Origin of the sequence: Colwellia sp. KU-HH00111 (assembly GCF_040362745.1) — a bacterium.
GTDB lineage: Bacteria > Pseudomonadota > Gammaproteobacteria > Enterobacterales > Alteromonadaceae > Colwellia.
Genome location: NZ_BAABWO010000001.1, coordinates 346,030 through 403,700, shown reverse-complemented (window position 1 = coordinate 403,700; position 57,671 = coordinate 346,030). Strand labels below are relative to the sequence as shown.

At 38.1% G+C, this 57,671-nt stretch carries 48 protein-coding genes and 2 tRNA genes (2 of these 50 only partly in view); 17 read left to right on the top strand and 33 right to left on the bottom strand.

Annotated elements, in window-relative coordinates; translation table 11 throughout:
- The 3 genes from ABXG98_RS01635 to ABXG98_RS01625 form a co-directional block, all read right to left on the bottom strand.
- Nucleotides 1–24, bottom strand: the start of a protein-coding gene (locus tag ABXG98_RS01635) for a DUF1289 domain-containing protein (RefSeq protein ID WP_353536936.1). Its footprint begins 300 nt before the window's first position; the window shows 24 of its 324 coding nt (coding positions 1–24); the start codon lies at nt 22–24; its stop codon lies off the left edge, out of view.
- Nucleotides 25–198: 174 nt separating this feature from the next.
- A complete protein-coding gene (locus tag ABXG98_RS01630) occupies nt 199–1,755 on the bottom strand; it encodes a SulP family inorganic anion transporter (RefSeq protein ID WP_353536935.1) in 1,557 nt (518 codons plus the stop codon).
- Nucleotides 1,756–1,953: 198 nt separating this feature from the next.
- Complete coding sequence (locus tag ABXG98_RS01625) at nt 1,954–3,534, bottom strand: sensor histidine kinase (RefSeq protein ID WP_353536934.1); 1,581 nt, start codon at nt 3,532–3,534, stop codon at nt 1,954–1,956.
- 181 nt (nt 3,535–3,715) lie between these two features.
- On the opposite strand from ABXG98_RS01625, the gene ABXG98_RS01620 reads away from it, so the two are divergent.
- Nucleotides 3,716–4,066, top strand: a complete 351-nt coding sequence (locus ABXG98_RS01620) for a hypothetical protein (RefSeq protein ID WP_353536933.1) — start codon at nt 3,716–3,718, stop codon at nt 4,064–4,066.
- Nucleotides 4,067–4,087: 21 nt separating this feature from the next.
- Here ABXG98_RS01620 and trmB read toward each other — a convergent pair whose 3' ends face one another.
- Together trmB and ABXG98_RS01610 are read right to left on the bottom strand one after the other, a co-directional pair.
- Nucleotides 4,088–4,810, bottom strand: a complete 723-nt coding sequence (trmB, locus tag ABXG98_RS01615) for a tRNA (guanosine(46)-N7)-methyltransferase TrmB (RefSeq protein WP_353536932.1) — start codon at nt 4,808–4,810, stop codon at nt 4,088–4,090.
- Complete coding sequence (locus ABXG98_RS01610; protein ID WP_353536931.1) at nt 4,803–5,144, bottom strand: YggL family protein; 342 nt, start codon at nt 5,142–5,144, stop codon at nt 4,803–4,805. Before ABXG98_RS01610 ends, trmB begins: the two co-directional genes overlap by 8 nt.
- 153 nt (nt 5,145–5,297) lie before the next feature.
- On the opposite strand from ABXG98_RS01610, the gene mutY reads away from it, so the two are divergent.
- From mutY to ABXG98_RS01595, 3 genes are read left to right on the top strand one after another with little or no spacing between them, the layout of a single operon-like run.
- Entirely contained in the window at nt 5,298–6,410 is a 1,113-nt protein-coding gene (mutY, locus tag ABXG98_RS01605; RefSeq protein WP_502901522.1) for an A/G-specific adenine glycosylase, read from the top strand.
- 24 nt (nt 6,411–6,434) lie between these two features.
- Nucleotides 6,435–6,842 (top strand): VOC family protein, encoded by a 408-nt coding sequence (locus ABXG98_RS01600; protein WP_353536930.1) that lies wholly within the window; start codon nt 6,435–6,437, stop codon nt 6,840–6,842.
- 17 nt (nt 6,843–6,859) lie between these two features.
- The gene (locus tag ABXG98_RS01595; RefSeq protein ID WP_353536929.1) at nt 6,860–7,210 is read left to right on the top strand and encodes a Fis family transcriptional regulator; all 351 of its coding nucleotides are present in this window, start codon (nt 6,860–6,862) and stop codon (nt 7,208–7,210) included.
- An 89-nt stretch (nt 7,211–7,299) separates the two neighbouring features.
- On the opposite strand, the gene ABXG98_RS01590 is transcribed toward ABXG98_RS01595, so the two are convergent.
- The 6 genes from ABXG98_RS01590 to ABXG98_RS01565 all read right to left on the bottom strand — a co-directional run bounded on the left by ABXG98_RS01590 (nt 7,300) and on the right by ABXG98_RS01565 (nt 14,621).
- Nucleotides 7,300–8,613, bottom strand: a complete 1,314-nt coding sequence (locus ABXG98_RS01590; RefSeq protein WP_353536928.1) for a sensor histidine kinase — start codon at nt 8,611–8,613, stop codon at nt 7,300–7,302.
- Complete coding sequence (locus tag ABXG98_RS01585) at nt 8,613–9,944, bottom strand: sigma-54-dependent transcriptional regulator (protein ID WP_353536927.1); 1,332 nt, start codon at nt 9,942–9,944, stop codon at nt 8,613–8,615. The genes ABXG98_RS01590 and ABXG98_RS01585 overlap by 1 nt, the downstream gene beginning before the upstream one ends.
- 125 nt (nt 9,945–10,069) lie before the next feature.
- Complete coding sequence (locus ABXG98_RS01580) at nt 10,070–11,275, bottom strand: ABC transporter permease (protein WP_353536926.1); 1,206 nt, start codon at nt 11,273–11,275, stop codon at nt 10,070–10,072.
- A gap of 10 nt (nt 11,276–11,285) precedes the next feature.
- Complete coding sequence (locus tag ABXG98_RS01575; protein ID WP_353536925.1) at nt 11,286–12,599, bottom strand: ABC transporter permease; 1,314 nt, start codon at nt 12,597–12,599, stop codon at nt 11,286–11,288.
- A gap of 18 nt (nt 12,600–12,617) precedes the next feature.
- Nucleotides 12,618–13,337: an ABC transporter ATP-binding protein gene (locus ABXG98_RS01570; RefSeq protein ID WP_353536924.1), complete on the bottom strand. Its 720-nt coding sequence runs from the start codon at nt 13,335–13,337 to the stop codon at nt 12,618–12,620.
- A 21-nt stretch (nt 13,338–13,358) separates the two neighbouring features.
- Nucleotides 13,359–14,621, bottom strand: coding sequence for an efflux RND transporter periplasmic adaptor subunit (locus tag ABXG98_RS01565; protein WP_353536923.1), 1,263 nt, complete (start codon nt 14,619–14,621; stop codon nt 13,359–13,361).
- Between the two features lie 262 nt (nt 14,622–14,883).
- Between ABXG98_RS01565 and ABXG98_RS01560 the strand changes: the two genes are divergently transcribed.
- The 3 genes from ABXG98_RS01560 to ABXG98_RS01550 all read left to right on the top strand — a co-directional run bounded on the left by ABXG98_RS01560 (nt 14,884) and on the right by ABXG98_RS01550 (nt 15,614).
- Nucleotides 14,884–15,156, top strand: a complete 273-nt coding sequence (locus ABXG98_RS01560) for an oxidative damage protection protein (protein WP_353536922.1) — start codon at nt 14,884–14,886, stop codon at nt 15,154–15,156.
- A 210-nt stretch (nt 15,157–15,366) separates the two neighbouring features.
- Nucleotides 15,367–15,442 (top strand) — tRNA-Phe (locus ABXG98_RS01555).
- Between the two features lie 96 nt (nt 15,443–15,538).
- Nucleotides 15,539–15,614, top strand: a tRNA-Thr gene (locus ABXG98_RS01550).
- Between the two features lie 698 nt (nt 15,615–16,312).
- Here the strand turns inward: ABXG98_RS01550 and ABXG98_RS01545 are convergent.
- Both ABXG98_RS01545 and ABXG98_RS01540 read right to left on the bottom strand, forming a co-directional pair.
- Nucleotides 16,313–18,454 carry a hypothetical protein gene (locus ABXG98_RS01545; protein WP_353536921.1) on the bottom strand — a complete coding sequence of 714 codons (2,142 nt, stop codon included), beginning with the start codon at nt 18,452–18,454 and terminating at the stop codon, nt 16,313–16,315.
- 389 nt (nt 18,455–18,843) lie between these two features.
- Nucleotides 18,844–22,095: a VPS10 domain-containing protein gene (locus ABXG98_RS01540; protein ID WP_353536920.1), complete on the bottom strand. Its 3,252-nt coding sequence runs from the start codon at nt 22,093–22,095 to the stop codon at nt 18,844–18,846.
- A gap of 504 nt (nt 22,096–22,599) precedes the next feature.
- Here ABXG98_RS01540 and ABXG98_RS01535 point away from each other — a divergent pair.
- Both ABXG98_RS01535 and ABXG98_RS01530 read left to right on the top strand, forming a co-directional pair.
- A complete protein-coding gene (locus ABXG98_RS01535) occupies nt 22,600–23,106 on the top strand; it encodes a PepSY domain-containing protein (protein ID WP_353536919.1) in 507 nt (168 codons plus the stop codon).
- A 162-nt stretch (nt 23,107–23,268) separates the two neighbouring features.
- Nucleotides 23,269–24,465 carry a serine hydrolase domain-containing protein gene (locus ABXG98_RS01530; protein WP_353536918.1) on the top strand — a complete coding sequence of 399 codons (1,197 nt, stop codon included), beginning with the start codon at nt 23,269–23,271 and terminating at the stop codon, nt 24,463–24,465.
- Nucleotides 24,466–24,611: 146 nt separating this feature from the next.
- Here ABXG98_RS01530 and ABXG98_RS01525 read toward each other — a convergent pair whose 3' ends face one another.
- The 4 genes from ABXG98_RS01525 to ABXG98_RS01510 all read right to left on the bottom strand — a co-directional run bounded on the left by ABXG98_RS01525 (nt 24,612) and on the right by ABXG98_RS01510 (nt 31,570).
- Nucleotides 24,612–25,301 (bottom strand): PEP-CTERM sorting domain-containing protein, encoded by a 690-nt coding sequence (locus tag ABXG98_RS01525; RefSeq protein WP_353536917.1) that lies wholly within the window; start codon nt 25,299–25,301, stop codon nt 24,612–24,614.
- A 541-nt stretch (nt 25,302–25,842) separates the two neighbouring features.
- On the bottom strand, nt 25,843–27,912 hold the full coding sequence (locus ABXG98_RS01520) for a S9 family peptidase (RefSeq protein WP_353536916.1): 2,070 nt from the start codon (nt 27,910–27,912) through the stop codon (nt 25,843–25,845).
- A 362-nt stretch (nt 27,913–28,274) separates the two neighbouring features.
- On the bottom strand, nt 28,275–28,895 hold the full coding sequence (locus ABXG98_RS01515; protein WP_353536915.1) for a PEP-CTERM sorting domain-containing protein: 621 nt from the start codon (nt 28,893–28,895) through the stop codon (nt 28,275–28,277).
- 422 nt (nt 28,896–29,317) lie between these two features.
- Nucleotides 29,318–31,570: a sensor domain-containing phosphodiesterase gene (locus ABXG98_RS01510; protein ID WP_353536914.1), complete on the bottom strand. Its 2,253-nt coding sequence runs from the start codon at nt 31,568–31,570 to the stop codon at nt 29,318–29,320.
- A gap of 153 nt (nt 31,571–31,723) precedes the next feature.
- Here ABXG98_RS01510 and ABXG98_RS01505 point away from each other — a divergent pair, with 153 nt between their 5' ends.
- The 4 genes from ABXG98_RS01505 (at nt 31,724) to ABXG98_RS01490 (ending at nt 36,460) form a co-directional block, all read left to right on the top strand.
- A complete protein-coding gene (locus ABXG98_RS01505) occupies nt 31,724–33,664 on the top strand; it encodes an AsmA family protein (protein ID WP_353536913.1) in 1,941 nt (646 codons plus the stop codon).
- Between the two features lie 65 nt (nt 33,665–33,729).
- Nucleotides 33,730–34,479, top strand: a complete 750-nt coding sequence (locus tag ABXG98_RS01500; RefSeq protein ID WP_353536912.1) for a DUF4197 domain-containing protein — start codon at nt 33,730–33,732, stop codon at nt 34,477–34,479.
- A gap of 136 nt (nt 34,480–34,615) precedes the next feature.
- Nucleotides 34,616–35,854: a TMEM143 family protein gene (locus ABXG98_RS01495; protein WP_353536911.1), complete on the top strand. Its 1,239-nt coding sequence runs from the start codon at nt 34,616–34,618 to the stop codon at nt 35,852–35,854.
- 135 nt (nt 35,855–35,989) lie between these two features.
- On the top strand, nt 35,990–36,460 hold the full coding sequence (locus tag ABXG98_RS01490; RefSeq protein ID WP_353536910.1) for a DUF4124 domain-containing protein: 471 nt from the start codon (nt 35,990–35,992) through the stop codon (nt 36,458–36,460).
- 62 nt (nt 36,461–36,522) lie between these two features.
- Here ABXG98_RS01490 and clpB read toward each other — a convergent pair whose 3' ends face one another.
- The 3 genes from clpB to rluD all read right to left on the bottom strand — a co-directional run bounded on the left by clpB (nt 36,523) and on the right by rluD (nt 40,982).
- Nucleotides 36,523–39,093: an ATP-dependent chaperone ClpB gene (gene clpB / locus ABXG98_RS01485; RefSeq protein ID WP_353536909.1), complete on the bottom strand. Its 2,571-nt coding sequence runs from the start codon at nt 39,091–39,093 to the stop codon at nt 36,523–36,525.
- 115 nt (nt 39,094–39,208) lie between these two features.
- Nucleotides 39,209–40,027 carry a peptidoglycan editing factor PgeF gene (pgeF, locus tag ABXG98_RS01480; protein WP_353536908.1) on the bottom strand — a complete coding sequence of 273 codons (819 nt, stop codon included), beginning with the start codon at nt 40,025–40,027 and terminating at the stop codon, nt 39,209–39,211.
- Nucleotides 40,008–40,982 carry a 23S rRNA pseudouridine(1911/1915/1917) synthase RluD gene (rluD, locus tag ABXG98_RS01475; RefSeq protein ID WP_353536907.1) on the bottom strand — a complete coding sequence of 325 codons (975 nt, stop codon included), beginning with the start codon at nt 40,980–40,982 and terminating at the stop codon, nt 40,008–40,010. Before rluD ends, pgeF begins: the two co-directional genes overlap by 20 nt.
- 158 nt (nt 40,983–41,140) lie before the next feature.
- Between rluD and ABXG98_RS01470 the strand changes: the two genes are divergently transcribed.
- Entirely contained in the window at nt 41,141–41,908 is a 768-nt protein-coding gene (locus ABXG98_RS01470; RefSeq protein ID WP_353536906.1) for an outer membrane protein assembly factor BamD, read from the top strand.
- A gap of 127 nt (nt 41,909–42,035) precedes the next feature.
- Here the strand turns inward: ABXG98_RS01470 and glnB are convergent, their stop codons facing one another.
- Complete coding sequence (gene glnB, locus ABXG98_RS01465; RefSeq protein ID WP_353536905.1) at nt 42,036–42,374, bottom strand: nitrogen regulatory protein P-II; 339 nt, start codon at nt 42,372–42,374, stop codon at nt 42,036–42,038.
- A 119-nt stretch (nt 42,375–42,493) separates the two neighbouring features.
- Here glnB and nadE point away from each other — a divergent pair, with 119 nt between their 5' ends.
- From nadE to ABXG98_RS01450, 3 genes are all read left to right on the top strand, one after another.
- Nucleotides 42,494–43,336, top strand: a complete 843-nt coding sequence (gene nadE, locus ABXG98_RS01460) for an NAD(+) synthase (protein WP_353536904.1) — start codon at nt 42,494–42,496, stop codon at nt 43,334–43,336.
- Nucleotides 43,337–43,429: 93 nt separating this feature from the next.
- Complete coding sequence (locus ABXG98_RS01455; protein ID WP_353536903.1) at nt 43,430–44,002, top strand: GspH/FimT family pseudopilin; 573 nt, start codon at nt 43,430–43,432, stop codon at nt 44,000–44,002.
- Between the two features lie 102 nt (nt 44,003–44,104).
- Complete coding sequence (locus ABXG98_RS01450) at nt 44,105–44,710, top strand: GspH/FimT family pseudopilin (protein ID WP_353536902.1); 606 nt, start codon at nt 44,105–44,107, stop codon at nt 44,708–44,710.
- Nucleotides 44,711–44,842: 132 nt separating this feature from the next.
- Here ABXG98_RS01450 and ABXG98_RS01445 read toward each other — a convergent pair whose 3' ends face one another.
- The 12 genes from ABXG98_RS01445 to murJ form a co-directional block, all read right to left on the bottom strand.
- Nucleotides 44,843–45,286, bottom strand: coding sequence for a type IV pilin protein (locus ABXG98_RS01445; protein WP_353536901.1), 444 nt, complete (start codon nt 45,284–45,286; stop codon nt 44,843–44,845).
- A 54-nt stretch (nt 45,287–45,340) separates the two neighbouring features.
- Nucleotides 45,341–48,340 (bottom strand): pilus assembly protein, encoded by a 3,000-nt coding sequence (locus ABXG98_RS01440; protein ID WP_353536900.1) that lies wholly within the window; start codon nt 48,338–48,340, stop codon nt 45,341–45,343.
- Between the two features lie 46 nt (nt 48,341–48,386).
- Nucleotides 48,387–48,908: a PilX N-terminal domain-containing pilus assembly protein gene (locus ABXG98_RS01435; protein ID WP_353536899.1), complete on the bottom strand. Its 522-nt coding sequence runs from the start codon at nt 48,906–48,908 to the stop codon at nt 48,387–48,389.
- 3 nt (nt 48,909–48,911) lie between these two features.
- Nucleotides 48,912–49,952 carry a PilW family protein gene (locus ABXG98_RS01430; RefSeq protein WP_353536898.1) on the bottom strand — a complete coding sequence of 347 codons (1,041 nt, stop codon included), beginning with the start codon at nt 49,950–49,952 and terminating at the stop codon, nt 48,912–48,914.
- A gap of 37 nt (nt 49,953–49,989) precedes the next feature.
- On the bottom strand, nt 49,990–50,547 hold the full coding sequence (gene pilV, locus ABXG98_RS01425) for a type IV pilus modification protein PilV (protein ID WP_353536897.1): 558 nt from the start codon (nt 50,545–50,547) through the stop codon (nt 49,990–49,992).
- Nucleotides 50,525–50,881, bottom strand: coding sequence for a hypothetical protein (locus ABXG98_RS01420; RefSeq protein WP_353536896.1), 357 nt, complete (start codon nt 50,879–50,881; stop codon nt 50,525–50,527). The genes pilV and ABXG98_RS01420 overlap by 23 nt, the downstream gene beginning before the upstream one ends.
- A gap of 180 nt (nt 50,882–51,061) precedes the next feature.
- Complete coding sequence (ispH, locus tag ABXG98_RS01415) at nt 51,062–51,991, bottom strand: 4-hydroxy-3-methylbut-2-enyl diphosphate reductase (RefSeq protein ID WP_353536895.1); 930 nt, start codon at nt 51,989–51,991, stop codon at nt 51,062–51,064.
- 98 nt (nt 51,992–52,089) lie between these two features.
- A complete protein-coding gene (gene fkpB / locus ABXG98_RS01410) occupies nt 52,090–52,527 on the bottom strand; it encodes an FKBP-type peptidyl-prolyl cis-trans isomerase (protein ID WP_353537447.1) in 438 nt (145 codons plus the stop codon).
- A 55-nt stretch (nt 52,528–52,582) separates the two neighbouring features.
- Entirely contained in the window at nt 52,583–53,089 is a 507-nt protein-coding gene (gene lspA / locus ABXG98_RS01405) for a signal peptidase II (RefSeq protein WP_353536894.1), read from the bottom strand.
- Nucleotides 53,090–53,153: 64 nt separating this feature from the next.
- On the bottom strand, nt 53,154–56,012 hold the full coding sequence (gene ileS, locus ABXG98_RS01400) for an isoleucine--tRNA ligase (RefSeq protein WP_353536893.1): 2,859 nt from the start codon (nt 56,010–56,012) through the stop codon (nt 53,154–53,156).
- Between the two features lie 100 nt (nt 56,013–56,112).
- The gene (gene ribF / locus ABXG98_RS01395; protein ID WP_353536892.1) at nt 56,113–57,042 is read right to left on the bottom strand and encodes a bifunctional riboflavin kinase/FAD synthetase; all 930 of its coding nucleotides are present in this window, start codon (nt 57,040–57,042) and stop codon (nt 56,113–56,115) included.
- 98 nt (nt 57,043–57,140) lie between these two features.
- Nucleotides 57,141–57,671, bottom strand: the final stretch of a protein-coding gene (gene murJ, locus ABXG98_RS01390) for a murein biosynthesis integral membrane protein MurJ (protein WP_353536891.1). 1,092 nt of this gene lie beyond the right edge of the window; 531 of the gene's 1,623 nt are visible here — the last part of the coding sequence; its start codon lies beyond the right edge, outside the window; the stop codon is at nt 57,141–57,143.

Here is a 57,671-nt window from a genome sequence, read left to right as displayed (position 1 = left end):
AATTTCAAAAAATTCTAACTGCATTTTACTACTGTACCTTTGTACCTATAAACGCGATAAAGCGCAATAACGCCCATGACGGCTACTCATCGCAACATACCATTCACCGTAGAGATAAATTTCAGCACATAAAAAATGCGCTGTAAGTTTAGTATAACTTATCAGCGCATACTTTAATATTTTCCTTGCTAGCGTAACTTACGCTAGCTTATCAGAAGCAATATGGTAATCAGGGTCTTCTATTACATTCACTTCAACTAAATCACCTGCTTTTTCCAATAACAATTGGCATTCTTGGCTAAGGTGTTTTAAATGTAACGTCTTACCTTTTGTTAAATAACGTTCAGCCAAAGTATCAATCGCTTCAATGGCCGAATGATCAGCAACTCGCGAGCGTTTAAATTCAACAACCACATCATCACTGTCTTTTTCAACATCAAACTGTTCTAAAAATGTAGCTACTGAGCCAAAAAATATTGGTCCAGTGACTTCATAAACAGTTGAACCATTAGCATCAATACTACGATCAACTTTAATGTGCTTAGCATGCTCCCAAGCAAACACTAACGCAGAAACAATGACACCAACCACTACCGCTATGGCTAAATCAGTTGCTACCGTAACACCAGAAACTAAAATAATAACCAACGCATCAGCTTTAGGCACCTTGCTTAAAATTCTAAAACTTGACCACTCAAAAGTGCCAATAACCACAATAAACATTACGCCAACTAACGCAGCTATTGGGATCATTTCAATTAAGCCAGAGGCAAATAAAATAAAACCTAATAAAGCGAGTGCCGCGGTAATACCTGAAGCTCTACCACGACCACCTGAGTTTACATTAATCATAGATTGACCAATCATGGCACAACCGCCCATACCACCAAAAAATCCGGTCACTGTATTTGCCGCACCTTGAGCAATACATTCTTTATTGCCTCGACCACGTGTGCCTGTTAGCTCATCAATCAAGGTTAATGTTAATAATGATTCAATTAAACCAATAGCAGCTAGCACTAAGGCGAATGGTAAAATCACTTTTAATGTTTCTAAATTAAAAGGAACATTCGGTATTGAAAACTGCGGTAAACCACCGGCAATAGAAGCGCTAGGATCATTGGTCATATCACGAAGAAAATCGACTACGGTGCGGGTATCTAACCCTAGACTTTGCACTAATAAGGTCACCACAACAATCGCTACCAGTGATGAAGGAACAGCACTTGTCAATTTAGGTAAAAAATGAATAATTGCCATGGTTACTATAATTAACCCAGCCATAATCATCATAGGTGTGCCTTGTAACCACTCAAGTTCGCCTGCGCTATTGGTTACTTTAAATTGCCCAAGTTGCGCTAAGAAGATAACAATAGCTAAACCGTTAACAAATCCAAGCATTACCGGATGTGGCACTAAACGAATAAACTTACCCAGCTTAAATATACCGGCTAATATTTGCAGCACCCCGGTTAGCACGACCGTCGCAAAGAGGTATTCAACACCATGAATGGCAACTAAGCTCACCATAACAACAGCCATAGCCCCAGTTGCCCCAGAAATCATTCCCGGTCGACCACCAAATATTGCGGTGATCAAACCAACCATAAATGCAGCATAAAGCCCTACTAAAGGCTCAACACCGGCAACAAAAGCAAAGGCTACTGCTTCTGGTACTAACGCTAGAGCGACCGTTAAGCCTGACAATACATCATTTTTCAAATTCGACGTTTTACTGGCGTGTAATTCAAACATTTTTATCTCGTTGGTTAAATTAGATACTTTGCAAAAAACTCAAGTATAAATAACATCGTCCAAGTACCATACTCTCAAACAATAATGAATTTTCGCTTAGATTTTAGAGGGCGGGAATACTATAGATTTAGGTGGCAAAAGTCAATATTTGCTTGTTTTTAAAGCAAAAACAAAGTGATGATTTACATCTAAAAACCCTTAACTATTTGCAATAGCTAGGTTTTGTTTTGCTGAGTTAATTGGTACCACTACTTGAAAACAAACCCCTTGCTCAGACTCTAACAGCTTTATTGTACCGCCTAATTTCGCATTAACTAAATTAAAGACAATATTCAACCCTAAGCCAGAGCCTCCTTGGCCGCGTTTAGTGGTAACAAAAGGGTCAAAGATACGGGGCTTGAATTCTTCTCCTATGCCTTTACCGTTATCACAATACACAAGTGTTAGCATTTCATCGTTTTGGCTAAAGGCTATTGATATTTCACCTGCTTGGCGATCCTCAAAACCATGGATATGAGAATTCATCAAAAAATTAGTCAGAATTTGATTCCAAGCACTGGGGTAAGTAATCAAGTTAAGATCTTCATCGACTTCAATACTAATATGGTATTTTTTATGCTTAAACAATGTTTTAACTGTATTGACAACATCATAAACATGTTGGTGTAAGTTAATACACTCCTGTGGATCAGTATGTTGTTCAACCGCAACCGATTTAAAGCTGCGAATCAATTCAACCGACTTATTTAAACTTCGTTCAATAATCTGCTCATATTCAAGCAGTAATTTCAAAGAATCGACAAGATAGGATTTGGTTAGTACTTGCGAATCAAGTGCTTGTTGAATATTATCAACTCGTTCTTTAAGTGCAGTAATAGATGTAATACAAATACCCAAGGGGGTATTAACTTCATGAGCTACCCCAGCAACTAACTGCCCTAGAGATGCCATTTTTTCAGATTGTACTAATTGCTCTTGTGCAATAGTCAAAGTATTAAGCGAATGATGTAGTTGCTTATTGGTATTTTCTAATTTTGCGGTTCTATCATGAACTTTAACTTCTAATTCACCATTTAACTGCAACAAAGCATTTTCAGCATCTTCTAGTTTAGTTATTTCTGTTTGTAAATTAACACGCATGGTATTAATTGCACTAACTAAATAGTCTAGCTCATCTTCAACAGCAGGACGATTTGATAAAACCAATTCATTATTTAAATTATGGCTTGCTAAATCTTGCGCATAATGAGTTATTTTAAATAAATGTCTGGTAATTAATTTATCAATAATAAGTACAATAAAGAAAGCAACAATAAAGATTTTGATAAACTCAGTGACAAGAATAAAACCTGCCTGTTGCCATAGTCTTTGATATAGATCTTGATAGTCAGCATACACATGAAGCTTACCTACATGGTTACCATTAAAAACAATAGGGAATTGATGATATTTTTTAGTAACAATGTCAGCGTTTCCAGATTGATATCGGTAATCAAAGTCATTTTCAACCCGAACAAAGCCAATATCTGGTAGCTCTACAATACCTTGAATTTGCTGTGCAACTAACGATTTATTGAAATCCCATAAACTATTGGCAATCGCTGGGATATAGCTTTTTTCGATATCTTCAAAACGTTGTTCTAACAAGGTCAAATCATCTTTAAAGAATGAGTACAGCTGAACTAGCGTTGAACACACAGAAAGAAATACACTACATAATAATATATAGAGCAACAATCGTTTCGTCAGTTTGTTATGGATTTCAATGGCTTTATTCATTAATGCTGCTTATACAAACGGCTTATCCTTCAGTGACCATTTAATGCCTGTTACTGGGAAAAGTCAACTTTAACCGCCACAATGACAACGGCTAACAAATTTAACAGGGTATGATAAATAATTTGATATTTTTTTTATAATGTTGCTATTATTCTGCCATTATTGATATTCGAGAAAAAACATGCAAATTATCGCTATACTTGCTCTTGCTTCGTTAGTTTGGTTGATCTGGCAATTGATTAAGGCGAAACGCTTTACTCGTTTTAAGCACAAGATAGAAGATGATTTAAAAGAGAAAGTGGTTGCTAGTATTATTGCAGAGCTAGACAACAATCGCAGTGACGTGTTTCCCAATAATGATTGTCATAAACAGGCAACTATTTTTTATTGGACCCAATATAAAAGCCGCATATTGCATGCGGCTTTACAAAGAGAAATCATTACTGAGCAATGGCTAAAAGATTCAGGAAACTTAAGTAACGCTCAACATTTATTTTATGTTGAAAAAGCCTATTTACCTAAGTCAACTTAATTAACTATCAACAACCAGGGGTTAGCTTTTAGCAAACTGTAAATCCCAAACACCATGTCCTAACCGTTGACCACGGTTTTCAAATTTAGTTAGCGGACGAGAGTCAGGTCGCGGTACATAATCATTAGTGGTAGAAAGATTAATATATCCGTTAGCTGATTGCATATCAGCCAACATACACTCGGCGTAGTTTTCCCAATCCGTTGCCATATGAAAAACACCGCCTACTTTTAATTTTTTACGAATGGCTTCAACAAAGTCGGCTTGTACAATACGGCGTTTATGATGCTTCTTTTTATGCCAAGGGTCAGGGAAAAAGAGTTGCACTGTCGTTAAACTATTATCGGGAATACAATCCGCTAATACTTCAATTGCGTCGTGCTCGTAAACTTTTAAGTTTTCAAGGTCTTGCTCTATAGCTGTAGCAATACAAGCCCCTACTCCTGGTTTGTGTACTTCTACCCCAATAAAATTTAGCTCTGGGGCTGCTTTAGCCATTTCAACTAAGGATTTACCCATACCAAAACCAATTTCTAATACAACCGGATGGTCATTATTAAATAGTGAATTGGTATTAATTAGCCCATCACTATGATTTAATCCCATTGTTTGCCAGTGATCATTTAAAGCTCGCTCTTGAGCCTTAGTTAAGCGACCTTCACGTTTAACAAAGCTACGCACTTTTCGAATGTATTTACCTTCTTGTTCGGCTTGTTCTAAGGTTTTATGTGTTTTCTCAGTCATTTGCCCACCAAACATCGTAAAGATCGCTAACTGCTACTGAGGTAGCACCATTGGCAGTTAACCACTGTTCAACTGCTTTACGATTTTCATCAGTACAACAGCCTAATTTTTGAGTACAAATTAAACCATGCCATAATGTGTCGCCTTCACCACCAAAACCTAAACCATTGGGTTGAATAACTTCAGCAAAAAACTTATCAATAAAAGCATCTAATTCATCACTGGTAATATCTTCATTTAATTGCCAAGCCACATCAAAACCTAACTCTTTAAATTCATCAACTCTTAACTTCTTGCGTAGTCGCTGACTTCGATTCTTTGCATCAACTTTCATGGCATAGCCTCATAACATTGGTATCTAAAAAATAATTGCCGCCATTATACAGATTTCCGACAAAGCAATAAAACAAATTTATGCCACGCCATTAAACATTTTTGAGTCCATAATCAAAATTCGCTACACTGCGCATCTATTTATGAAATGACCATGATTAATACGCCAATGACGTCTGCCCCAATTTTTAATGTTGATATTTCCATTGCTTCAGCCAATAAGTTCGCTAGCCAAGTCGTTGACTGGTATCACCATCAAGGAAGAAAACATTTACCTTGGCAGCAACATAAAACGCCTTATAGTGTTTGGGTTTCTGAAATCATGCTACAGCAAACCCAAGTCAAAACTGTTATCCCTTATTACCAACGTTTTATGGCTAGCTTTCCTACTATTACTGATTTAGCTAACGCCGAACAAGATCAGGTTTTACATCATTGGACTGGCTTAGGTTACTACGCTCGAGCACGAAACTTACATAAGGCTGCACAAATAGTACGAGATGATTATCAAGGTGAATTTCCCAACGACATCGAGCAAGTTATAGCCCTACCAGGGATTGGTCGCTCAACCGCTGCAGCTATTTTAAGCTTATCACTCAAGCAGCATCACGCAATTTTAGACGGTAATGTTAAGCGGGTGCTCGCTCGCTGTTATTTAGTTACTGGCCATAACGCCCAAGCTAAGTTTGAAAAAGCCTTATGGCCAATAGCCGAAAAACTAACGCCTAAACATCAAGTTGAACATTACAATCAAGCAATGATGGATATCGGCGCAATGATTTGTACCCGCACTAAACCGTTATGCCAACAGTGCCCAGTAAGAAATGGCTGCCTAGCCTTTGCTGCCAATGAACAAGCTAACTACCCACAGAAAAAGCCTAAGAAAGCTATACCGGTAAAATCAACGATTATGTTGATCCCACGTATTAATAATCAGGTGTTAATGGAAAAAAGGCCACCATCAGGTATTTGGGGTGGGCTCTATTGTTTTTTAGAAGCAAGCAATAAAAATGAAGTTTCATCGCTATTAAATGCGTTGGGCTTAACCCTTGTAAACACCACTAAATTAACTGAATTTCGTCATACTTTTAGCCATTTCCACCTTGATATTGAACCCATACTTGTAGATTGTACATTAGCCAACCATAATCAAATTAATGAGCCAACAAACCATAAATGGTACAAGTTAGATAACACCAATAGTGTTGGCTTAGCTGCATCAAGTTGCAAAATATTAGCTGAAATTAACGAACTTGCTATGGTCTGATCATAACTTTTTCGAGGAGTAACAATGTTAACCATCATAGGCATTGACCATATAGTTTTACGTACTGACAAATTAACCCAAATGGTGCACTTTTATTGTGATATTCTCGGTTGTACATTAGAGCGAGAAACAGACCCCGCAATAGGCTTAACACAGTTACGTGCAGGTAATGCACTGATTGATATTGTTAATATCCATAGTGAACTCGGTGGCAAAGGCGGTGCTACGCCAACCGACAAAGACAACAATCTAGACCATTTTTGTCTACAGCTAAAATCAATAAGTGAAGATGCAATTCGTCAACATTTTCTCAATCACAGCATTAAACTAGGTACATTTGAACGACGCTATGGCGCGCAAGGTTTTGGCCAATCAGTTTACCTTACAGATCCACAAGGCAATACGGTGGAACTGCGCTCTGAAATTCAATAAGTGATAATTGTATTGTTATGCGAAAAACAGATAAAAAGCGAGATAAACAACTCGGAGAGTGCTTGACCCAAGTTTGTCAGCACTCATTAACTCAATATAACGGTTTTCAATGGTTAACTCACATCGTTAATTATGCTCACTTTCCCAAAAGTTTAAAAATAGTGTGTGTTTTTGATACAGAGCATAACCTCAATATATTTCTTAAGTCTCATCACCGCCAGCAGCTTAATAGTCTGATTCACCAAGCATTATTTAAACTCAATATCAATATCCGTAACATAGTTAGCCATATATCATACGATACAGAAGAACGCTGCCAAAAAGAGCATAATGGCAATTGGGCAAAGCGATGCGCGCAAGCGCACTAAAACGAGCACCGTGAAGTTGCTTGGGTATATATCGACAGAACTAATATATTGAGCTATTTGGTATGATGAGTACTGACTAGGTTACTACATTAATTAGGATTTACAGGCACTTGTGGTAAGCTAACAACAACTTCTAAACCACCTCCTTGGCGATTATGAATTGACAGCTTTCCTTCATGAGCTTCAATAATCTCTCTGCATAAAGCTAAACCAAGCCCTGTACCAGATTGTTTTGTGGAGTAAAAAGGAATAAGGGCATTTTTTAACACTTGTTCGGACATACCAGCTCCCCTATCTTTTATCGCTATATTTAGAGTATCAGGCATTAATGACACTTGCATTACAACATCTTCGAATGCCGAACCCGACTCTTGTGCATTTTTCACTAGATTAATCAAAGCTTGTTCTATTTGGCTAGCATCAAACTTTATGCTGATATTAGGCACTTCCGATTGTAAATTAAAATCCAATTGCGCCTGCAATTGCTCAATAAAAACTGCCAGCTCTGTTGCTGTCAGACGAGGTGTTGGCAACTTTGCAAACTTTGCGTAACCTAGGATAAATTGATTTAAATGATCGATGCGCTCTTTTATCGTCTCAAAAATTAACGATAATTTGCTATCATCATATTTTTTTGCCAGCAACTTCCCTGAATGTGTTACTGATGAAATAGGCGCTAGTGAGTTGTTAAGCTCATGGCTGATCACTCTAATTACCTTCTTCCATACTGCAACTTCTTGACGATTTAACTCACGTGTCATTTGTTTCAACAAAAATAACTGATGTTTTTTATTATTAAGTAAAAAATCTCCGCGTGAAAGGTGCCATGTTTCACTACTGTCTTGATGTTCAATGACAAACAAGCCATCTTGATGATGAGAAATGGCTTCTTTTAGAGCCTGAGGCCATTGACTAATCAAGGTAGAAAACACCTCTCCTTCTAAACGTTTCCCTTGATTGAGAAAGTGACGTGTCGATGTGTTGGAGTAAACAAAAAAATCATCATCATCCACCAAAAACATCATAATAGGTGAACTTTCAATAACCTTATCAAGTAGTAATTCTCGCTGGTAAATGCTTTGCTTCTCAAACCTCAGTTTTTCTGCTGCCTCATTATAAAGATGACAGAGTTGGCTTAGTTCATCATTGCCATTAACGGATAAACTATTAGAAAATTCATTGTCTTTAAAATTTAATAAACCGGTTTCAAGGGCTATAATTTTTTCACTTATAGTTTTAAACAAATAATTGACTAATGCAGCCACTAATAAAGACGTAAACAGCATAATTAGTATCAGCAATAGCCAATCTGCTTGCTGTAGATATATATACAACACTACATTACTCACCCAAGAGGTAATTAAAGCTATGGTTGTCACTTTTGCCTTTATCGTATGCAGCATTATTTGTTAATTCCAAATTTGTCCATACGACGATATAACGCTTGGCGACTCAGCCCTAAAGATTTAGCTGCTCTACTAATAACGCCTTGATGCTCTGCAATAGCTTGCACTATCATATTCTGGGTTATCAGCTCACTTTGAACTTGTTCTTGAGGGGCAATTGAAGCTAAACCAAAGTCTTGAGGTTGCCACTCTGGTGATTGGGACAATACCATGGCTCGTTGGCAGGCATTTTCTAGCTCGCGCACGTTACCCGGCCAATTATGGGCTTGTAATGCGAGCATAGTCTGTTTTGGAATTGGTTTTTTACCCTCAGTAAAATGCTCAATCAACGGTAAGATATCATCTTTACGCTCTGCCAGTGCAGGTAACTCGACTCCTATAACATTTAAACGATAATATAAATCTTCTCTGAATTTTCCTGCTTGTATGTCTTGAATCAAATGAGCATTAGTTGCACTAACTACCCGAACATTGACAGTGATAGTCTCGTGGCTACCCAAGCGTTCAAACTCGCCTGTTTGCAAGACTCTAAGTAATTTAACTTGCCCTGAAAGTGATAAATTGCCAATTTCATCCAAAAATAATGTACCGCCATCCGCTGCTTCAAAACGCCCGATGCGTTTTTTATTCGCCCCAGTGTATGCCCCTGCCTCGGCGCCAAACAATTCGGCTTCCATTAAATCAATAGGCAATGCGCCAACATTAACTTTCACAAAGGGTTGTCTTGCCCGTAGCGAATTCGCATGAATAATATCAGCAATTTTTTCTTTACCTGCGCCATTAGGCCCAGTGATCAACACGCCAACATCTGACTTTGCAATTTGCAGGCTCATATCAACCAGGCGCTGCATGACGGTACTGGTAAAAACTAACCCACATAAGTTTGCCTGCTGATTGATAGAGTCGCGCTCACGCTTTTGTTGACCAAGTCGTTGTGACTCCTGCTGGAGTTCATTTAGCTCAATCAGGTTGTTAATAGTTACCAGCAGCTTTTCATCGTCCCAAGGCTTAGCTAAATAATCAGCAGCACCGTGCTTAACCAATTCAATCGCCATGGTTAAATCAGTCCATGCAGTAAGTAGAATTACGGGTAAATCGGGTTGCTGGTCGCGCATTTGATAAAATGCTTGTTGTCCTTCTACGCCACTGGTGGTGTCTTGGCTAAAGTTCATATCTAAAATCACTAAAGCAACGCTCTGATACATAATGATAGGCATAGCCTCTACCGGGCTACTAGCGATTAACACTTGGTAGTCATGCAACTCCAATAATATGGACAGTGCATTACATACCGACGGATTGTCATCAACGATTAAAATTTTATCCATAAATCAATTCTGTTTCTCAGATTCATACAGCGCTTACTATAACTCAATCAATTGATATTAGTAGAAATTAAGCGCAATTAGAAGAAAAGTCGTAGACCTTTACTAAAGGTCTACTTGTTTAACAACTACACCGAACGTGTCGCAATAGCTGGTGATATCATTGACGCCTTACGTGCAGGCCAAAACACGGCAAATTCTACCACGACGATAATACCAACCAACGTGGTGACGATATAATTAAATGCTAATGATGATGTAGAAAAATAGGTCATTAAATAGTTATTTAACACCAATGCCAACACAACACCTATAGTAATGCCAATCAAAGCGATAACGGCACTTTCTGTCATGAAATATCGCAAAATATCTAACCGACTTGCACCTAACGCTCGCCTAGTGCCTATTTGCTTTTGTCGTCGGTTAACATTAAATACCGTCATTCCAGCAATACCTAGCGCGGTAATAAAAATAAGTACCGCTATAATCACGATTAACATATTGGTCATGAGTTTATCGCTTTGATAACTGCGTTTTTTCTTTTCTAATAGCGTTTCTGCCGAACTTATAACCCGACGATTTTCTTGAGCTAAGAGAAACTGCTGAACGTTAGCAATCACGCTATCTACTTGTTCTGCTTCAACGTGAATAATAAAGCGCATAAATTTTCGCACATTAAGTACAGGCATTAACGCTGTTTGTTCAACCATTGGTGAATGTAACCAAGAACCCTGCATTTTATCTATAATACCAATCACTTGTACAGGAACATCAGCACTGTAGATAAATTTTCCAAGAGCGTTACCCTCTGGGAACAATTTATCCGATAAGGCTTGGGTAATGATAGTCACCTTTGGAGTATTACCATCACGTTCACGAATTACCAATTCATCAGGACGAAAGTTTCTGCCCTCAATAATTTTATGACCAAAAACATTTGCAATATTGTAGTTACCAAGAAAAACTCCAGCATTAATATTTTGTGCACCGTCTGAATCAAGTTGATTACGGAATGTCCAAGAGTCACCACTGCCCGATAAAGGAATTTGATTAATCGCCGTTGCGTCGATAACACCAGGAAGCTCTAACACTTTTTGCTGATCAAGCAACAATTGATCTGCGATATTAACCGCATCATCATAAAAGTACATATGAAAACCAATAAGTTGAGTTTCAGCAAGACCACTACCACGCTGCATATCGTCAATGCGACCTTTGATGATAAAAGCAGCGTTACTGACAATGGCTAAAGTCAGTGCTATTTGCAAGACAATCAAAATAATACTGCTTTTATTGCGCATCATCGCATTGAATATTGGGGAAATATTTAACATCACAGTACTCCTATTGAGTTTTTAAGTAAATTGAAGGTAAGGTGGTACAAACGCGCCATGCTGGATAAATACCGGCCAATACTGTCGCGCTAACCGCAATAACTGGTGCAGCAAAAAACATGGTCATGTCCATGGTGGCGACAAAATCAAAACCATCAAAATTATTCTTTAACAGCGTTAATCCTAAGTAAGCGAATACCAAACCAAGTAAACCACCAATAAGCCCCAACACGCCTACTTCAACTAAGTGCTGAGCAAACACCTGCCCTTTACTTGCTCCGAGTGCTCTGCGCACTCCAACACTAGGTGCTGACCGTAAAAATTTAGCTAACAACAAACCGATAGAGTTAACCAGGCAAACGGTTAAAAACATAAAACTTACTGCGACTAATACATAGCTGTCGTTGCCAACAACATTATTATAATCAAGCCATTGCTGTACATCTCGCAATATACCGCGGGCATCGTCTCGTTCAAAGCGTGCCAGTTTTTTTTGTTCTGCCACATATCCGGCTAAGTATTGCTGGAATTCATCTTTTGCTTGCTCTGTTAGCAATTCCGCCCAATACTGAATCCACAAGGTTTCAGAAGCTAGCTTGTCTTGGTAGGTATTACTATGTTCCTCCTTCCAGCCATTGTTATTGCCCCATGACTCAAATTCATGCACACCTGATAAAATGAAAGGAATAAACACTTGTTCGGCCGCTTGAAAGGCACCATTGTTTACATCATAAAACTTCGGTTTGGGTTGCCAAGCTTCAATAATGCCAACAATTTGAAACACTTTGTCATTTAAGAGCATTTCTTTTCCAGTGTTATCGCCGCCACCAAACAATTTCTCATTCAAATCATTATTAATTACTACCTGTAAGGTTGGATTCTTGTCAACTGTTTCACTCCAGGGCGCACCATGCAAAAACCTAATATTAAACATTGAGAAAAAATGTCTCGTTGTTAGCCGTGTTGAGCGCAAGAATGGCGTAAATTTGGGGTCTAGTGAGCGTACAGAAAAACCGGTTTTATACATAGCGGTGTGCTTGTACTCTGGCATCCCTCTCATTAAGTTAACTGCATCTTGATACGTTAATTGAACAGGCATATTGTCTATTGTGCGCCATTCAGATGTTTTACCTGACGCTTGTAGCTGTACAGAAAATAATTGCGATGACTTTTCCGGTATAGGGTTATTACCTGTCATGTGATTTAGCGTAAGTGCCGTCATTGATATACCAATACCACAAGCAATAGCTAACACCATAAGTAAGGTTGTTGTTGGGGTGCTTTTCAGGCTTTTAATAGCCAATTGTAAGTAATAGCTAAACATATTTCCTCCTTAGCTTGCTTAAGCTATAGCTTCCTGTTCATTGACACTTTCGACTGTGCCGCCTTGATACATGGTAAAATCACATAACTGACCATCTACAATTTGAATATTTCGCTGGGTCCGACGAGCTAACTCAGGATCATGTGTGACCATGACTATAGTTGTCCCTTGCTTGTTAATGTTTTCTAATAATTCCATCACTTGCTTAGCCATTAAACTATCTAAGTTACCTGTAGGTTCATCAGCCAGTAAAAACTTAGGCTCACCTGCCAGTGCACGTGCAATTGCAACGCGTTGTTGCTGTCCCCCTGATAGCTGAGAGGGTAAATGTTTCATTCGCGCTGCCAAACCGACCATCTCAAGGGCTTGTTCTATTTTTTGTTTGCGTTCTTTACGACTAAAACCGCGATAGCGTAGTGGTACATCTACGTTTTCAAAGAGATTCAAATCTGGTATCAAGTTAAACCCTTGAAAAATGAATCCTATTTTTTCATTCCTTAAACGAGACAGCTCACTATCAGACAAGCCGACAATACTTTGCCCATCTAATTGAAAATCCCCCGAAGAAATGTTTTCCAATAAACCTGCAATATTCAAAAACGTGGTTTTGCCTGAACCCGAAGGCCCAGTAACAGCAACAAACTCGCCTTCTTTAACTGATAGACTGAAATCTCGCAAGGCATGTGTTTGTACAAGCTCAGTTTGATAAACCTTATTAATTGATGACATTTTTAACATATTGTTCTCCTTAAAATATAATTAGTAAAGTAACACTTTTTCTTTATTATCAAAGACATCTAGGCTTGAGATAACCAAGGTGTCACCTTCTTCAACCCCGTGTAAAATTTCGATATGGCTCATACTTGTCGTGCCGCTTTCTAATGCTATACGTTGTGCTATATCATTTTTTATTTGGTAAGCTGTTTTGCCAGCGCCGCTTTGATAGAACTGCCCTCTGCGTACCATCAAAACATTATTTTTTTGTTCTAAAATAATCCGAGCGCTCACCCGTTGGTTCTGCCTAAGTGCCGCCTCTTCATTGGTCAACATGCGAACCCTTGCTGTTACTTGACTATTGATCACTTCTGGTGAAATAGATGACAGTTGCCCTGTTATTTGCTTACCGGCAATAGTTACTTCTACCGTCATACCTAAGCCCAATTCGTCAGCATAAGACTCTGCTACTTGCAATTCGGCTTCATAAGTTGATAAATCCACAATCATCATTAATGACTGATTAATTGCGACTTTAGCTTTTTGCTCAACTAACCAATTACCAACAATACCCGCTACTGGCGTCAGTACTGTAAGTTCGCTCACTTTACGCTGCAATTCGGTCAAAACTTGTGTTTGTGCTTTTAATTCTAACGCTTTATTTTCAACCTCAAAGGCTAAGGTATCTTTCGATAAATCAGCTTCTTGCTCAGCATGATGTGCACGTAGTGTTGCTCGAGATAAATCATCTTGTGCTTGCTCAAAATCTATTTGACTGATCAATTGGCGATCAATTGAACTATTGGCACGGCGAGCTTCTCGTTCTGCCGCTGCCAAATCTACTTTTGCTAGTTCAAGTTTTTGTTGCAATTCAAGATGTTTGCGACGGGCGCTAAGCTTTTCTCGATTCAAGGCCGACGTTAGTTGCTGTACCAGAGTTTGTTGTTGATTGAGTTTCGCCATCAGCTGTGGACTATTAATCTGTGCGACAATTTGCTCTGATTTCACCATATCACCAGGCTTTACCAACATAGTTACTAAGCCTTGCTCTGGGCTATATATGATAGGGGCATTAGCGGCAACAATTTTTCCTGAAGCTACAATATCTCGATGAAGATCACCACGTTCCACAGTTGCCAGTTTTAACTGTGCTTTAGCTATACTTACTTCATTACTTAGCCAAGCACTTGTTGCTTGCCACGTTAGTAAAATAGCTGAAACAGCAACAAGCGTTATCACGCCTTTTTTCAACCAAGAACTTTTATGATTATTCATCACAGTATCTTGTTCACCAGTATCACGAATCATCTTTATTCCTCTCTTTCGACTTAACTAGATAGCAGCATCTTGCATGCCAACAAGATAAACCATTGAAATAAAATAAATTACAGCAATTCAACAACCTTTGAATGTGTCCGCGGACACCAGTAAAGGTTGATGAAGTATGATATTTCGGACAGTGGACACAGATATTAAAAGCAACTGCGTGATAAGCCTTATGCAATTTAGTTGATTATGCTAAAATCGCCGACAAGCTGAAATATTCATCATTTATAAAAAGAGACGACTAATGAGCAGAACGGTATTTTGCCAGAAATTACAAACAGAAGCCGAAGGGCAAAGATTTCAATTGTATCCGGGTGAGGTTGGTAAACGAATATTTGATAACATTTGTCAACAAGCATGGACTGACTGGCAAAAAAAACAAACCATGTTAATTAACGAGAAAAAAATGAACATGATGAATGTTGATGATCGCGCCTTTTTAGAAAAAGCCATGATAGACTATTTGTTTAATGATATAGAGCCTGATATTGAAGGTTATGTACCGCCAAGCAAGTAACCTTGGTTAGAGAATATAAGCACCAACTTTAAATAATATTCTCAGTTAACATACTATTTTGGCAGTTAAATGGCTTTTAAAACATCAAAGCGCAGAAAAAAACACCAAACAGACATTTAATTAAAAAAAAGGGTTGACTGAAATAAAGAAAAACAGTTTAATACGCCCCGTCTTAACGAGGTAGCGAAATAACCTTGCAATAGATGAAATGCCCCGATAGCTCAGTTGGTAGAGCAGAGGATTGAAAATCCTCGTGTCCCTGGTTCAATTCCGGGTCGGGGCACCATTTTAAGAGATGGTGCTCAATAGTAATATTAAGCATGATTTCGGTGCCAAAGTATTATGCTTTATAAAAGCAATAATACTGCACACAGCTTTGTGTGCCGACTTAGCTCAGTTGGTAGAGCAACTGACTTGTAATCAGTAGGTCGCCAGTTCGACTCCGGCAGTCGGCACCATTCCTTCGTAGGAAGCAAGCAGCCCTAACTTCGGTTAGGGCTTTTTTGTATCTATCGATTGGTTAAATTCTTAATCAACTTTCACTTACACCAATATTTTATCTACCCTGCACTATTCGTGACTTACACACCTGTTTAATATTTATTTCGTGTTATTGATAGGCACAAGATCCATCCTATTTAGCTTAAACCCCATTAGGACGAATTGGGTATTAGGGTAAATCTAATTTTTCTTAATCATTTTTAGGTGTTTTCTACGGAATAATACCAATTTTCTTATATTTCTTCCCAACTCAGAGCTATGCTCGATGCTCAATAACAAGACAAATTTGTTTAGGTCTAGTCATTCTTAATCAAACGAATTTAACGATGTTAGTAGGTATCGAGCAAGCTCCCAAAGGGCCAGTTTAAAAGACTTACATGCTGCGATATTGATTTTGACAAGGACACTACATGGATGTAGCTTATTAGAGAATGCAGGAGCATATTCTCCTGAATGACCGTTCTCTTCAATCAATGCCTTGCCTCTAAACCTTTTCTCTCGCTGAGTGGGAAAGATCTTAATCAACTTGGTATAAAAAAGCGATATAGAGGACCAGGAAGATGTATACCTGCTTAAGCGACAAAGAAGACATTTAGCCCACTGCATCGCGGTTCTCAAGTTTGAAAGTTGATCTCATAGAAAGCTGATTTTCAAATCACATAGTATTTCTTTGCAGCGTTGGTCCTTGGCTTCTTGTTGACCGGAGCTGTCCCATACTCTTTTCAAATTGCTTAATGAGTGGTGAATCACATTTAAAGGTTTCCTGCATTTTACGCACGCCGCGCAACACTTCATGCTCATTAAGTAAAGCATGCGACATAGCGCGTACTTCACAAACTTCCTGACACAACCCAAGTAAATAGCTAGGTATTTTGAATTGCTCAGTGTAATTACGACCTTCTGCAATGACTCTTGAATTTCCAAAACCATCAAGCTCCAGTACAGTGTCAGAACTCGCATGCGCAGTATAAGTTGAAGTTCCGGCCATGCATTCTCTATCGTTATTCCGGTAATTAAATAAATATTCTTCTATAGCGGCATTCGACATACTTATACTCATATTCATTTTTCTGCCCGCGGCTTCAGCTAATTCTTTAAGAGGATTGGTATTCATAAACGTTTGAAGTTTTCCTAAATACTGCGCATCTAATTTACTTATCGTGGCGGTGTCAGTACGTAGCATTGCATCTAAATACTCGCCACCCGGTAAATTACATAGTTCCTTGTTTTCGCAGCGCTTAGTTAATTGGTTTGTATTCATGGTTGCCTGGGGCGCCAATTCGTTAAAAAGGGCTATGGCGACTTTCTCACTTTGTGTTAAATACATCATACGCATTTTATTTGCAGCGAGGGAAGATTTACGTAAACACTTTTCAGTGGCGTCATTTTTACCAGCGACCCATTCAATACAAAGCGCTTGGTTGGGCTTTTCATTACCCGATTTATCAATCAACTGATACTGACTAGACTGCCATACAGGTTGAGAGTGTTGCTGGCTGGTATTTTTACTGAACTTAAAAATAGTATTTGTCGCGCCTCCTTCAATATCACGCGTAATATTGCCGGTTTCGGTATTCTTCATGGTATTTCTGATTAACAATTCTTGTTGCTTGCTGTCCCATATAGTATACCGTGTTCTATCACTAGGGTTGTAAGCGTTAGTTTTACCATACACTCTAATGGCAACTGATTGGTTAAAGTCAGTACCATTAAACGATATTTGGTCTACGCCACTTGTGTCGACTAAGTAAAAGCGAGTTAAATCCTTAAGTTTTTGTTCTTTATCAATTTGAGAGGGTAAGTTTACAACAAGCTGTGATAAATCGACCTTTTTTTCACTAATCAAGCTGGTTAACATAAAAGCATTTTTAATTGTCTCACAATCTGTTGTGTTAGGATGCTCATGGATATTGCCATACTTATAGATGTCATATTGTAAATTCTTAATATTGACATTAGATGGCAAAGGTTGGCGATATTCAGTTGGCCCTCGTCCACTTCCTCCTCTTTTTGTTCCGACCAGAATATCTTGCTGTGGCGATGACTCTAAATGAAGGAGATCAAAAGGAAATACCTTTTTAATTTGTACTTTGATATCGGCTAATTCACCGAAATACATTGCGCAAGTAGCTGGCACTTTTCTTAAAGAATCGGCCGTCACATTCTGAGGATTTTGTATAATGGTAAGTTCAACAGCGGTGGGTTTACCGCCTGCATATTCTTTAATCATTTGATTTTGCGCATTACTGGGTTTCACTCTAGTAAGCTCTACGAGTTTAAATCCCATAATAATAGACATATTGCCGGTCATTTTAACGGGAGCAACAAAAGATTTTAAATGGATAAATTCCCATATCCTTTTACATTTTTTAGCCTGCGCATGATCCTCATCATTTTTCCTAAACATTCTAACACTTTTTGGAATACTTAGCTTAAAAGCCCTATTACGACTATCAACCTCTTTCTTTTCAGTTGCTTGTCTTGCCACCCACATAGTGTTATTGCCTAAAGGAAATGCCACATTAGTATTACATTGCGGTTGCTTAGCAAACGATATTACGCCCTGTAATACACCTACACTGCGAATATCTTGAGACCACCTTGTATCGTGCCATAAAGTTAACTCTATCCTACCCAGATTACTTTTAGGGAGTGCCCAATTACCGACTAATTTTTGTGAATGTAGAACTTGTGAATAAGCCGTTGCTTGAATACCTAAGAGCAACAGCAAAGTCAGAATGAAAATAGATTGCGCAAAAATCCGTCGCGCATGAATAAATAACGATTGGCTACTCAAAATAAATCCTTGTTTAGGTGTAGTAACCTGACAGTAACACAGGCCGTCTATATATTTCAATTTGAGGTAACCTCTAATCGCTGTAAATACACGGCAAGAACATTGTAAATTGAGCTAAATGAGAATGATTAATCAGAATAGCTTTTGGTTTGGGCTGATATTAATTTTTATTCTTCTGGTGATTTAGACACCTTTAAGGTTTTGCTTATTATATGCTATAAACATTTCCAGTTTTATTAGACCATTACAGAGCAGGCGTACTAGTAAATCACAGTAAGTCCAAAGTGCTAAAAATAAATACACAGTTAAAAAAAGATGCCGTTCACCTTAAGTGAACGGCATCAGTCTTATACACGCCGTTTTACTACTTATTAAAAACTAAAAATCAACTACAAAGAAGCGCCCTTTGTCCAAGGACCGCCCGCGTTAATAATAGCTTCTTGAAGAGCTGGAATTGAATCTTGCTGAAGTACTTTAATGCGTTTAGTTACCGCATTAAGCCCTTCTAGAGCATAGCCTAATTGCTCTTTATGCTGCTTTGTTGGTCCGTAATTAGACCAACCTGCCGACATTGCATAACTAAGACGGCTTGAAATATTCGCTGGCTTTGCACCTTTACGGTCACGAGATTTAAGGCCGTATATTTCAACGTTAATCCCATTAAGCTCCGCTTGAATGTTAGCGAATTGCTTCTCTAGTAGTGCTAAGTTATTTGGTGTTCCATCGATAGCTACACGAAGTGCATCAATAGTATTCTCTAAACCTTCAATAACTGTGCGCGCTGCAGAAGAGCGTTTTTGTGCAGCAACGACTTCCCTACCATAATCTAATACTTCATTAGAAGAGTTAGTTGTAATTGCAGATTGGTAAATTGCTTGTAATTCAAAATCAACTGGCGCTGCCAATTGAGTTAACGTGCTGCCTACACGCTTATACAAAGTGGCACTATACTTACCTGGAGGAGCAACTAAGCTACTACCTGCAAGCTTACCATCGACAACCGCGGATGTTTTACCATAGCTCATATCCCATGTAACTCGATGTAACCCTTTTTTAGCTTTACCTGCTACACGGTTAACAAAATTACCAGAAGCATCTTTAATGTCTAAATAGACTGCAGGTTTTGCTTCCTGATTCTCTTTTTCAATACTTTCCCAAGTAGGATATTTAGGATATTGCTTATCTTTAACCATTTTCTTTTCAGCTTTTTGGCGTTTTTCTTTTGCTGTTAATAGGCTGTCTTTTAAGTAATAAGTTAAGGTGGCGCCGTGGGCTGGGTTCTTAGCAACGAATCTGTCGTCACCATCTGATACCGTATGGTTACTATCAAGAGTAAACCATTTCACAGGACGACTTGGTGCAAATAACAGCGCATCTTCTTCCATGGCTTTTTTCGATAATTGACGTAATGGCGCATAGTCATCAAGAATATAAATACCTCGACCAAATGTGCCTGCAACTAGATCATTTTCACGACGTTGGATTTTAACATCGCGAGTCGAAATAGTTGGCATACCACCATTAAGCTCAAGCCACTTTTCACCTCCGTCAACAGTGAAGAAAATACCGAACTCCGTACCAATAAATAGAAGGTCTTTGTTTACATGATCCTGAACTATGCGCCATACAAGGTGCTTTGCAGGTATATCTTTTGCCAAAGATGTCCACTTTTTACCTAAGTTAGTAGACTTAATAAGATATGGCTTAAAGTCACCTTCTTTGTGGTTATCTAGCGCAACATAAACTGTATTGGGATCATACAAATCAGCACGAATATCATTTACATACGCATTTTTTGGAATGCCTTTCACTTTCTTCAAATCGATTTTTTTCCAATTTTTACCACCATCTTTTGATACTTGAATAAGACCATCATCTGTACCAACCCAAAGTATGTTTTCGTTTACTGGGCTTTCAGAAAAATTAGCAATGGTGTGGAAATTAGACATCGCATAAAGGTCCCAGCCAGCCTCTACAGACCAAGTGCGCCCCATCATCGGCATGTGCATACGATTGCCGTCTTTGGTTAAATCACCTGAAATTGGAGTCCAGCTATCGCCTCTATCATCGGAACGCCAAACACGCTGTGATGGAAAATATAGACGCTTAGGATCATGTGCTGAAACATTAATCGGTGCATCCCAATTAAAGCGCTCTGCGGGCTCCCCTGGACGAGCTTGAGGTTTAATATAAACATTTTCTCCAGTTTTCAGATCACGGCGAGTCAAGTTACCTTGCTGCCATTGCGAATACATAATCTCAGGGTTTCCTGGCTCTACTGCGGGTTGGTGACCGTCCCCCCCTAAAGTTAAGTACCAGTCTTTATTTTTGATACCTTCTTTGCGATTAGTACGCGATGGACCCCCTTGGGTATTGTTATCTTGTGCGCCAGCATAAACATTATAAAATGGTAGTGAATCATCTGGGGCCACTTTATAGAATTGAGTTAAAGGTAAGTTCGCCATAAAACGGAAATTTTCCATACGATCATGTGACATATAGATACCGCCATCAGAGCCGATGAGTACAAAGTCAGGATCGGTTGGATGAAATGCAAATGCATGGTCATCTACGTGCTTACGCTTTGTGTTGATAGGCGTCCATGTTTTACCACCATCGTTAGAAACTTTACTGTAGTTACTTGCAATGTATACACGGTCAAACTGATGTGGGTCTGCAAAAATTTCCTGATAATAATGAGGGCCTGTACCTCCTCCGACTTCATCAGACATTTCTTGCCAGCTTGCACCTCGATTTTCCGAACGATAGAACCCACCTTTACGATTGTCAGTTTCGATTGTAGCGTAAAGCACATCAGGGTTCATTGGCGAAATTGCCATACCTATTTTACCCATGTTACCCTTGGGTAAACCTGATTTAAGTTTTGTCCAAGTTTCTCCACCATCATCAGATGTGTGAATACCAGCACCTGCACCGGTGCCAACATAAGCTGCGATTGTTCGTTGACGAGACCAAGTCGCTGCGTAAAGTTTATTAGGGTTGCGAGGATCAATAAGTAACGAAGTTACACCTGTCCATTCATCTTCAGTCTTTAATACTTGTTTCCACGTTTTACCGCCATCTGTGGTTTTATACAAACCACGCTCGCCACCACTTGTCCATAATGGCCCCTGCGCAGAAACCCAAACAATATTGGAGTTTGTAGGATGAATAATGATATCAGAAATACGCTCAGACTTTTTAAGGCCCATGTTTTCCCACGTATCACCACCGTCAGTAGATTTATAAACACCGTCACCAAAGCTGATATGACGACCGCCATTATTTTCACCTGTACCTACCCAAATAATGTCTGAATTACTTGGGTCAATCGTTACATCGCCTGTTGAAAAAACGGCCTGTTTGTCGAAAATAGGTTTCCAAGTAGTACCAGCATTGGTAGTTTTCCAGATACCTCCTGAAGCTACAGCAGTGTACCAAGTGGAGGGGTCGGACTGGTCTACGGCAATGTCTGAAATACGACCAGACATGTAGGCTGGTCCAATGTTACGCATTTCCATAGCATCGAACGTTTTACTACTAAAAATCAATTCTTTCGCGTCGTCAGACCCAAAAGCAAATCCGCAAGTGCTAGAAATCATAAGTGATGCAGCGAGAGCTGCTTTCATAATATTTTTCATGTTCCACCAATAAGTTAATTATCATCGTTACAAGATTACATTAAGTTAAAAGAGAGACAGATGAAATAGGTTAAGCGACTAAGTGACGAAATTAAACGTTCAAATAAATATTTAGCCGCTAAATTGATTAGGTATATAGTTGTTTAAACTTAATCCTGAAGCTTTGGTTACTTGCATTAGCTTTTATTTTAAGAAAAAATTCAGCCCGACTTGCTAATGTTTGTTTTAACCTAATTTATAGGCATTATGTCGCAATGGCTATTTATGTGAAGTGCTTTAATTGATATATTCACCAATTAATTTTTTCTATCAAAATTATCCGGTTACAGCTAAGTCTGATATTAATGCTTTTTTGATTATAAGTAGTTTTTATCTCAATGAGTTTTCTTTCTTCTGGTAAATATCTGCGAGCTTTCAACCTAGACGAAGTATTCATTTGTCTGTAAGTTAGCAATTCTAATTACTATTATTGATCTTTTTATTTAAAAAATAGCGTAGTACTTTATGAGCTTTAAAAAAACCAATAGAACCATTCATAAATGGGCAAGCATTGTTATTGCTATTCCATTGTTAATTATCTTTGTAACTGGAATTTTGTTGCTGGTTAAAAAAGAGTTTCATGTACTACAACCGCCAACGATGAAAGGTCATGGGCAAGTCCCAACCATTATCTTCAATCAGATTTTAACCATTGCCAAAACCATAAAAAACGCGGAGATAAAAAGCTGGCAAGACATTGACCGACTCGACGTAAGACCAAGCAAAGGTATTATCAAAGTGCGAACAAAAAATAACTTGGAAATTCAACTTGATGCTTCAAGTGGAAAAGTGCTATATGTTGCTCAACGCAATTCAGATCTTATTGAGAGCATTCACGATGGGACTTTTTTGGAAAAAAATGCCAACCTCTGGTTAATGTTGCCTGTAGCGATAGCTTCGATAGTCATCCTAATAACAGGAGTAATATTGTTTTTTATTCCTTACTTAAAAAAAAACAGGCCTAGAGCTTAATGTTGATCAGTTAAGAAAAAGACGTTAATCACTTGATTGATCTTTAATAGGCTTTAAAACAATTAGCACAAAATAAAAAATAATTAAGGGTCTATTTAAATTCTTCACTGTTTATTTAGCCATAAATTAGCTAGACTCAGTTTTTTTTATTAAAGAGGCATTGTGTTGTTTCGTATCTACTATCTTTTGCTGTTATCACTTTATATCCCCTGTGTTGCTGCTGACTCACTTACAGCGTTTAATCACAAGTTCTCCAAACATGTTGCCAAGCAACTTGAAAAATACAGCATTCCTGGTGGAGCTTATGTCATTGTAAAAAATAATAAAGTAGTATCCTTAGAAACTTTTGGCCACACGGACAAAACAAAAAGTAAAGAAATCAATAGTAATACAGTCTTTCGTTTAGCATCGGTATCAAAAACGTTTGCTTCCACCATTACCACTATGCTTGCACAAGAAAACGTGCTTAATTTATCAGCGCCAATCACACAATATGTACCTCGCTTTACTTTGGCTAAAAAAGGGGCCGCAGAAAAAATTCAGTTAAAGCATATTCTCAGCCATTCTAGCGGTTTAATGCCTAATGCTTATGATAATTTACTACATGAAAATTGGAGTATGAGTAAAATTATTAATCGTTTTGATCGAATAAACCCTATTTGCCTGCCAGAACAGTGTTACGGCTATCAAAATATCACGTTCGGATTATTGCAACCAGCCATTGAAGCTAGCCAACCACACAGTTATGCAGCACTGCTCGCACAAAGGTTGTTTTCTCCTTTAAAAATGAATGATAGCTCGGTTGGTTTTACAGCTTTTCAACAACACCAAAATACCGCAAAACCTCATGTGCTAAGAAAAACAATTTTAACAAAGCAAAAAGATAACCGAGGTAAAAGGCTAAAACAATATATTTGGCGTAAAGTGCCCGTAGCACCTGATTTTTATAAGGTTGCACCTTCTGCCGGTGTTAATTCAAGCATTTCAGATTTAGCACAATGGCTTATCGCTAATTTGGGACATAGCCCTGAAGTATTATCACCAGCATTGCTAACTGAAGTAACAACACCAAGAATAAAAACCAAGAAAGATTTACGGAGAAAATATTGGCGGGAACATTTAACTGATGCGCATTATGGTTACGGTTGGCGTATTTATCAACTACAAAAACAAACCATTATTTATCATTCTGGGTGGGTAGAAGGTTTTCGCGCTGATATTGGCTACTCACCTGAGTTGGGGTTAGGTTTTGCAATGCTTATCAATGCTGAAGCGAATGTTATTAATCAAGTTTCAAGTGAATTTTGGGCAAAAGCTCATGAATTGTTGCCTCCAAAAAGTCAAACTACTGCACCGTAAAAGCAACGACTGAAACTAATGAGCGAGTGTATTTCTATATAATAGTGTTGTTTTATATCAGCATCGACAGTTGATAGTGTGTAATCAATAAAAACACCAATTATAATAATTGATGTTTTATCAAGTTTGTAAGCTACAAAAAACAGCTACTGTTTAAATCGACGTGATGCTAAGCCCATCATTCCTAATGCAAAAATCGCAAGGGATGATGGCTCAGGAACACTAGTTGTAGTGTCATCGGTTGTAGTTAAACGAAAATCATCAAATACCCAAGCTCCTCCATCAGATACACCTGTACCTTCAGTTTGAAGACGAATACCTAAAGAAGACCAATTATTAGTAATTGCATTATTAAACGCTGCTGAAATATCAAAACTAAAGATATCTCCTATATTAATTCCATTTGTGCTAAACGATCCAACAATTGTACTTGCTATAGCTTGATAGTCACTAATATCTTCGGCGTTATTTCCTTGATAAAGAACTATATCTATCATTCCATTAAAAGGAAAATCATTTGTTCCACTAAACAACCCGTATGAAAAAGCATCAAATGTAACAAAAGCCTCTGGCGTAGTTACCAAACCGCCTAAATCATACTCCGATAAACCTCTAACTTCTTCACAACTAAAGTTACCAATTTCGGCTTTACCTGATGGATTACCAAAATCACCGCCTGTACTTGAATGGAAGTGATTCCCTGATGACTGATCACAATCAGAGGCTACTGAAAAAGTGAATCCGTTTGTAATTAACCCTGCGTTTGCTGTACTAATAAAACTAAGAAGTGCTATGGTTAAACTAGTTAAAGTTGCTTTCAAAAATTTTAATTTCATTTTTTATCCTTATAATCCCTTTCCAAAATTTTAGTAGATAATTCCTATGATAGTAATTATCTACTAAAAATTTATACAAAAGATAAGCCAACAAATAAAAATAACTTAATTTCAATAATTTAATTATCAAGTTGGCATTTTGCTATATTGAGTTGCAAAAAAAGCTGACACAAAATAGTAATCTATTTTTTAAAAGAGCTATTGTTTCAAGAATCCAAGTGAAATCGACGCCCTACTATTGATTATGAGACTTTCATTACTACATTTTTTATCGCTCAAAGGTGAGTGTTGAAGGATTTAAAGAGACTTGATGTAACATGACCTAATCAAATTAACATATCAAGATATCTCAAATTCAACGTTACGCCTTATCTCTAGGGTTTATAATTCTCGTTGAGATGAAAATAATTTAATCAACTTGGTATGAGATAGCACAAAAAAACTGGCTATTAAGTTACCTTAATAGCCAGAATCTTTTTGCTTGACAGTGTGTATTCTGACACTTATCAATAAATAAGTTATCAAGTGCACACTAAACAAATTATTTGTCTGCTGTATGCGCTTTTTCTGTCGGCTTTTTTGCAGCTAAATTAGCTTTATGATCAACTTTATAGTCAGGCATTTCATTGTTGCCATCCATTAAATAGTTATCCATCCAGCGCATTAATCGAATACTATAATCGTATTGTGCTGCTACTTTGCGGTTACCGTGACCTTCGCCAGGATAATATACTAAACGCACATCTTTGCCCTGCACTTTCATATAGCGATACATTTCCATTGATTGCGCCGGATGAACTCGCGGATCGTCTTTACCATGCATAATTAATAAAGGGGTTTTTGATTGATGCGCCCAGTAAATAGGACTGCGTTCTAAGTAGTACTGCCATTTATCCCATGGGTAAGAGCGCGCATGTACTAAGTGCATTTCATTAGAAATATCAGTGGTACCAAATTTAGATAATTGATTTGAAATACCAACGAACATTACGCTAGCGGCGAAGTGTTCGGTAAGCTTTGTTGCTGCCCAAGCAGAGGCATAACCACCATAAGAGCCACCAGTAATACCCACTCGTTTACTATCAACTAAGCCGATATCAACGAGGTGCTTCTTCATATCAACCAAATCGTCAAATTCTTTACCGGCATAATCATTTTGACCTAATTTAGAATAAGCGACACCTTTACCAGTTGAACCGCGATAATTAGGATAAAACACTGCATAACCGCGCGCAGCACCCATTTGACCTGGCTTTGAGTAGGCAGTTACCCAGCCATTTTTCTCATGGCTTTCTGGACCACCATGTACTTGCATGATTAACGGGTAGCGTTTTCCTTGTTGGTATTCTAATGGATAAACCAAAATCCCGCCAACTTCTACACCGTCTCTGGCTTTAATGGTGATAGATTCTTGTTTAGCAATTTTTTTGTCTTTTAACCATGGGTTTGAGTCAGATAACTTAGTTGCTTTTTTGCCTCGTACTAAAAAGACTTCATTTGGATGCTTAGCCGTGTGGCCTTTCACTACCAAGGTTTTATCTGAGTTTGAAAGAGACAGGTTAGAGGCAATGATCTTACCTGCTTTTATTTGAGTCTTATATTTATTACTGCCTGGCTTAATGTTAGCAACTATACTTTCTGTACCAACCTGAGCAATAAAGTTTAGCTTTGCACTTTTGTGTGACCATTCAATATCAGAAACATGACCAGCAAAATTTGGTAGCCAGTCAGTAATTTCACCTGTTTTGACATCAGCTAAATAAAGACGGCCAGCCGCTGGATCATGCTTATCTTCAGCGCCAATAACGGCAATATGTTTACCGTCATAAGAAAACTCTGCACTGCCTAGCTTACCTTCTGTAGCAATAGACATGGTGATCTTCTGATCTTCAACGTTCATTACATGCCACTGACCTTTAGTATAGGAGTCATCAATTAATGCCGTTGGCTGTGTTTTAATAAGTAATTGATCTCCCTGAGCTGACCAATTCATGTCACTCACATAACCAGTAACTTTATACGCGTCTAACTCAACAGGCTGCTCTTTTATCACTAAATCGGTAACATAAAGCTGCTTGTTCTTCAGACCCATCTCATAAACTTCAGCCTTAAATCCAAGTTCTTTTAATTTTTTCTCGGACTTATCTTTCGCTGGCATCGCTAGAATAGCAACTTGCTTGCCGTCAGGGCTGATATCATAGCGACTGATAGAGCTATTTTTTAAGCCCATTACTTTTTGACGTTCACCACCATTAACGGGTATACGGTATAGCTGAGTGTACTTTTCTTTGTCAAACTTAGCTAAAAAGTAGATATACTGGCCGTCAACTGACCACTCTAAACTACTCACATTAACTTTTCCGGTTATAAAAGGGCGACTGACCCCTTTGTCATCTGTTAAATATAATTCAACATAATTGCGACCATTTTTATCGACATACAGCTCTCTTGGTAAAGAACGGGTATAAGCAACCAGTTCACCACTTGGGCTAACCGCGCTTTGCACTACTGTTTTAATTTTTGGGATATCTTCTATCGTGATAGTATCGATGGCAAATGCACCAGCACTTGCTACCGAAAGCATTGCTACAAATAATTTTATTTTAGACATAGTTTCCTCAATGAGTTTTTAGATACTGAATTAAAATTCAGCAGTTTACTATTATTGTCTTTTGACCAGGCTATATTAGCCTAACACCAAAAAACCGCAAAGCTTTAGGGCTCAAATTAATAGCAAATTTATAAGCTACAATGCCTAATTGGTTAGGTGTCACCCAACTTAACGAGAGATAAAAACTGATATGAAATTTTTTGATTTTAACAAGAGAGCTACATGTGAAAGCATTTTCGGAAACGCGAACCCCATATAAGCATACTTTTCTGGCTAAGCAACGCCTCGATAAGCACAAACAAAAAAACATCAATCATGACAATTGATGTTTTTAGTGATAGCACTGCATAGACTAAATCAGATTATTTTTTAAAGCGTCGTGATGCTAAACCAATTACCCCTAATGCAAAAATTGCAAGAGTTGATGGCTCTGGCACAGTATTACTCGCAGTTTGACTTCTAACGAGCCAAGAACCAAGCCTATGAAAATTGTTTGTTTCGCTCCAACAACAATTGACTAAAGGATCATTGACCGCAGCAACTCCATCTCTTAAGCGAACATAACCTAAGCCATAATTACCTGCAGGGTTCACAGAGCCCCTTGAAACGCCCTGAGTGTAAAGATCAATAACTCCAAACAATTCTTGAAATCTAATGGCGTTGCTAGTAATAGTTGCATTAGTAGAGTAGCGATAGCCATCTCCAATCAATACAGCATCAAACAAACCTTCTATTTCTAATTGAGTTGCCCATCTGAACTCACCGAAAAAGCCCTCAGATTCAGTATCAACAATCGAGTTTCCTGCTGTATGTGTGATATCTAACCACTCAAGCCCTGTAGAACCATCCAATGTCAGTAAATTATCGCCAGCAACCTGCCAGTCTACTTCAGTTAAGTCAGAAATAAGTGTTGCTTTAGCAACGTTTACCAAGCAACTTGACGTCAGCACCAAAAAAGCAAAATGTATAAATTTATTTTTCATTGAATGTCCTGTAACCTATTTTTATAGTACTTATGATTGTAAATGGAAATTAAAGTAGTAAAAATTTAATTTCCATTTACAATGCAAGAATCATACAAAGTTTAAAATATCATTCTATTTCAATACAATAAATACTATCCACCAGATGACTCTCATTTCACTGTAAAACAAACTGACACTTAGTCACTTTTCAACCATTTGAATACATTAGGCATCTTCAACAGTGTGTTATTTCAGCTTGTTTCAACTAATAAATGTAACTAATGGGCAATATATCAGGTTAAATTAAAGAAATAGTGGAAAAAAATATGATATATATGACTAAAATGGTAGCTTATTAATTAAAATCTCAATAGTGTTAACGTTGACAAGCGATAGATTATTTAGATAGCTGGTTACAGCGGATAGCAAACTCAGGTCTTTTAAATTTTTAATGCATACTTCTTCTGCCAAACTACATAGTCATCAAGTGCCATAGGTTTTGCAATATAATAGCCTTGAATGGCATCAATTTGATGAGCAGCAAGGATCTCAAATTGCTCTGCTGTTTCAACGCCTTCAGCAACCACTTGCATATTTAGATTTTTAGCCAAATTGATAATGGTTTCCACAATACTTAAGCCTGAGTCGTTATCAACAATATTATCAATAAAACTTTTATCAACTTTTAGCTCTTTGACTGGGTAGGCATGTAAATAAGATAAACAAGAATAACCGGTACCAAAATCATCAATTGAAAATGTAAACCCTTGCTGTTTAAGCTCTTCCATTTGCGACACAGTATGCTCAAGCTCATGAGAAAGCATTGATTCGGTAATCTCTAATTTAATTCTTGATGGCTCAACCTTGGCGTCATTAATAATGGTTAATAATTCGGACTTTAACATAGAAGAATGAAATTGATTTTGGCTCAGATTAATAGAAAGATTAAATTGAGCGTCAATCATTGCCTTACTAGTCAGTTGGTTGATTAGCCGACATACATCTTGCAATACAATATTTTGTAGCTTTTGAATTAAGCCAAATTGCTCAGCAACAGGGATGAATTCATTGGGTGTTATTAAACCTTTGGTTGGATGATTCCATCGAATAAGCGCCTCCCCACCAATAACCTTTCCAAACAAGTCAACTTGAGGTTGAAAATAAGCGCAAAACTCATTGCTATCTATTGCTCTGACAATATCTGATTCCAGTGCTGCTTGTTTTTCTAGTAACGTTTGTAATCGTGCATCATAGAAGCTATAGCTATTGCCTCCTTTAGTTTTAGCGCGATACATTGCCGTATCAGCAAATTGCAATATACTGTCTGCGCTCGAGTTAAGATTTTCGATTAAACAGATACCAATACTGCCACTTACCTGAAAGGCTAGTGGCCCTATCTCAAACTTTTCATGTAATACTTGTTGCAACTTTTGCGCGACAATTGCCGCTTCAGCATTCGCATGCTCATTATTGTCACCAACGTATTCAAGCAAAACAACAAATTCATCTCCCCCTATTCTAGCGAGTGTATCAGAGGCTCGAACCACAGATTTTAATCTTAGAGATAGCTCAACTAATAGTTTATCTCCTGCACTATGGCCTAATGAATCATTAATTCTTTTAAAGTTGTCTATGTCTAAAAACAATAAGGCTCCCGTTTTACTTGAGCGATTTATTCTTTCTACACAGAGGGTTAGTCGTTCTGTTAGTAGTCGCCTATTTGGCAGGTTAGTTAACGGGTCAAAATAAGCTAATTGTTTAACTTTTTTCTCTGCTTTTTTGCGCACCGTGATATCTCTTGCCATCCATAAAACATGTTTTTTATCAACACCATCTTGTTGATAATAAGCAACAGGAGCAGTTCGTCCTTCAAACGTTAACTTACCTTGTGTCACTTCAAGTTCGTATTCAAAGACTTGAACTAAATTACTCGCTAAGGTTTTCTCAATCACCGCCATAATAGGTTTAGCATTATCTCGTGGTAGCACATCATTTAAATTTTTATTCAGTAATTCGTTTTTTGATAAAAAAGGGAGGTTCTCTAATGCGCCATAGATATCAACATACACACCATCCTCACTTATAATCAAAGCTAAATCGGGCATCACTTGAGTAATCGCATGGAACTTTGCATTACTTACTTGTAAGTCCTGAATAAGTTGATTCAGTTGTCTATTTTTTTGTTTTTTTTCTAATGCAATACAGGAAAAATGAACAAAGTAGTCTATGAGCTCTAAATCTTTACTTGAGGGAGTTTTAGGGTACCCATAATAAATTGCAAAGGTGCCTAACACCTCAGCTTGAGTAGAAATAATAGGCGTTGACCAACAAGAGTGAAGATTAAAGTTACTTGCTAGGTCTTTAAAGTTTTTCCACAAAGGCGATGTAGCTATATTATCAACCACTACACGAGATTTTCGATAGGCTGCGGTACCACATGAGCCAACTTCAGCACCTATGGTAACACCATTAATTAACTGACAATATTCAGGATCTAAACTTGGCGCGGAACAGTGAAATAGTTGATCACCTTTGAGTGACAAAATAGAGCACTTTGCAGAGTCATCTTCTATCAACTCTTCAATTGCCAAGCAAATATCAACAAAAACATTGCTAATATCATCACCTAAGGCAATTTTAGACAATATATTTTGCTGGTGAGCCAATACACCGTTAAGTCGATCTAATTCCATATTAATTTTATATATTCATAGCGCATTAGTTCATTATAGTGCAAAAAAAAGATCTCGCCTTTTTATCTATTTTATTTAACTGCCTTTAATTAGATGAATTAAAGACAGTTGTTCACTATAATTAAAGTTAACTGCTAATAATTAAGTACAATTATGCGAATATTCTTAAAATCCCTCTCTGTTATCGTAATTATGTTGGTTTTGTTAGTTGTAGCTGCTTCACAGTTAATATCACCTCAAGACATCATAGAACAGGTAAGCTCTCAAGTAGAACAGACTACAGGCCGCACATTTACTGTAAACGATGAAGCAAACTTAAAAGTATTTCCATCATTACTGATAGAGTTACATGACGTGCGCTTGGCGAATATAGAAAATGGCTCAAGATCGGATATGGCTCGCATTAGTGAATTAGTCATTCACATTCCATGGTTGTCTTTGTTTTCGGATGAATTAACGATTGATAAGTTTGTTATTAACAATCCGGATATTTTGTTAGAAAAACGTGTTGACGGTAAAGTTAATTGGCAATTTTTGCCATTAACATCGACAAACAAAGAGGCAAAAAACACGGCTAATATCGATGTCGCTAATAGCACAGTAATGACTTTACCTGAAGCTTTTGACGTAAGCCTTGGACAAGTCGAAATCAATGGCGGCAAGCTTACTATTATCGATCACCAAAGCAAAGACACCAAAGTGATTGATCAGCTCAATTTGGCAGTAATGCTCCCCTCTTTACGTGAAGATCTTAATTTATCAGGTAACATTAGATATATGGAGCATGTATTTGAGCTTGAGTCCACTGTAACAACCCCTGCTAAGGCCATTAATAATCAACCTTTTTCGATTAACTTATCGCTTACATCCAAGCTAGCAACATTGAATTATGAAGGGAAGGTTTTACGCCAAAGGAAAGAGCTTAATGGTATGTTATCTTTATCCGGGGATTCAGTTAAACAGCTGCTACGCTGGCAGAAACTCCCATTAGAAGCAAAAGACGAGGCGTTTAATCAGTTCTCACTAACAACCCAAGTACACTTTGTTGGTAATAAACTATCCTTAGATGAGTTGCAAATGAAGCTAGATGCTTTAGCCTTTAATGGTTCAACTACTATTGATTTAACCACACCATTAAATATTACTAGTACCATTGATTTAGGTATACTTAACCTTAACCCTTATTTGCCAGCCGAAACCACAGTAGCATCACAAAAAAAACAAACTGATAGTCAACCACTAGTATGGGATAACACCGCGCTTGACCTATCAGCTTTAGCGGCGCTTAATGCTGAACTATCAATTCAATCAAGCCAATTATTTGCACGAGAAGTTAAGTTGGGCAAAAATGCAATAAAAGTTACATTGCAAAATGGCATCGCTAACATTGCTCTTAAAAGCTTTCAAGGCTATGAAGGTAATGGTAGCGGCTCTATTAAAGTAAACGCCAATAAAAAACCTTATATTATTAACAGTCAATTTCAATTAACTAATATTAATGCGGAGCCACTACTAACCGACGCAATTGGTTTTGACAAACTGATGGGCAAAGGTCAATTAGCTTGGGAGCTAACCACTCAAGGCCTTAGTCAGCGTGACTTTATTGATGCTCTTGATGGCAGCATTGATTTTAGCTTTATTGATGGTGCTATCAAGGGAGTTAATTTAGCCGCAATAGCAAAAAGTGCCAGTAATATTGTTGCCGGTAATTTAGCCGCAGTTAATTTAGATAGTAATTTTAGCAACGCCGAGAAAACAGACTTTGCCGAATTAACTGGCAAGTTTGAACTCAATAATGGTATAGCTACTACAAATAATTTATCTTTGAAAAACCCCTTTGTTCGTATCTCTGGTATGGGCGATATAAATCTACCTAAAACTAAAGTAAAATTACAAGTAAAAACAACCATGGTGTCTTCGGCTAAGGGGCAAGCAGCTCAAGGAGATAGTGCCGGCATTGATATCCCCATCAAGATTAAAGGACCATTTCATGATATTAAAATTCGACCTGACATAAGCTCAGCCACTAAAGACAAGGTCAAAGATAAAATCAAAGACAAAGTAAAAAACAAACTAAAAGGACTTTTTGGTTAACATTGCCAATCACAAATTCACACCTGTCCTTAGAAAAAAGAACACTAACACAGAAGACTTTAATTATGCATAACAGTAAACACTATCTAATCACCTTAATCATCTCGATGAGTACTATTTTGACAATAACACCATTAAATGCCCAAGCAAATTGGTGGGAGCAAGTTAAAAAATTACTCGGTGATAATGAACAAATCGCTCAATCAGCTTTAAATGATGAGCAAGTTGCCAAAGCGCTCAAACAAGCTTTGTCGGTGGGTTCAGAATCAGTGATCAACGCATTGCAACAAAATGGCGCTTTTACCAACAATGCTAATTTACATATTAATTTACCTCCTTCTTTAGCTCGGGTGGGAAATGTGTTAGATAAAATAGGCTTAGGACAATGGACGGATGATCTTGAAACAAAACTAAATCAAGCAGCAGAGCAAGCCATTCCTGCCGCCGGCCCTATTTTACAAACGGCAATCAATAATTTAACCCTTAAAGATATTCAAGCAATCTACCTAGGAAAAAACGATGCTGCCACTCAATACTTTAAAACACAAATGTCTGAGCCAATCGCGCAAGCATTAGAGCCCATTATAAAACAGAATTTAGAGAAGGTTGAGGCACTTAAGCTATATGACAATATCATGTCAAAATATCAATCTTTACCTTTTGTACCCGATGTGAGTAATAATTTGATAGCGCTTGTTAAGGATGAAGCAATGGCAGGGATGTTTGCCTATTTAGCGAAAGAAGAAGCCGCCATTCGTAATAACCCAGAAAAAAGAACAACTGAACTACTTAAGCAAGTGTTTGGAAAACATTAACGATAAAAGCAGAACATAAATATTTTAAGCCCTCTACAAAGGGAGTATGCAACAGCATTGCAGTGACCACTTTTTATTTCGCTGTGGCATTAACTCCCGTAAATTCTGATTATAACCCTTGAAGTAATACTTTATTATGGCCGTAGAACGATTTATTCCCTTTAGAAAGCAAGATGTTATTGAAATGTGTTGCCAAGTCTTGACTGACAAAGCCGCTGTTGAGTCATTTCAACAGTTCTGTCAACTACTCTCTAGTGTCATTCATTATGATTACCACGAAAAGCTTGAGACGTTGAAAAACAACTATGCTCCATTTGACCCTAATGCTGATACCCGTGTATTAAAGCATTTAACATTACCCCAACGTGAGCAATGTCAAACTGACTTTGCGGACAATTTTGCCAACATTTTAAACGCCGCTAATTTTGAAAAAATAACAGAGCAAGATCTACAAGAGGCATTAACTGAAGAGTCATTGTTTAAAGTACGGCTTGAAGTAGAGTTTGATGATTTTGAGCAAGTTGTTTTTTATCGTCGTGGTGAATCACAGCTGAGTGAAACTATCACCTCCTTTTGGGGACTTCGCAAGCAAACACTCCACTTTACCAACTATGATAGGGTTGCGGTCTATATCACCTTTAAAGATAAAGCTCATTTTGAAAAAAAACAAAAACAACCGCTAGGTTTTGAACCAAGTTCTACCATTGTAAAACTATTCCAAAATGTGCCAAAAGCCGATTTAGAAATGCTATTCCCTAACAGTGAAGTAAGAATGCGCCCCATTGACAAAGTCATTATTGGTGCGTCAGCGGTGGTTGGTGGTGCTGTTGTATTAATAACCAAACTAGGTGCTTCAATTTTACTGCTTGCGGCATTATTTGCTTTCTGGCTAGGCATACGTTCAGACGAAGTAGAAATGACACAACAGCATATTATATCGTTTGGCTTGGGAGTAGGAATTTTTGGCAGTTTTATCTTTAAGGAATGGAGTAAATTCAAGAATCGAAAGATCAAATTTATGAAAGCACTATCGGATAATCTTTATTTTAAAAACTTAGACAATAATGCCGGCGTATTTCATACTTTGATAGATGCTGCTGAGGAAGAAGACTATAAAGAAGCTCTATTAGCCTATACCTTTTTACTTAATTCAGCATCAGGACTAACGGCCACACAACTTGATGATAAAATTGAAGCTTGGTTTAACGACCAATATCACTGCTTATTAGATTTTGAAATTTCTGATGCCTTAGCTAAGCTTGAGCGGATGAAATTAGTCAGAGTAGTGCAAAACTGTTATCACGCTGTGCCTTTAACTCAAGCAAAACAGGACTTAGACCAGTATTGGGACACACTATTTAGTTATAATCACTAGTTTTGAGGATGATTACTTTCGCGTATTTTTTATGAAAAATAACAAAAAACAATTGAATATGCAGCGAATTTACCCTAAGTTGAAATATTATTATTATATTACCTTTAATAACTATTAAGCCGCCAAGGAATAACCATGAATTTTAGCTATCCAGCCATCATCGTATTATGGTCAGCTGTCATTTTCAGTATCAATGTCATAGCAAAAGAAACTGCAATCTACCGCTGGGTTGATGAGAACAATGTTGTCCATTTTAGCCAAAACCTACCTAAAGGCACTAACTATACTGAGTTAACAACATTTTCTTCTTTTACATCCAAAGGTAAGGCTTTGGCGGAGACGGGGAAGTCAGCAAACATTGACCAGCAGATATCTCAATACGAGCAAGAGCAAGCTGAAGTTATTGCTAAAAATAAAGAAATTGCTGACAAGAACTGCAAGGCGGCAAAATATAATGTCACCACATTGGACTCATTCGACGAGGTAATGTTTACTGATGCTGATGGTAAAGACCGAGCGATGACCGCAAAAGAGAAAAAAGAAAAGCTTGCCTTGAGTAAAAAACATATTGAGCTGTATTGTCAAAAAGAAAACGATAAAAAATAAACAAAAAGGCTCTCAATTTTTTACAATCGAGAGCCTTATAATAAATACACCTTTGGTTATCCTTAGTTAAACACTAACGTACCATTGTCTTCACTGAGTTCAATCGTACTACCTCTAACATAATTACCCGCCAATAATTTTTGCGATAACGGATTTTCGATTTGCTGTTGTATCGCACGTTTTAAAGGCCTTGCTCCAAAAATCGGGTCAAATCCAGCTGCTGAAATTAATGCCAATGCCTCAGGGCTAACCGATAAACTTAACTCTTGCTCTGTTAAGCGCTCAGATAGCGTTTGGATCTGAATTTTTGCAATTTCAGCAATTTGTGTTGCTACTAAAGGATGGAACACCACAGACTCATCAATTCGGTTTATAAATTCAGGTTTAAAATGATGACTAACTTCATTCATCACTTGCGCCTTCATTTGTTGATACTGGCTATCATCACCAAACTGTTGAATAATATCTGAGCCGATATTTGAGGTCATAATAATGACTGTATTTTTAAAGTCTACTGTCCTGCCCTGACCATCAGTTAAACGCCCATCATCTAATACTTGCAATAAAATATTAAAGACATCACTATGCGCTTTTTCGACTTCGTCTAATAAAATGACCGAGTATGGTTTACGGCGAACAGCCTCTGTTAAATAGCCTCCTTCTTCATAGCCAACATACCCTGGAGGCGCACCGACTAAACGAGCAACCGAGTGTTTTTCCATAAATTCTGACATATCAATACGGATTAATGACTCTTCACTGTCAAAAAGAAAATAAGCTAAAGCCTTGGTCAGCTCAGTTTTCCCCACCCCTGTAGGCCCTAAAAACAAAAATGAGCCTATTGGTTGGTTGGGATCAGCTAAACCTGCACGCGAGCGTCTAATAGCATTAGAGACCGAAGATACCGCTTCTGCTTGACCAATAACACGTTGGTGTAATTGTGCTTCCATGTTGAGTAACTTATCCCGTTCTTGCTCAAGCATTTTCGAAACAGGGATCCCCGTTGCACGGCTCAAGACATCAGCAATTTCAACCTCAGTCACTTTATTTGCCAACAAACTCATTTCTTGCATTTCAGCTTGGCTTGCAAGATCAAGTTGTTTTTCAAGTTCAGGTAATTTACCGTACTGCAACTCAGACATGCGGTTAAGATCACCTGCACGCCGAGCTGCTTCTAATTCAATTCTAGCTTGGTCTAATTCTTCTTTAATAGTTTGAGTGCCATAAAGCGCTGCTTTTTCTGTAGTCCACAGCTCATCTAATTCATCATACTCTTTTTGCTTATCATTAATTTGCTCTGAAATATTTGCCAAACGTTTTATTGTGGCATCATCGGAATCCTTTTCTAGCGCTTTTTGCTCTAATTTCAATTGTATTAATCGACGCTCAAGTCGATCTAAATCTTCAGGTTTAGAGTCCATTTGCAGGCGTATACTCGAAGCTGCCTCATCAATTAAATCAATAGCTTTATCAGGCAATTGTCGATCGCTGATATAACGGTGAGACAACGAAGCGGCAGCAACAATAGCAGGATCTGTTATATTGACATTATGATGCAACTCATAACGCTCCTTCAAACCCCGTAATATAGCAATAGTATCTTCAACACTGGGTTCATCAACTAAAACCTTTTGAAAACGTCGTTCTAACGCTGCATCTTTTTCAATATATTGGCGATATTCATCCAAGGTGGTCGCGCCAACACAATGTAAGTCACCACGCGCTAATGCAGGTTTTAACATATTACCCGCATCCATAGCACCATCTGTTTTTCCGGCACCCACCATAGTGTGAAGCTCGTCGATGAATAAAATAACTTGGCCTTCTTCTTTAGCCAACTCATTTAAAACGGCTTTTAAACGCTCTTCAAATTCCCCTCGATATTTAGCACCGGCAATCAAAGCGCCCATATCTAAAGATAAGACGCGCTTGTTTTTTAAACCTTCTGGCACTTCAAGATCAACAATGCGCTGCGCCAACCCTTCAACAATTGCGGTTTTACCCACACCCGGTTGACCAATTAAAACCGGATTATTTTTGGTTCTTCGTTGTAATACTTGCAAGGTTCGGCGGATTTCATCATCACGGCCAATGACTGGGTCTAACTTACCTTGCTCAGCACGTTCAGTTAAATCTACTGTATACTTTTGTAAGGCTTGTCGAACATCTTCAGCATTTGGGTCATCAACATTTTGGCCACCACGCACATGCTCTATTGCCGCTTTTATCCTGTCTTCATTTGCTCCTAGCTCCTTCAATATTGTGCCTAAAGCGCCTTTATCTTCAAGTGCTGCTAGCAAAAACATTTCTGAAGAAATAAATTTATCAGACATTTTTTGTGCATGTTTATCACATAAGTTAAATAACTTGCCCGATGCACTAGAAAGTTGAACATCTCCATCTGCCCCTTCAACTTTTGCTAAGGATTGTAGTGCTTGCTCAACTTTGGTTCTTAAGGTCCGAACATCAACTCCCGCACTTTTTAATAGTGGAATAACTGAATTGCCGTTTTGATTTAACAGCGCCATCATAAGATGGATCGGTTCGATGAATTGATGATCACGCCCTAGAGCGAGTGATTGAGCATCAGCGATGGATTCTTGAAATGATTGAGTAAATCGATCTAAACGCATAAATATTCTCCTGCCATATTACTGGACTTATGAATGACTTACTTATTACATTAGGCCTAATTATGCTTTTTTCAATGGAGAATATTCTATTATTTTGTAAGTATCATCAGAGACATTAACGAATACAGATCAATGTAGCCATGCGCCCTGTTACTGAGTTTTTCCGATAGGAATAGTACTTTTGAGTGTTTGAAAATGTACATTCTGGCAAGGCACTTATGTGAGTAATACCTAAATTTTCCAGCTGTAATCGTGCAATTTGATGTAAATCGGCTAAGTATTTCCCCTTACCTTTTGTGGTAAAAGCGGTATTAAATTCATTGCCTTGTTGTGTAAATTCAAATTTTACCTCTGCACCGACTTCAAATGCATTTTTAGCGATACAAGGGCCAAGCCAAGCGTAAACCTCTGCATTCGGGGTTTTCATTTTAGCGAGAGTATTTGCAATAATATTGGCTGCTAACGGTCGCCATCCACCATGAATGGCCGCAATTTCATTGCCTGATTGTGACACTAACAAAATAGGTAAACAATCAGCGGTCATAATTGCTAAGCAAGTATTTTTGCTTTGGGTCACTGTAGCATCGGCAACCAACGCGGTTTCTGATACTTGCTTTACTTCAATAACGTCACTGCTATGTACTTGCTCAAGCCATTGTATTTTTGCATTTTCTGGTAATAGTTTTTGTAGCTGCCGACGATTATTTTGTACCTTTTGAGGACAATCCCCAACATGTAAACCTAAATTAAACGTTTGATAGGGCTTTGAATGGTGCTGACTTTCAACATTTGGAGAAATACGGGTTGTTTGAAAAGCTAACACCTGCTGTGCTAGCTTTTTTTCTGATGCAGATGTGGGTGCCAGCCATTGCACTGGTTCAATGGCTGCATTGTGTATGATACTTTTATTATAATTAATACTCTGTTGTACCATTTAGTTTTGTATCTGCTTGCAATAATTCAACTAACTCAACAAAATCATCCGGCAAATCTGCGTGCCAAGTCATTAGCTCACCCGTTCTTGGGTGATATAAAGACAGCATAGCAGCATGTAGTGCTTGGCGCTTAAAACTACGTAATTTTGTCAGTAACTCTGGGGTAGAATTTTTTGGTGGACGCGGTCTACCACCATAAACAGGATCGCCTACCAATGGGTGAGTAATGTGAGCCATATGTACACGAATTTGATGAGTTCTGCCTGTTTCTAGGCGCAAACGCAAACGTGTATGCAAACGATACTTTTCTAGCACCCGGTAATGAGTAACTGAAGGTCTACCAGAAAAAGAAATCGCCATATGTGTGCGTTTGGTTGCATGACGACCAATTGGCTCATCAACTACGCCACCGGCAATCATGATGCCATTTGCGATGGCTTCATATTCGCGGGTAATTTCTCTTAACTGCAACGCTTCAACTAGGTTTGTTTGCGCTGCAATTGTTTTAGCAACTACCATCAAGCCAGTGGTGTCTTTATCTAAACGATGAACAATACCTGCTCGCGGAACTACTTCTATCGCAGGAAAATGATGTAGTAAGGCATTTAACACTGTGCCATCAGGATTTCCTGCACCGGGGTGAACAACTAAACCGGCAGGTTTATTAATAACAAGAATATCGTCATCTTCATACACTATGTCTAATTTGATATCTTGTGCAACAAAGCGGTGCTCTGCTTCAACTTCGGCGTTAATGGTGATAATTTCACCGCCATACATTTTTTCTCGGGCACGGGTTAATACATCACCATTAACCTTAACTGCGCCTGATAAAATCCAATCTTTTAATCTAGAACGCGAATAGTCCGGGAACATTATTGCAATTGTTTGGTCTAAGCGTTTACCTAAACATGAATCAGGAACGGTATCTTTATGTTGAATTATTTCAGACATTAAACTCTCTTTAAATTTTTAACGTTGTGCAACTTATGATTGCTAGGTTAGAATGCTAATACTCAAGTATGCACTAGGTATAATAGTTCTATTTTACCCTTTTTATGAAAGGGTTTCATACTTATTTAATTTCAAATAAAGGCGTAACTCTAAATTCCATGGAAAAATTGACCACAAAAATACTGTTTATCTCCTTAGCTCTAACTATAACGGGCTGTTCGTCTTCAGGTAACAGTGAAGCTGAAATAAATAAAGTACCGGATAAATCGGCACAATCACTATTTGCTGATGCCCGTACTTCTCTTGATAATGGTTTATATCAAAAGGCTATCCAAATTCTCAGCGCGATTGATTCTCGCTTCCCTTTTGGCCCAATTTCTCATCAAGTACAATTGGATTTGATTTATGCCTATTATAAAGTGGGTGATTCGGCGCAAGGTATAGCACTAGCAGATCGCTTTCTGCGTCTAAACCCAGAGAACCCTAATAGTGATTACGTTTACTATATGCGTGCTTTAATAAATTTATCGACTGAAGAGAATTTATTCCAAGATATGGCAGGTATCGATCGTAGTGATCGAGATCCAACCGCCGCCCATGATGCATTTAATGATTTTAAACGCATTCTTACTCAATACCCTAACAGCAAATATGCCGCTGATTCCCGTAAGCGAATGATTGAAATAAAATCTCGCCTAGCAAAGTATGAGCTTGCCGTAGCAAAGTTTTACTTAGAGCGTGAAGCTTACGCTTCTGCCGCAAATAGAGGTAGGTATATTATTGAATATTTCACACCTAGCCCTGAAATAGAGCCAGCGTTAGAAATTATGATTGAATGCTACAGCAAACTTGGCTTGGATGATTTAAAGAAAAATGCTTTGCAAGTATTAGCGGCAAATTATCCTACTAACCCATTAGTGAATTAGCAAAAGTCAGAAATGTTTCGAGTTTCGACAACAGTATAATAATACTCTGCCTTCGTTACTCGAAACAAATCGCTCGAACATATAAGCTTGTAGTTAGTACGTATAACACGTCTAACCTGCCCATTTTCTATATGGCTTCGTTATTCTCTTCACCTGTTCTGATCCGAATGACACGTTCAATGTCAGTAATGAATACTTTACCGTCACCTATTTTCCCAGTTTGTGCCGTTTCTAAAATAGCATTTACACAACGTTCTAAGTCTTCATCGGCAATCACTATTTCTAATTTGACTTTAGGTAAAAAGTCCACCATATATTCAGCACCACGATAAAGCTCAGTATGGCCTTTTTGTCTGCCAAAACCTTTCACTTCAGAGACGGTCATACCGGTGACGCCAATTTCGCCTAATGCTTCCCTTACATCGTCCAATTTAAATGGTTTAATAATCGCTTCAATTTTTTTCATTTTATCCCTCTATATTAGCACTCAGTATATTCTCTTAATATTACAACGCGTTTATTACCAAATCACGCTTTAATTTTGATAAACTATCTTTTTTAAAAAATATTCACTTAGGACGCTATATGGATCAGCAAACCATTATAAATGAAATGAAAGTTTTACCTGAAATTGACGTTAGGTTTGAAATTCGTCGTCGTATAGAGTTTATAAAAACTACTTTACAAAGTGCTGGCTTGAAAACATTAGTACTTGGTATCAGTGGAGGAGTTGACTCATCAACCTGTGGACGCTTAGCTCAACTTGCAGTTACTGAGTTAAACCAAACGCTAAGTAGCCCAGAAGCTCATTTATATCAATTTATTGCGGTTAGGCTTCCCTATGGTGTTCAAGCCGATGAAGATGATGCTCAGCAAGCGTTAAGCTTTATTCAACCGAGTCACTGCTTAACCACGAACGTGCTTGATGGTGTAGACGGAATTCACCAGCAAGTTGTTACCGCACTATCTGATGCAAATTTATTATCAGCCTCAAGCGGCCAAATTGATTTTTCTAAAGGTAATGTAAAAGCAAGGGCTCGCATGGTTTCTCAGTATCATATTGCTGGCATACTAGGCGCTTTAGTCTTGGGTACAGATCACAGTGCTGAAAATATTACCGGCTTTTTCACCAAATGGGGTGATGGCGCCTGTGATTTAGCACCACTGTTTGGCCTGTCAAAAAGACAAGTTAGGATGTTAGCCCAGCACTTAGGTGCACCTGACATTCTAGTAAAAAAAGCACCAACCGCTGACTTAGAAGATTTAGCACCTGGCAAAACTGATGAAGATGCCTTAGGTATTAGTTACGATCAACTTGATGACTTTCTTGAAGGCAAAAACGTATCCTCTCAAATCAGTGCTCACATTATCAATATTTATAAAAAAACACAGCACAAGCGCCAGCCTATCCCAACAATTTATGATTAATTTACCGTTAAAAGTTATTTAGTTTTTTTATTGGCATAATCCATTTTTTTTAACTATACCTATTTTATGGAAGTTATTTAAAATGGATTTTATATGCTTAACCTTACTAGCCTTCGTGTATCTGCAGGCTTTACCTTAATTGAATTAATGATATCAGTTGCTATTACTTCAATACTATTAGCCATTGCGATACCAAACTTTAATGATTTTATTGTACAGCTACGTGTTGATAACGAAATATCTCAATTGCACCGTCTACTCCTTATTACCCGAAACGCTGCCATTAATAGTGGACAAAATGCGATTATTTGCCCGTTAAATAACACCCTGAAATGCACGGAAGAGTGGCAGCGCGAACTTAGTGTATTTATTGACGCCAACCAAAATAAAGCCTTTGATGCAACAGAGCAGCTAATCATAATTCGGGCTGAAATACACAAAGGCGATGAACTTGTTTATGGTAAACGCCGAAATAAAATAACCTTCAAACCAACCGGGCAACTCAGTGGTTTAGCAAATGGAACTTTTCGTTATTGCCCAAAAGATCATAAAAACAAATCAAGAGGTATTATTATCGCTCGCTCGGGTAGAATTTATCAATCAAGTGACAATAATAATGATGGGATAGATGAAAACAGAAGCAGTAAAAAAATCACTTGTGATTAATCACAAATAAATTAATTTCAGCGGTCAAAAAACGAACACTAGCGAATTTAGCAATAAAGTGGTATAAATAGTTTATCTCTAGCAGTATTTATTGAGTTTATTATGGATAACACTTTTTCAAATTCTTCGTCGCTTGGTTCCTCACCTTTACCTAACAATGGTTTTTCACTTATTGAGTTAATGGTTGCTATTGCAGTAGTGTCAATACTGTCAGCAATTGCATTACCAAGTATGAATGATTTATTAGTAAAAATGCGTGTTGATAATGAAATCAGTGAAATGCAGCGGTTATTATTAACCGCAAGAAATACAGCTATCAACACCGGAAAATTTACTACAGTATGCCCACTTGTTGGTGGTGTTTGCAAAAAAAAATGGCACCGAAAAATAAGTGTTTTTACCAATGATACTAATACTGTAGCAAATGGCAAATCGTTTACTGGGGCTGATGAATTAGTAAAAATTAAAGAGAAGATTGAAACAGGTGATAAATTAGAGTTTGCAGACACCAGTGTTATATTTTCCCCCAGTGGCAGGATGGTTTCGCCAAATCTTAATCGAACATTCAAATACTGCCCCAAAGGTCAGCCAAATAGCTCGAGAGGGATTGATCTTTCTGTTTCAGGCAGAAGTTATGCAACATCTGATACTGATAATGATAACAAAGATGAAGATAGAAATGGCAGTGAGATAACCTGTACTACTTAGCCCATTTTGTTAAGCTAAACTGGCGCTGATGGCATTTAAAATATATATCAAATACATGAAATAACATCAGTATAGCATTTTTTCTACACATACTCATCAAAGCAGAGTATTGTAATTAAAGTGTTTCTAGCTTTATTTTTGCCAACATATAGCAGGTTTTTTCTCACCAAGCTCATTAATGGTTAGATTTAAACACCCAGTATCTTTTACTTGTACTAACTTGGCTTTAGCTCTTAAAGTAAAGGTTGTTGCAGTTTGTGCAATAACTTTAATGACATAATTTTTTGATTCTGTTTTTATTGTTTCTGTACTCGCTCCTAAACCTTTCATATCTACAGCATAAGCGCGGCTATCAATATACACCTGTTCCTGTAAGTTAGCATAACGCATTAATTCACGCTGTGCTTCGCTACGGTTAGAGCGAAGCACAGAGTCTAAGTAAGACGGGTAAGCAACTGACGCTATAATACCAATAATGGCCACCGTAATGAGTACCTCTATTAAAGTGAAACCCAGTGGCTTTTTATTAAGCGCGCTAGCAAGAGGGTTTAATTGACTACCGTTAGTTTTATTCATTTACTTTACCTCTAGTTTATTCATAACCACTATTTTCTCTTACTTTCTTGGCGCTTAATCTTCTTGAATTGTTAAAGATGTTCTCATTGTTTGTAAAGTAAAGCCAACAGGAAGCACTTCTTTACCAACAATTAAGTCCCCTTGTAAGTGGGTTTCGCCTGTGGTGGCATCCGTAACAGGTGTAGAAATTAGTGTTGGTTTACCAAGAAACTGACTGCCGATATGCTTAATCCTATCGCCTCGACTGTCGGCTTCAACATTCCAATTATACTTTTTAATTCCCAAGGCTAAATCTACTGCATACAACCAAGCATCCCCAGGAGTCACTGAACATGATTGTCCTACTGCAGGAGTATAACTGGTAAAATAGACGACATTGTTAATTACAATGGCTTCAGCAGTATTTTTTTCACCTGCTTGCTCTAATTTATAATACCAACCCGATTTTAAACTAGCATCAACCAACTTACCCTCTTGCGCTGCTGTTAGTGTAGGGTAACCTTTAAAGGGATCATCGGTATAATCATAAAGATCGCTCAAGGTCACCGCGCTGACGCTAGGGGTAAGTGTATCAAGCCGCTGTGTTTTAATAAATTTATCCTTAATCATAAAGAACATATCTTCAGTGTCTGTCGCTGTTGGCGTAGACCTGTCGCCACTTCCTAATAATATTGCGTCATAAGGCACTTGTTGTTTAATGATATTAGGCGTTGTTGTAGTGCCTGTATCAATGGTTTCAAGAATATAGGTTCGAACTATTGATGGTTGATTAAAAAATCGATGATCATCTAAGTCAGTTACGCCGCCTAAGCTAGCAAGTTTAATAATGGAAGTGTTAGCTGGAGTGTTGTCCGGCATATCAATTCTCCAAACATTGCCTCCGGTATCGCCAACATACATACGGTCAACCAAAGCATCATTATCACTATCTAAGGTCGCTATGCTTGATGCAATACCATTTTTTGCACCTGTTGGTACTTTCTTGATCAAATCACCGGTTCTAGCATTAACAATGTAAACGGCTGCGCCTTTACTGTCATTGTGGCTGTTGGGACCTGAAGCATCTTTAGTGGTGTCATAGCCACCACCGAAAACGAGTACTAGCTTGTCCGAATCTGAAGTATTATACGCAGATCTAACGATCCGAGGTTTCGACCAAGTTTGCCCCAAATCAGCAAAGTCACTATCAGCAACACTTTTATGCCACATTAACTTGGGTGCATCTCGGTTGGTTACATCAATGGCATAATAACTACTGCCACCTCTGCGCAAGCCAAAAAATAACCAAGCGGTATCTGAGCCATTAACTTTACCATCATTATTAATATCATTAATATATAAGCTTATCTCACCATCTATACCATAGACTTTATTATTTACAGCAATCAAATTCTGACGTAAGGGTTTAATGTTTTTGAAGAACTCCTTGGGCAAAAATGCCCAATTCTCTTTGACCGTATTTGCTCCTGCATCATCTTCAAACATGTGCAGTACCCCGGAATTTGTACCTATCACTATTCGTGGGTTACCAGTGCCATAATTAATCACTATTGGCTTAGAATGCAAAGGATCACCAAAAACATCAGGCCTCACATCTGTAGTGCTTGAGTCGTTGTCGTCGTCATCGACATCAATGCCTTTAGCCCACTTAATGTGATCTGGAATATCAGTAGCTTCACTGAGGGGCACCCCAAATTGTGTTGTTAAATCAGCCGCTGAAGTAAACTTAGCAGCAATTTTTGCTTGGCTAAACTCTGTTAGCAGGCCAACACCCTCTATATCTGTCACAAGTTTTCGAGAAGCGGTACTTTTTGTTCGCAGCATTTCGGCAACACCACCTTTAGCTATATCGTTACCATCGACGGTTGGAGACCAAAAACTTTTGGCATCTTTATCAAACTCACCAAACGAGTTGACCGCAGGCTTATTATTGGCATCGACTTGAGCACCATTAACAATTTTATATTTTTTTAAATTACCTTGCCATCTTGCTGCTGTACTTGGTTCAAACAAACCATAATATACAGAGTCTAAAGTTTGAGTACGATCAAAGCTATTAGCAGATACGGAAGCAGAGGTTAAGGTACTGGTATCTCTTACTTGCTCAATTACTTCTGCTAAGGCAACTTTTAAAGCCGCAGCTGTGGTCGCTTTATGATATTTCCCGCCGGCGGGCATAGAATGATAACCTGCCTTTTTAACAAGAGGTTCACCGTCTCGAGCTGTAAGTTTTAGTAATTTAACAACACCAGTATTTGAGGTGACACTACCAAAACCAACGGTATGTATTTTTACAGAAGCTAGCACATTATTTTCTGGAGTATCATCAATATCAGCAAAGGTTAACCAGTTCTTCGTTCCCATCCATTGACCTAATACATTTAAAAAATTCCCACCTTCAGCGTCACTGTCGCTTGCACCTGTTAGACTTTTAATATCGCCATTTGCGGCACTATCTCTGGTTGGGGAGCCATCGGTAATATAAATAACGGTAATTTCTTTATTACAGGAAATACCGGCAAATGGGCTAGTGTAATTTCCTGTTGTAATAATGCTAGGAGGTATTGGTAGTGATTGGTCGTTTTCCTTTCCATAAAAAACCGATTTACCTGAAAAGTATCGATATGTTTCATAGAGCGCTTCTGACAAAGGTGTGTGAGACCCTTTAAGGATGGTAAAATTATTGTTTGTATTGTTAGTATCAGTATCGAGTAAATCTAATAAATCTTTTTTATTTGCTGCAATACTTAAATCCTTAAAACCAAAAACAATACGACCTCCATCGTTACTACTCGTTGTGTTTCTATTAAAAAGCTGTAAAGCAAAATCTATATCACCGTTATCATTGACCAAATCAACAATAATTTTTCTTGCTTCATTAGCTTTACTTCCTGAGCTATTTACATTTCCCATAGAACCGGAATTATCTAATATAATCAATACACTGGGCCGCTGTACTGTGGCGGATGTGTTTTTCACATATAAATCAATATCATCACTTAAAACCAAACTGCTCCATGCCCATAATAGTGTCACTAATATATATTTTTTCATCATTCCTCCTAAACCTACTTGTCTAGCTATTCACTTAAGTAATAATTTAATTATTTGTTAACAATTGTTGAGCAATATTAGTATCGATCACTACATTGCTAGTGTTTTTTCTACCATAAGGGCGCTGAATCTGTAATTGTAAGAAGTTACATTCTATTATCCCTACCGAAGTACCTACAGCCGATCTCGGGCAAGCAAATTCTTCGAAAAAAGGGTTGTTCACCACATCTGCACTTGCACTTGCTTCTGTTTTAGTTGTCGAAGGTAAAAGCTGAGCGCTAGTATAGCCTGGCAACATATTTAACCCTTGAGTAAAGACATTCGTTGGTAGCACATTAACTTGATAATCTATCGACTCATCAACCGCACTGATCGCTTCTTGAGTTGCCACAACTTTTTCATTGCTTGCACCAGCCATTTTCATATCTGATGTAGTATTTTGCATTAAAGCAGCAGCAACAGCAGTTAAGGCAACAAGAAAAACTAGGGATACGACTAACACCACCCCTTGTTGTTTTTTCGACTTTTTAAAAGAGTTATTTTCTAAAGCATAATATTTATTAATCATTGGTTAATTCCACATATCTATACTTGCGTTATATAAAGTCACTGTAGAGCTAAACAGCAAACGACGATAGTTATCATCAACTGTGTAATTAAAGCCCCCTAAGCTGTAGGTGTTTTTATTTTTATATTTAATGTCTTTTTTAATGCTACGAGCCAGTACATAGATTTTTACTGATATTATTCGGCTTAATTGATTATCCCATAACGCATTAGTCATGCTCCCCGTAGGGACATAGGCGTCAACAATGCCATAACCCGCGGCAGTTGGGTCTGTATCCATATCGATACCAAATTCAAAGCGAACCATTTCAATTCCATCAATAATAGGAGCAAAAGATAGGTTGCTTGCTAATCTTCCTTGCATTAATACCGGTACAGTATCACTACCAACGGCTTCATCTCTAACATAATAAATGTGATGTTGATATTCCCAGACTCGACCATTTTTCACATCAGGTACCGTACCTGCAGCAAAAAGGGTTCCATTGTCCATGTTACTCATAAAATAATAATTACCCGCTGGTGCCGCAGCCCCTGCAACTAATGCCTCAGGTGTAGACACAACACGTTTAATTTGTAATACGTCTGACTTTTTTTTTGCATCTGTAACACAACCCGATAATATGCTGGCGTTAGTTACTGTATCAGCCCACAGTGTTCTAAAACTACCTGTAGCAAGGGGAAAGGTACCATTATTAACTCCCCCACCAACACATTCACCAACGGGCGCAGCAGGTACCGGGTTGATATTTGCCAACGTAATTGAGCCAGTATAATCGCCCCAAAAATTTTGCCTTAGTAAATCATCACTTAATACACTTATAGCAAATCGACCATTTTCTTGTAATTCGCCGTAATGTGATGTTTCACTCACTGTGCTTTTCATACCGACAAACACGCTTAACACGCCAGCAAAAATGACTAGCCCAATAGCTAGAGCAACAAAGATTTCAAGCAAGCTAAAACCTTGCTGGCGCTTAATTTTTAATTGGGTTTGCTGATAAGCGCTAACATTATGCTTATTATATTTCGTTTTTATTTTCATTTGCTAAAATCTCAACTTAGGCTTATTTTCTAGCTGATTATAATATATAAGCATCGACAACCACTTGCCGACGCGTATTACTGCTTACACCACAAGCATCAACCTTTTTAGCATCTTTAAATTTCGCTTTGCCTGTCCATGTAACAACAACTGTAACCGCGTTACCGTTTACCGTTATGCAGCCAACAACTCCGTCCAACCCACCGACCTTATCACCAGCGCTGTTTTGAGACCCAGCCCCCATTAACGCTTGTTCCCAACCAAAAAGGTCGTGGGTAACCATATTAGCAGGTGTACATAAAGCTGCACCTGAATTACAAACAGGCGATGCGGCAATTTTTCCAGAACCATAAGGGCTACTTGCAGCATATAGTGCTAGCGCGGTACTATCATTACCCCGCATGCGTTCAATAATATCTTGGGCTAAACTTGATGCCAATGACCGCTGCATCGCATCAAAGCTGCCTTTTTTAGCTGTAGCTTGCATCGCCACAGCACCTAATATGCCAGTAACCATTATGACCAAAGCGATAAGAACTTCGATAAAAGTCATACCTTTTTGCTTTCTCGCTTTATGAAGAGTATTTAGAGACATAGCCTTTCTCTTTATTAAATAGATTTACCATAATACCTATTTTTGAATAACAAAAACAAGTAATTAGCATAAACTGTACTAGAACAGTTTTGAAAAGAGTGATTTTCAGTTGGGGGGATGTGAAAAAAAGTTCTTTTAATAAAACAATATTGTTAAATGTAATACTTTTTTTAAATTCTAATAAACCTTCAATTAATGAGTTATTAAAATTTAACATAGCAGGGTTAAAGGCTGCATTAATTTTAGGCATAAGAGCATAACGAGCCGATTTTGCACTTGCTACCGACTCCAGTGTAAACTTATATGTGCTAAAAATCACTAATGTGAACTGCATTAACCCATATCCTTATTTGTCGTATCCTTCCTTTAAACATACTTACTTTGCCAACCTAGGGTCATATCAACAGGATATATTTAAATCCTACTATTTAGTACCCTCGGCGCTTACCTTGGTGCTTGTATATATCTTTGCAGCACCCTGCAAATATCGATTAAATTATAAGCAAGGTTAAGATTAGCTCAATTCTGCCGGAACTGCAAATACAATATTTTCTTCTCTGCCAGGATATTCATTAACCTCTTGACCACCCAAGTCTTTTAATGCTTCTATCACTTGTTTTACTAAAATAGCAGGGGCTGAGGCACCGGCAGTAACCCCTATTTTATTAATACCTTGAAGCCATGATGTTTCAATATTGTCTGCGGTATCAATTAAATAAGATGTCGTTCCTACTTTTTCTGAGACTTCTCGTAGTCGATTAGAGTTCGAGCTATTTTTGGCACCAACAACTAGCAGTAGGTCAACTTGACTTGCAATTGCGCGTACCGCATCTTGCCTGTTTTGCGTTGCATAACAAATATCGTCTTTACGCGGCCCTTTAATTAATGGGAATTTTACTTTTAAGGCATCAATGACATCTGAGGTATCATCAACTGATAAGGTGGTTTGACTACAATAGTATAACTTAGCAGGATCTTTCACATTTAGCTTTGAGACATCTTCGGCTGATTCAACCAAGTATATTCCGGCTGTCTCGCTGTCATATTGCCCCATAGTTCCTTCAACTTCGGGATGGCCTGCGTGACCAATAAGTACGCATTCAGAATTTTTACGGCTCACACGTGCCACTTCCATATGCACCTTGGTAACGAGTGGGCAAGTAGCATCAAAAACTTTTAAAGCACGCTTTTTGGCTTCATTGCGAACTGCTTTTGACACACCATGAGCACTAAAAATCACCGTACTATCGTCTGGTACTTCGTCTAGTTCTTCAACAAAAATAGCGCCGCGATTTTTAAGGCCATCAACTACAAACTTGTTATGTACAACTTCATGACGCACATAGATAGGCGCACCAAATAAGTCTAAGGCTCGGTCAACAATGCTAATCGCACGGTCAACACCAGCGCAAAACCCACGCGGGTTTGCTAAGATAATTTCCATAATATTCTCTGTCGGTCAAAACTGCTTCTGATAAAACACATTTCAATTATTATCGATTAAATAATGTTGTAATTGTCGAATTAAAATCCAACCCACATTTACAGTATTTCTACTAAATCAATCACAAACGTTACTGGCTGACCAGCAAGTGGATGGTTAAAGTCTATTGTTACAGAATTTCCATTCACTTCTTTTATCATACCTGGCAATTCACCACCGGGCTGTGAAAAAGTAATGATATTACCAACTTTTGCGGGTACTTCAGCAGTAAACTTGTCGATATCCATATAATGAATGTTGTCAGGGTTTGACTCACCAAATGCGTCAACAGCGGCTAAGGTAAACTCTTTACTGTCTCCTTGAGTCATACCTAACAGTTGTGCTTCAAAAGCCGCTGAAACACTTTGGTCGCCCATGATGATTTTAGCGGGTTTATTATTAACTTTGGTACTGTCTGCAGCAGAGCCATCACTTAACTTCATAGTGATATGAACCAGTACACTTGAATCTGCTTGAATTTTTTTATCGGTAGTCATTTTTTTATCTTCTGTATTATTAACGCTTTGTTGGAATAAATTCCAACCTGCATGCTTAATCGGCACTAGGTTGACTGCTATTTTCGTTATTGATAAATGAATCTAAAATCATTAACGCTGCACCAATAAAAATCATTGAGTCAGCAACATTAAAAGCAGGAAAGTGATTTCCTTCCCAATGAAAATGAATAAAGTCAATAACATAACCAAACAAAGCTCGATCTATGAGGTTACCCACAGCACCGCTTAGCATTAACGCAAAAGCGATACTTATTAACGGTTGTGACTTTGGGGTTTTTGCTAACCAAACAGTAAACACAATACTCGCAATAGTGGCAATGGCAGTAAAAAACCAGCGCTGCCAACCACCTTGATCCGCTAAAAAGCTAAATGCAGCCCCTAGGTTATGGACATAGGTAATATTAAAAATAGGTAAAACATTAATTGAATCACCTAGATTCATTGAGCCGGCAACCCAGTGCTTGGTTACTTGATCGAGTATTAGGCAAAGTAACGTTAACCACAACCAACGCAAACCGGTTTCTGTAAACAGCTTATTCAATATAAAAATTCTCTTTTTTAATTTTTAAAACAATCAATAACAAATAGCTATTGTTCAAAGTTATTTAAGCATACTTTCTTTGCTCACCGTCACCATCAACATTAGTCACACAACGACCACACAATTCAGGATGTGCTTCATTGGCTCCCACATCTTCAGTTACATGCCAACAACGATCACATTTTGTCCCTGTGGCGGCTGAAACTGACAACCATAGACCATCAACATCAGTTGAGTCTGCAGTATCAGGAACCTGCTCTGCATCAGTAACCACTTCAACACTCGCTTTAGAGGTAATTAGCACAAAACGTAATTCTTCACCTAATTGCGTTAACTTATCAGCTAACCCAGCTGTGGTATATAAAGTGACTTGTGCTTCAAGCGCTTTACCAACTGTTTTTTCTTTACGAGCAAGCTCTAGTGCACGGTTAACTTCAGTGCGCACTAATAACAATTCGCTCCAGTAATCATTGCCTAAAACAGTATCTGTTGGCATTGTGGCTAAGCCATCAAACCAAACCCCTGTAAAGACAAACTCATCACGTTCACCTGTTGCCGGTGTTGGCAGTGCTTGCCAAATTTCCTGCGCGGTAAATGATAAAATAGGTGCCATCCAAGCGGTCATCGCTTCAGCGATTAAATACATGGCTGTTTGACATGAACGACGTGCATTTGAATCAGCTTTAGCCGTGTATTGTCTATCTTTAATTATATCTAAGTAGAATCCACCCAACTCGGTAGTACAGAAATTCATTAACTTATGCACTACAACATGAAACTCATATTCATTGTAAGCATTAACAATTTCTTCTTGTAAACGCGCAGCTTTATCAACTACCCAGCGATCTAAGGCAACCATGTCTTCAAAAGCAACAGAGTGCTGCGCAGGCTCAAAACCATTTAAGTTGGCTAGTAAAAAGCGTGATGTATTACGAATACGACGATAAGCATCGGCTTGGCGCTTAAATATTTCATCTGAAACGGTAATTTCTTGCGTATAGTTCACTGACGCTGTCCATAAACGTAAAATGTCAGCACCTAAATTATTAGTAATACTTGCAGGCGTTACCACATTACCTAATGATTTAGACATTTTATGACCATTAACATCTACAGTAAAACCATGAGTCAATACTTGTTTATAAGGTGCTTTACCTGTCATAGCAACCGATGACATCATAGATGACATAAACCAACCACGGTGTTGATCTGAGCCCTCTAGGTACAAATCAGCAATAGAGTCAAACTCTTCTCTGGCATTAATGACAGAGTAATGGGTAGTCCCTGAATCAAACCACACATCTAAGGTGTCAGGTACTTTAATAAAGTCAACAGCATCATCACCAATAAGTTCACTTGCTTCTAAGTCAAACCAAGCTTGAATACCTTCTTTTTCAACACGCTTGGCAACATCTTCAATCAGTTGGATACTGCGTGGATGTAATGCACCCGTGTCTTTATGAATAAATAACGCAATTGGTACACCCCAAGTACGTTGGCGTGAAATGCACCAATCTGGTCGTCCTTCAACCATTTTCTCAATACGGCTTTGCCCCCAATCAGGGATCCATTGAGTTTTTTCAATTTCTTTTAGTGATTCTTCACGTAGCCCTTTGTTATCCATAGAGATAAACCATTGAGGGGTAGCACGGAAGATAATAGGCGTTTTGTGACGCCAGCAGTGCGGGTATGAATGTTCAAAAGCGTGATGATGCATTAATGCACCTTTTTCTTTTAGAACCTCAACCACACTGTCATTAGCTTTAAACACATGCTGGCCAGCAAATAATGGTGTATCTTCAAGGTAAACACCATTAGCACCTACCGGATTCGCCACTTCTAAATTATATTCTTTACCAACCACGAAATCGTCAACACCGTGTCCTGGCGCTGTATGAACACAACCCGTACCTGAATCTGTAGTAACATGTTCGCCCAAAATAACTGGTACAGTAAAATCATAAAAAGGGTGTTGTAATTGAACTAACTCTAATTCACTGCCTTTACAAAAACCTAACGCATAGTATTTTTCAATACCAAATCTGTCCATGCACGACGCGACTAAATCAGACGCGATCACTAGGCGTAACTGACCTGTTTCACCATTAGGTAGTGTTTCACACTGTACCAAGGTATATTCTACCTCAGGGTTAACTGAAACTGCGCGGTTTGCTGGAAGTGTCCAAGGTGTGGTTGTCCAGATAACCATGCCTATTTGCCCTTCACCACTATGATTTTCAGGGTGTGAGAATCTATCAGCAACCGTTTCGTCATTAATATCAAATTTCACATCAATGGCAGGTGAATGTTTATCTTTGTATTCAACTTCAGCTTCAGCCAAAGCAGAGCCACAATCAGTACACCAGTGCACTGGCTTAAAGCCTTGTTGTAAATGCCCGTTATCAGCAATTTTTCCTAAAGCACGGATAATATTCGCTTCAGTATTATAATCCATCGTTAAATATGGATTTTCCCAGTCAGCAAAAATCCCTAAACGTTTAAAATCTTCTCGCTGGCCATCAACTTGCTTAATAGCATAGTCGCGACATTTTTGACGAAATTGTGCAGCCGTCACTTTATGACCTGGTTTGCCTACTTTTTTCTCAACCATTAATTCAATGGGTAAACCGTGACAGTCCCAACCCGGCACATAAGGCGAATTAAAGTCTGACAACGTTTTTGATTTAACAATAATATCTTTTAATATTTTATTTACCGCATGACCTAGGTGAATACTACCATTCGCGTAAGGAGGGCCATCATGGAGAATAAATGATTTTTTACCTTTTTTCGCTGCACGAATTTTGCCGTACAAATCTTTAGCCGCCCATTCTTTGAGCATATTAGGTTCACGGTTTGCCATATTACCTTTCATCGCAAAAGATGTGGCAGGCAAGTTTAAGGTTTGTTTGTAATCACTCATTAAAATCATTATCCGGTTGTTTAATTTGTTCAAATTGTCAGACAATTAACTAACATACGTTGACCAATCTACACTGGCTAACTTATGCCGTCTAACCTACTTATTTAACATGCTTTAATACTTGTTGTGCTTGTTCGCTATCTAACTTAATTTGCGCTGTTAACGCTACTAAGCTCTCAAACTTCATGACATTACGAAGTTTTTTCTTAATGACCACTTCTATACATTGGCTATAAATATTGTCATTAAAATTAAATATATGGACTTCTAATTGCTGCCTTACACCATTAATGGTAGGTCTAGCACCTATATTCGCAACACCATTAAAAATACCTTTACTGGTATTTACTTTGACCGCAAATACCCCTTCTAACGGTGAATTTTGCCGCTTTAACAAAACATTCGCCGTTGGAAACCCAAGTTCACGGCCACGCTTATCACCATGAAAAACCTTGCCTATAATTGAATAAGGTCTGCCAAGCATAGCTTCAACTTCAGCTAAGTTGTCTTGTGTTAGCGCGGCTCTGATCGCCGTACTACTCACTCGGCAATTTGCCATTTTACAACTTGCGGTGTCGGTAACATCAAAACCAAAGGTTTTTCCAGCGTCCAACAACATAGCGAAGTCGCCAGTACGATTTTTACCAAAATGAAAATCATCACCCACGATTAAATGCTTAATACCAAGCTTTTCAACTAATAGATTTTCAATAAAGCGCTCGGCGCTTTGGTTAGCAAACTTAAGGTTGAAATTCACACAAATTAGACGTTCAACTCCTAATTCTGCTAACAAAGCATATTTATCACGTAAGCGGCAAAGCCTTGCTGGAGCCTTTTCTGGTGCAAAAAGCTCTTGCGGTTGCGGCTCAAACACTAACACTGCGGCAACACAATTAAGTGCTTTAGCCTTAGTCACTAATGCAGAAATTACCCGTTGATGACCTTTGTGAACGCCATCAAAATTACCTATGGTCAGCACGCAACCAAAATCTTCAGGTTTAATGTTATGTATACCGCGAACTAACTGCATTGAGCAATAAAATCCTTCACAAAGACTGTTTATAAAAATAAATCGCCGAATTATATATTAAAGCGCTATGATAATCAGTACTTCAAGCGCTTTTATTTTCAGCTTTTCACTTTAAAGTCACTAAGACGAACGCCAAGTAAAAAAACCACGAAAAAATAGCTCATACAGCCAACACTGATACACACTATCAATTTTGATATTTGTTCAACTATAGACATTGCCAACCACACCTCAAAATCATCAGATAACTGGTACACTACTAGTGCCATCACACTTGCTGCTAACATTAATTTAGCAATAAAGATTTTAGTGCTTGTTGATAATGAATAAACCTGCTCACGCTTCAAACCTCGATATAACCACCATGCATTCAACGTTGCCGACAGTGTTGTCGCTATGGCTAAACCAACATAACCAAAAAAAGGAGCCAACATTAAATTAAAAGCCATATTCGAGACCATAGCTTTAATACCAATTTTCACTGGCGTTTTGGTATCTTGTCTGGCATAAAAACCGGGTGCGAGCACTTTAATAAACATAAAGCTTAATAACCCAGACAAATAAGCAAACAATGCCATAGACACATTCAACACAGTGGTTTCGGTAAATTCACCGCGCATAAACAACAC

Coding starts and splice junctions, on each gene's coding strand:
- ABXG98_RS01540 (WP_353536920.1), bottom strand. CDS start 22,095: ATGAAAAATATTATGAAAGCAGCTCTCGCTGCATCACTTATGATTTCT.
- ispH (WP_353536895.1), bottom strand. CDS start 51,991: ATGGAAATTATCTTAGCAAACCCGCGTGGGTTTTGCGCTGGTGTTGAC.
- ABXG98_RS01560 (WP_353536922.1), top strand. CDS start 14,884: ATGAGCAGAACGGTATTTTGCCAGAAATTACAAACAGAAGCCGAAGGG.
- ABXG98_RS01515 (WP_353536915.1), bottom strand. CDS start 28,895: ATGAAAAATAAATTTATACATTTTGCTTTTTTGGTGCTGACGTCAAGT.
- rluD (WP_353536907.1), bottom strand. CDS start 40,982: ATGTCTGAAATAATTCAACATAAAGATACCGTTCCTGATTCATGTTTA.
- ABXG98_RS01505 (WP_353536913.1), top strand. CDS start 31,724: ATGCGAATATTCTTAAAATCCCTCTCTGTTATCGTAATTATGTTGGTT.
- ABXG98_RS01525 (WP_353536917.1), bottom strand. CDS start 25,301: ATGAAATTAAAATTTTTGAAAGCAACTTTAACTAGTTTAACCATAGCA.
- ABXG98_RS01535 (WP_353536919.1), top strand. CDS start 22,600: ATGAGCTTTAAAAAAACCAATAGAACCATTCATAAATGGGCAAGCATT.
- ribF (WP_353536892.1), bottom strand. CDS start 57,042: ATGCAGTTAGTTCGCGGTATACATAACATTAAACCTGAAGATTTTGGT.
- ABXG98_RS01420 (WP_353536896.1), bottom strand. CDS start 50,881: ATGCAGTTCACATTAGTGATTTTTAGCACATATAAGTTTACACTGGAG.
- ABXG98_RS01520 (WP_353536916.1), bottom strand. CDS start 27,912: ATGTCTAAAATAAAATTATTTGTAGCAATGCTTTCGGTAGCAAGTGCT.
- pilV (WP_353536897.1), bottom strand. CDS start 50,547: ATGTCTCTAAATACTCTTCATAAAGCGAGAAAGCAAAAAGGTATGACT.
- ABXG98_RS01450 (WP_353536902.1), top strand. CDS start 44,105: ATGGATAACACTTTTTCAAATTCTTCGTCGCTTGGTTCCTCACCTTTA.
- glnB (WP_353536905.1), bottom strand. CDS start 42,374: ATGAAAAAAATTGAAGCGATTATTAAACCATTTAAATTGGACGATGTA.
- ABXG98_RS01575 (WP_353536925.1), bottom strand. CDS start 12,599: ATGTTTAGCTATTACTTACAATTGGCTATTAAAAGCCTGAAAAGCACC.
- ABXG98_RS01445 (WP_353536901.1), bottom strand. CDS start 45,286: ATGAATAAAACTAACGGTAGTCAATTAAACCCTCTTGCTAGCGCGCTT.
- clpB (WP_353536909.1), bottom strand. CDS start 39,093: ATGCGTTTAGATCGATTTACTCAATCATTTCAAGAATCCATCGCTGAT.
- ABXG98_RS01585 (WP_353536927.1), bottom strand. CDS start 9,944: ATGGATAAAATTTTAATCGTTGATGACAATCCGTCGGTATGTAATGCA.
- ABXG98_RS01630 (WP_353536935.1), bottom strand. CDS start 1,755: ATGTTTGAATTACACGCCAGTAAAACGTCGAATTTGAAAAATGATGTA.
- ABXG98_RS01470 (WP_353536906.1), top strand. CDS start 41,141: ATGGAAAAATTGACCACAAAAATACTGTTTATCTCCTTAGCTCTAACT.
- ABXG98_RS01620 (WP_353536933.1), top strand. CDS start 3,716: ATGCAAATTATCGCTATACTTGCTCTTGCTTCGTTAGTTTGGTTGATC.
- ABXG98_RS01610 (WP_353536931.1), bottom strand. CDS start 5,144: ATGAAAGTTGATGCAAAGAATCGAAGTCAGCGACTACGCAAGAAGTTA.
- ABXG98_RS01570 (WP_353536924.1), bottom strand. CDS start 13,337: ATGTTAAAAATGTCATCAATTAATAAGGTTTATCAAACTGAGCTTGTA.
- ABXG98_RS01440 (WP_353536900.1), bottom strand. CDS start 48,340: ATGAAAAAATATATATTAGTGACACTATTATGGGCATGGAGCAGTTTG.
- ABXG98_RS01580 (WP_353536926.1), bottom strand. CDS start 11,275: ATGTTAAATATTTCCCCAATATTCAATGCGATGATGCGCAATAAAAGC.
- ABXG98_RS01510 (WP_353536914.1), bottom strand. CDS start 31,570: ATGGAATTAGATCGACTTAACGGTGTATTGGCTCACCAGCAAAATATA.
- mutY (WP_502901522.1), top strand. CDS start 5,298: ATGATTAATACGCCAATGACGTCTGCCCCAATTTTTAATGTTGATATT.
- ABXG98_RS01500 (WP_353536912.1), top strand. CDS start 33,730: ATGCATAACAGTAAACACTATCTAATCACCTTAATCATCTCGATGAGT.
- pgeF (WP_353536908.1), bottom strand. CDS start 40,027: ATGGTACAACAGAGTATTAATTATAATAAAAGTATCATACACAATGCA.
- trmB (WP_353536932.1), bottom strand. CDS start 4,810: ATGACTGAGAAAACACATAAAACCTTAGAACAAGCCGAACAAGAAGGT.
- ABXG98_RS01455 (WP_353536903.1), top strand. CDS start 43,430: ATGCTTAACCTTACTAGCCTTCGTGTATCTGCAGGCTTTACCTTAATT.
- ABXG98_RS01595 (WP_353536929.1), top strand. CDS start 6,860: ATGCGAAAAACAGATAAAAAGCGAGATAAACAACTCGGAGAGTGCTTG.
- ABXG98_RS01435 (WP_353536899.1), bottom strand. CDS start 48,908: ATGATTAATAAATATTATGCTTTAGAAAATAACTCTTTTAAAAAGTCG.
- ABXG98_RS01625 (WP_353536934.1), bottom strand. CDS start 3,534: ATGAATAAAGCCATTGAAATCCATAACAAACTGACGAAACGATTGTTG.
- ileS (WP_353536893.1), bottom strand. CDS start 56,012: ATGAGTGATTACAAACAAACCTTAAACTTGCCTGCCACATCTTTTGCG.
- ABXG98_RS01490 (WP_353536910.1), top strand. CDS start 35,990: ATGAATTTTAGCTATCCAGCCATCATCGTATTATGGTCAGCTGTCATT.
- ABXG98_RS01600 (WP_353536930.1), top strand. CDS start 6,435: ATGTTAACCATCATAGGCATTGACCATATAGTTTTACGTACTGACAAA.
- ABXG98_RS01430 (WP_353536898.1), bottom strand. CDS start 49,952: ATGAAAATAAAAACGAAATATAATAAGCATAATGTTAGCGCTTATCAG.
- ABXG98_RS01565 (WP_353536923.1), bottom strand. CDS start 14,621: ATGATTCGTGATACTGGTGAACAAGATACTGTGATGAATAATCATAAA.
- ABXG98_RS01495 (WP_353536911.1), top strand. CDS start 34,616: ATGGCCGTAGAACGATTTATTCCCTTTAGAAAGCAAGATGTTATTGAA.
- nadE (WP_353536904.1), top strand. CDS start 42,494: ATGGATCAGCAAACCATTATAAATGAAATGAAAGTTTTACCTGAAATT.
- fkpB (WP_353537447.1), bottom strand. CDS start 52,527: ATGACTACCGATAAAAAAATTCAAGCAGATTCAAGTGTACTGGTTCAT.
- ABXG98_RS01590 (WP_353536928.1), bottom strand. CDS start 8,613: ATGCTGCATACGATAAAGGCAAAAGTGACAACCATAGCTTTAATTACC.